Origin of the sequence: Streptomyces sp., assembly GCF_031181705.1 — a bacterium.
Classification (GTDB): domain Bacteria; phylum Actinomycetota; class Actinomycetes; order Streptomycetales; family Streptomycetaceae; genus Streptomyces.
This window is the reverse complement of record NZ_JAPSKN010000003.1, coordinates 1-57,239: the sequence shown is the minus strand read 5'-3', so window position 1 is coordinate 57,239 and position 57,239 is coordinate 1. Positions and strand designations below refer to the sequence as shown.

At 73.2% G+C, this 57,239-nt stretch carries 50 protein-coding genes, 1 pseudogene and 1 riboswitch (1 of these 52 running past the window's edge); of the genes and pseudogenes, 31 read left to right on the top strand and 20 right to left on the bottom strand.

The features are described from left to right. The 3 genes from RIN80_RS01400 to RIN80_RS01390 form a co-directional block, all read right to left on the bottom strand. A protein-coding gene (locus RIN80_RS01400; protein ID WP_309093590.1) for an enoyl-CoA hydratase/isomerase family protein crosses the window boundary here: on the bottom strand, window positions 1-219 show its 5' portion. It extends 585 nt beyond the left edge of the window; only the first 219 of its 804 coding nucleotides appear in the window; its start codon is at window positions 217-219; the stop codon falls past the left edge of the window. A 150-nt stretch (window positions 220-369) separates the two neighbouring features. Next, window positions 370-588 carry a helix-turn-helix domain-containing protein gene (locus RIN80_RS01395; protein ID WP_010037790.1) on the bottom strand — a complete coding sequence of 73 codons (219 nt, stop codon included), beginning with the start codon at window positions 586-588 and terminating at the stop codon, window positions 370-372. Window positions 589-940: 352 nt separating this feature from the next. After that, the gene (locus RIN80_RS01390) at window positions 941-2,539 is read right to left on the bottom strand and encodes an ABC-F family ATP-binding cassette domain-containing protein (RefSeq protein WP_309093589.1); all 1,599 of its coding nucleotides are present in this window, start codon (window positions 2,537-2,539) and stop codon (window positions 941-943) included. 233 nt (window positions 2,540-2,772) lie between these two features. On the opposite strand from RIN80_RS01390, the gene RIN80_RS01385 reads away from it, so the two are divergent. Further along, window positions 2,773-3,186, top strand: coding sequence for a VOC family protein (locus RIN80_RS01385; RefSeq protein WP_309093588.1), 414 nt, complete (start codon window positions 2,773-2,775; stop codon window positions 3,184-3,186). Here RIN80_RS01385 and RIN80_RS01380 read toward each other — a convergent pair. The 3 genes from RIN80_RS01380 to RIN80_RS01370 all read right to left on the bottom strand — a co-directional run bounded on the left by RIN80_RS01380 (window position 3,183) and on the right by RIN80_RS01370 (window position 6,740). Then, window positions 3,183-4,583 (bottom strand): hypothetical protein, encoded by a 1,401-nt coding sequence (locus RIN80_RS01380; RefSeq protein WP_309093587.1) that lies wholly within the window; start codon window positions 4,581-4,583, stop codon window positions 3,183-3,185. The genes RIN80_RS01385 and RIN80_RS01380 overlap by 4 nt on opposite strands. A gap of 232 nt (window positions 4,584-4,815) precedes the next feature. Continuing rightward, window positions 4,816-5,937 carry an alpha/beta fold hydrolase gene (locus RIN80_RS01375; RefSeq protein WP_309093586.1) on the bottom strand — a complete coding sequence of 374 codons (1,122 nt, stop codon included), beginning with the start codon at window positions 5,935-5,937 and terminating at the stop codon, window positions 4,816-4,818. A gap of 71 nt (window positions 5,938-6,008) precedes the next feature. Then, window positions 6,009-6,740, bottom strand: coding sequence for a class II aldolase/adducin family protein (locus RIN80_RS01370; RefSeq protein ID WP_309093585.1), 732 nt, complete (start codon window positions 6,738-6,740; stop codon window positions 6,009-6,011). 232 nt (window positions 6,741-6,972) lie between these two features. On the opposite strand from RIN80_RS01370, the gene RIN80_RS01365 reads away from it, so the two are divergent. From RIN80_RS01365 to cobC, 15 genes are all read left to right on the top strand, one after another. Continuing rightward, the gene (locus tag RIN80_RS01365) at window positions 6,973-8,223 is read left to right on the top strand and encodes an anion permease (protein ID WP_309093584.1); all 1,251 of its coding nucleotides are present in this window, start codon (window positions 6,973-6,975) and stop codon (window positions 8,221-8,223) included. Window positions 8,224-8,255: 32 nt separating this feature from the next. Further along, window positions 8,256-8,477, top strand: a complete 222-nt coding sequence (locus RIN80_RS01360) for a hypothetical protein (protein WP_309093583.1) — start codon at window positions 8,256-8,258, stop codon at window positions 8,475-8,477. Between the two features lie 178 nt (window positions 8,478-8,655). After that, window positions 8,656-8,729: riboswitch (cobalamin riboswitch) on the top strand. A gap of 122 nt (window positions 8,730-8,851) precedes the next feature. Beyond that, the gene (locus RIN80_RS01355; RefSeq protein WP_309093582.1) at window positions 8,852-9,793 is read left to right on the top strand and encodes a cobalamin biosynthesis protein; all 942 of its coding nucleotides are present in this window, start codon (window positions 8,852-8,854) and stop codon (window positions 9,791-9,793) included. Beyond that, window positions 9,790-11,298 carry a cobyric acid synthase gene (locus RIN80_RS01350; RefSeq protein ID WP_309093581.1) on the top strand — a complete coding sequence of 503 codons (1,509 nt, stop codon included), beginning with the start codon at window positions 9,790-9,792 and terminating at the stop codon, window positions 11,296-11,298. Before RIN80_RS01355 ends, RIN80_RS01350 begins: the two co-directional genes overlap by 4 nt. Next, entirely contained in the window at window positions 11,295-14,951 is a 3,657-nt protein-coding gene (gene cobN / locus RIN80_RS01345) for a cobaltochelatase subunit CobN (protein ID WP_309093580.1), read from the top strand. Before RIN80_RS01350 ends, cobN begins: the two co-directional genes overlap by 4 nt. Beyond that, complete coding sequence (locus RIN80_RS01340) at window positions 14,948-16,942, top strand: putative cobaltochelatase (RefSeq protein ID WP_309093579.1); 1,995 nt, start codon at window positions 14,948-14,950, stop codon at window positions 16,940-16,942. Before cobN ends, RIN80_RS01340 begins: the two co-directional genes overlap by 4 nt. Then, a complete protein-coding gene (gene cobO / locus RIN80_RS01335) occupies window positions 16,942-17,541 on the top strand; it encodes a cob(I)yrinic acid a,c-diamide adenosyltransferase (RefSeq protein ID WP_309093578.1) in 600 nt (199 codons plus the stop codon). Before RIN80_RS01340 ends, cobO begins: the two co-directional genes overlap by 1 nt. Then, window positions 17,538-18,920 carry a cobyrinate a,c-diamide synthase gene (locus RIN80_RS01330; RefSeq protein ID WP_309093577.1) on the top strand — a complete coding sequence of 461 codons (1,383 nt, stop codon included), beginning with the start codon at window positions 17,538-17,540 and terminating at the stop codon, window positions 18,918-18,920. The genes cobO and RIN80_RS01330 overlap by 4 nt, the downstream gene beginning before the upstream one ends. After that, complete coding sequence (gene cobI, locus RIN80_RS01325; RefSeq protein ID WP_309093576.1) at window positions 18,917-19,648, top strand: precorrin-2 C(20)-methyltransferase; 732 nt, start codon at window positions 18,917-18,919, stop codon at window positions 19,646-19,648. The genes RIN80_RS01330 and cobI overlap by 4 nt, the downstream gene beginning before the upstream one ends. A gap of 50 nt (window positions 19,649-19,698) precedes the next feature. Continuing rightward, complete coding sequence (gene cobM / locus RIN80_RS01320) at window positions 19,699-20,517, top strand: precorrin-4 C(11)-methyltransferase (protein ID WP_309093575.1); 819 nt, start codon at window positions 19,699-19,701, stop codon at window positions 20,515-20,517. Beyond that, window positions 20,514-21,749, top strand: a complete 1,236-nt coding sequence (gene cbiE / locus RIN80_RS01315; protein WP_309093574.1) for a precorrin-6y C5,15-methyltransferase (decarboxylating) subunit CbiE — start codon at window positions 20,514-20,516, stop codon at window positions 21,747-21,749. Before cobM ends, cbiE begins: the two co-directional genes overlap by 4 nt. After that, complete coding sequence (gene cobJ, locus RIN80_RS01310; protein WP_309093573.1) at window positions 21,746-23,446, top strand: precorrin-3B C(17)-methyltransferase; 1,701 nt, start codon at window positions 21,746-21,748, stop codon at window positions 23,444-23,446. Before cbiE ends, cobJ begins: the two co-directional genes overlap by 4 nt. Further along, window positions 23,443-24,030, top strand: a complete 588-nt coding sequence (locus tag RIN80_RS01305; RefSeq protein ID WP_309093572.1) for a precorrin-8X methylmutase — start codon at window positions 23,443-23,445, stop codon at window positions 24,028-24,030. Before cobJ ends, RIN80_RS01305 begins: the two co-directional genes overlap by 4 nt. Next, window positions 24,027-24,965 carry a sirohydrochlorin chelatase gene (locus RIN80_RS01300; RefSeq protein WP_309093571.1) on the top strand — a complete coding sequence of 313 codons (939 nt, stop codon included), beginning with the start codon at window positions 24,027-24,029 and terminating at the stop codon, window positions 24,963-24,965. Before RIN80_RS01305 ends, RIN80_RS01300 begins: the two co-directional genes overlap by 4 nt. Next, a complete protein-coding gene (cobC, locus tag RIN80_RS01295) occupies window positions 24,955-26,010 on the top strand; it encodes an Rv2231c family pyridoxal phosphate-dependent protein CobC (protein WP_309093570.1) in 1,056 nt (351 codons plus the stop codon). The genes RIN80_RS01300 and cobC overlap by 11 nt, the downstream gene beginning before the upstream one ends. Before the next feature lie 440 nt (window positions 26,011-26,450). Here the strand turns inward: cobC and RIN80_RS01290 are convergent, their stop codons facing one another. Further along, window positions 26,451-27,344, bottom strand: coding sequence for an SCO1860 family LAETG-anchored protein (locus tag RIN80_RS01290; protein ID WP_309093569.1), 894 nt, complete (start codon window positions 27,342-27,344; stop codon window positions 26,451-26,453). A gap of 152 nt (window positions 27,345-27,496) precedes the next feature. After that, the gene (locus tag RIN80_RS01285) at window positions 27,497-28,594 is read right to left on the bottom strand and encodes an amidohydrolase family protein (RefSeq protein WP_309093568.1); all 1,098 of its coding nucleotides are present in this window, start codon (window positions 28,592-28,594) and stop codon (window positions 27,497-27,499) included. A gap of 136 nt (window positions 28,595-28,730) precedes the next feature. Between RIN80_RS01285 and RIN80_RS01280 the strand changes: the two genes are divergently transcribed. The 5 genes from RIN80_RS01280 to thpD all read left to right on the top strand — a co-directional run bounded on the left by RIN80_RS01280 (window position 28,731) and on the right by thpD (window position 33,438). Then, on the top strand, window positions 28,731-29,846 hold the full coding sequence (locus RIN80_RS01280; protein WP_309093567.1) for an aminotransferase class V-fold PLP-dependent enzyme: 1,116 nt from the start codon (window positions 28,731-28,733) through the stop codon (window positions 29,844-29,846). Between the two features lie 350 nt (window positions 29,847-30,196). Beyond that, window positions 30,197-30,703, top strand: a complete 507-nt coding sequence (gene ectA / locus RIN80_RS01275; protein ID WP_309093566.1) for a diaminobutyrate acetyltransferase — start codon at window positions 30,197-30,199, stop codon at window positions 30,701-30,703. A 95-nt stretch (window positions 30,704-30,798) separates the two neighbouring features. After that, window positions 30,799-32,070 carry a diaminobutyrate--2-oxoglutarate transaminase gene (gene ectB, locus RIN80_RS01270; RefSeq protein WP_309093565.1) on the top strand — a complete coding sequence of 424 codons (1,272 nt, stop codon included), beginning with the start codon at window positions 30,799-30,801 and terminating at the stop codon, window positions 32,068-32,070. Window positions 32,071-32,117: 47 nt separating this feature from the next. Then, window positions 32,118-32,516: an ectoine synthase gene (locus RIN80_RS01265; RefSeq protein WP_094056451.1), complete on the top strand. Its 399-nt coding sequence runs from the start codon at window positions 32,118-32,120 to the stop codon at window positions 32,514-32,516. Window positions 32,517-32,523: 7 nt separating this feature from the next. Next, window positions 32,524-33,438: an ectoine hydroxylase gene (thpD, locus tag RIN80_RS01260; RefSeq protein WP_309093564.1), complete on the top strand. Its 915-nt coding sequence runs from the start codon at window positions 32,524-32,526 to the stop codon at window positions 33,436-33,438. Between the two features lie 103 nt (window positions 33,439-33,541). Here the strand turns inward: thpD and RIN80_RS01255 are convergent, their stop codons facing one another. From RIN80_RS01255 to RIN80_RS01235, 5 genes are all read right to left on the bottom strand, one after another. Then, entirely contained in the window at window positions 33,542-34,594 is a 1,053-nt protein-coding gene (locus RIN80_RS01255; protein WP_309093563.1) for an aminotransferase class V-fold PLP-dependent enzyme, read from the bottom strand. Between the two features lie 96 nt (window positions 34,595-34,690). Beyond that, window positions 34,691-35,407: a DsbA family oxidoreductase gene (locus RIN80_RS01250; protein WP_309093562.1), complete on the bottom strand. Its 717-nt coding sequence runs from the start codon at window positions 35,405-35,407 to the stop codon at window positions 34,691-34,693. A 74-nt stretch (window positions 35,408-35,481) separates the two neighbouring features. Beyond that, the gene (locus RIN80_RS01245) at window positions 35,482-35,976 is read right to left on the bottom strand and encodes a GNAT family N-acetyltransferase (RefSeq protein WP_309093561.1); all 495 of its coding nucleotides are present in this window, start codon (window positions 35,974-35,976) and stop codon (window positions 35,482-35,484) included. Window positions 35,977-36,022: 46 nt separating this feature from the next. After that, window positions 36,023-36,631 (bottom strand): DUF1349 domain-containing protein, encoded by a 609-nt coding sequence (locus tag RIN80_RS01240; RefSeq protein ID WP_309093560.1) that lies wholly within the window; start codon window positions 36,629-36,631, stop codon window positions 36,023-36,025. A 100-nt stretch (window positions 36,632-36,731) separates the two neighbouring features. Continuing rightward, the gene (locus RIN80_RS01235) at window positions 36,732-38,261 is read right to left on the bottom strand and encodes an aldehyde dehydrogenase (NADP(+)) (RefSeq protein WP_309093559.1); all 1,530 of its coding nucleotides are present in this window, start codon (window positions 38,259-38,261) and stop codon (window positions 36,732-36,734) included. A gap of 132 nt (window positions 38,262-38,393) precedes the next feature. Here RIN80_RS01235 and RIN80_RS01230 point away from each other — a divergent pair, with 132 nt between their 5' ends. From RIN80_RS01230 to RIN80_RS01205, 6 genes are all read left to right on the top strand, one after another. Continuing rightward, window positions 38,394-39,167 carry an IclR family transcriptional regulator gene (locus RIN80_RS01230; protein WP_010037854.1) on the top strand — a complete coding sequence of 258 codons (774 nt, stop codon included), beginning with the start codon at window positions 38,394-38,396 and terminating at the stop codon, window positions 39,165-39,167. Window positions 39,168-39,170: 3 nt separating this feature from the next. Further along, the gene (locus RIN80_RS01225) at window positions 39,171-39,641 is read left to right on the top strand and encodes a GNAT family N-acetyltransferase (RefSeq protein ID WP_309093558.1); all 471 of its coding nucleotides are present in this window, start codon (window positions 39,171-39,173) and stop codon (window positions 39,639-39,641) included. Between the two features lie 89 nt (window positions 39,642-39,730). Next, a complete protein-coding gene (locus tag RIN80_RS01220) occupies window positions 39,731-40,729 on the top strand; it encodes a hypothetical protein (RefSeq protein ID WP_309093557.1) in 999 nt (332 codons plus the stop codon). Beyond that, window positions 40,726-41,985 (top strand): histidine kinase, encoded by a 1,260-nt coding sequence (locus RIN80_RS01215; protein ID WP_309093556.1) that lies wholly within the window; start codon window positions 40,726-40,728, stop codon window positions 41,983-41,985. The genes RIN80_RS01220 and RIN80_RS01215 overlap by 4 nt, the downstream gene beginning before the upstream one ends. Beyond that, a complete protein-coding gene (locus tag RIN80_RS01210; protein ID WP_309093555.1) occupies window positions 41,982-42,644 on the top strand; it encodes a response regulator transcription factor in 663 nt (220 codons plus the stop codon). Before RIN80_RS01215 ends, RIN80_RS01210 begins: the two co-directional genes overlap by 4 nt. A 75-nt stretch (window positions 42,645-42,719) precedes the next feature. Beyond that, a complete protein-coding gene (locus tag RIN80_RS01205) occupies window positions 42,720-44,177 on the top strand; it encodes a penicillin-binding transpeptidase domain-containing protein (protein WP_309093554.1) in 1,458 nt (485 codons plus the stop codon). 90 nt (window positions 44,178-44,267) lie between these two features. On the opposite strand, the gene RIN80_RS01200 is transcribed toward RIN80_RS01205, so the two are convergent. After that, entirely contained in the window at window positions 44,268-45,725 is a 1,458-nt protein-coding gene (locus RIN80_RS01200) for an NCS2 family permease (RefSeq protein ID WP_309093553.1), read from the bottom strand. 268 nt (window positions 45,726-45,993) lie between these two features. Here RIN80_RS01200 and RIN80_RS01195 point away from each other — a divergent pair, with 268 nt between their 5' ends. The 4 genes from RIN80_RS01195 (at window position 45,994) to RIN80_RS01180 (ending at window position 50,929) form a co-directional block, all read left to right on the top strand. After that, window positions 45,994-46,593 carry a SigE family RNA polymerase sigma factor gene (locus RIN80_RS01195; RefSeq protein WP_309093552.1) on the top strand — a complete coding sequence of 200 codons (600 nt, stop codon included), beginning with the start codon at window positions 45,994-45,996 and terminating at the stop codon, window positions 46,591-46,593. Beyond that, window positions 46,590-47,435, top strand: a complete 846-nt coding sequence (locus RIN80_RS01190; protein ID WP_309093551.1) for a hypothetical protein — start codon at window positions 46,590-46,592, stop codon at window positions 47,433-47,435. The genes RIN80_RS01195 and RIN80_RS01190 overlap by 4 nt, the downstream gene beginning before the upstream one ends. 85 nt (window positions 47,436-47,520) lie before the next feature. After that, window positions 47,521-48,354: a pectate lyase gene (locus RIN80_RS01185; RefSeq protein ID WP_309093550.1), complete on the top strand. Its 834-nt coding sequence runs from the start codon at window positions 47,521-47,523 to the stop codon at window positions 48,352-48,354. A 358-nt stretch (window positions 48,355-48,712) separates the two neighbouring features. Continuing rightward, a complete protein-coding gene (locus tag RIN80_RS01180; RefSeq protein ID WP_309093549.1) occupies window positions 48,713-50,929 on the top strand; it encodes a family 43 glycosylhydrolase in 2,217 nt (738 codons plus the stop codon). Between the two features lie 3 nt (window positions 50,930-50,932). Here RIN80_RS01180 and RIN80_RS01175 read toward each other — a convergent pair whose 3' ends face one another. The 6 genes and pseudogenes from RIN80_RS01175 to RIN80_RS01150 form a co-directional block, all read right to left on the bottom strand. Next, window positions 50,933-52,030: a dienelactone hydrolase family protein gene (locus RIN80_RS01175; protein ID WP_309093548.1), complete on the bottom strand. Its 1,098-nt coding sequence runs from the start codon at window positions 52,028-52,030 to the stop codon at window positions 50,933-50,935. Further along, window positions 52,012-53,139, bottom strand: coding sequence for a pectinesterase family protein (locus RIN80_RS01170; RefSeq protein WP_309093547.1), 1,128 nt, complete (start codon window positions 53,137-53,139; stop codon window positions 52,012-52,014). Before RIN80_RS01170 ends, RIN80_RS01175 begins: the two co-directional genes overlap by 19 nt. Window positions 53,140-53,237: 98 nt before the next feature. After that, window positions 53,238-54,548 (bottom strand): pectate lyase, encoded by a 1,311-nt coding sequence (locus tag RIN80_RS01165; RefSeq protein ID WP_309093546.1) that lies wholly within the window; start codon window positions 54,546-54,548, stop codon window positions 53,238-53,240. Window positions 54,549-54,579: 31 nt separating this feature from the next. Continuing rightward, window positions 54,580-55,374, bottom strand: a complete 795-nt coding sequence (locus tag RIN80_RS01160; RefSeq protein ID WP_309093545.1) for a rhamnogalacturonan acetylesterase — start codon at window positions 55,372-55,374, stop codon at window positions 54,580-54,582. Between the two features lie 121 nt (window positions 55,375-55,495). Then, window positions 55,496-56,842 carry a sugar ABC transporter substrate-binding protein gene (locus tag RIN80_RS01155; RefSeq protein ID WP_309093544.1) on the bottom strand — a complete coding sequence of 449 codons (1,347 nt, stop codon included), beginning with the start codon at window positions 56,840-56,842 and terminating at the stop codon, window positions 55,496-55,498. Between the two features lie 91 nt (window positions 56,843-56,933). Further along, window positions 56,934-57,239: pseudogene (locus RIN80_RS01150) on the bottom strand (hypothetical protein); the annotation flags it as partial.

The following is a 57,239-nucleotide window of genomic DNA, read 5'->3' as shown; positions in this document are numbered from 1 at the left end:
CCCGGCCGAGAAGGACTTGCCCTCGGCCCGCAGGACCACGACGCGGACGGAGCCCGGCAGCAGCCGCCCCGCCTCGGTCAGCGCCCGCCACAGAGCGGGGCTCTGCGCGTTGCGCTTGGCCGGGTTGGTCAGCGTCACCGTGGCGATCACGTCGTCGACGGTGAGCCGTACGCCGTCCTTGTCGAGTACGGGAACGAGGTCCTGGTCGGGCGAAGCCATGGGACGCCTCCGATGTGTGCGGTCGTCATCCGCGCCGTACGCCGGCTGGTGCACCGGGGCACGACACAGCTAAGTGACTGCACAGTAACCACCCGGTCGGTCAGGTGAACGACCGGGTGGCCACCATCGAAGCCGTGGGGCCACCCGGGGTCAGGCCGTGGCCTTCTTGCCCCGGGTCGCCCCGCCACGCCCTCGCAGCGTGACGCCCGACTCACTGAGCATGCGGTGCACAAAGCCATACGAGCGGCCGGTCTCCTCGGCCAACGCCCGGATGCTCGCACCGGCGTCGTACTTCTTCTTCAGGTCTGCCGCGAGCTTGTCGCGCGCGGCGCCGGTCACCCGGCTGCCCTTCTTCAGAGTCTCGGCCACCCGTGCCTCCTCATGGGAAGTGCGCTCTGGTCTCCTCATGATCACCCCTCCGGGCCCTGATGGCCACCCATTCGGCAAGGTCCGTGAGACACGGTGGTGACGACGGGAGCGCATCCCCACATGCGGAATGCGAAATTCCGAAGAGCCTCGTTCCCGAGGCCGAACGCATCGTCCCGGGAAATGCCAGGTCAGAAAGACGTCGCGGCCGAGCCCGGAAGGATCAGGGGCTCGGCCGCGAAATCGATGTAGGACACACCTCGGTACGAGGAGATCTCACACAGATGATGGATCACCGATGGGCCGAATGATCCATACGCCGTTGATCACGCATTCGATCAAGCGGTACTGACGCTCAGGCCAGGGCGACGAGGTCCGCGTAGTCGGCGCCCCACAGGTCCTCGATGCCGTCCGGCAGCAGGATGATGCGCTCCGGCTGGAGCGCCTCGACCGCGCCCTCGTCGTGCGTGACGAGGACGACCGCGCCCTTGTAGGTGCGCAGCGCGCCGAGGATCTCCTCGCGGCTGGCCGGGTCGAGGTTGTTGGTCGGCTCGTCGAGGAGCAGCACGTTCGCCGAGGACACCACGAGGGTGGCGAGGGCGAGGCGGGTCTTCTCGCCGCCGGAGAGGACCCCGGCCGGCTTGTCGACGTCGTCGCCGGAGAACAGGAACGAGCCGAGCACCTTGCGGACCTCGACGAGGTCCATGTCGGGCGCGGCGGAGCGCATGTTCTCCAGGACCGTGCGGTCCGGGTCGAGGGTCTCGTGCTCCTGGGCGTAGTACCCGAGTTTCAGACCGTGGCCGGGGACGACCATGCCGGTGTCGGGCTGCTCGACGCCGCCCAGCAGCCGCAGCAGGGTGGTCTTGCCGGCGCCGTTGAGGCCGAGGATGACGACGCGGCTGCCCTTGTCGATGGCCAGGTCGACGTCGGTGAAGATCTCCAGCGAGCCGTAGGACTTCGACAGGCCCTCGGCCATCAGCGGGGTCTTGCCGCAGGGCGCGGGCTCGGGGAAGCGGAGCTTGGCGACCTTGTCGGACTGGCGGACCGCCTCCAGGCCGGACAGCAGCTTGTCGGCGCGGCGGGCCATGTTCTGCGCGGCGACGGTCTTGGTGGCCTTGGCGCGCATCTTGTCGGCCTGCGAGTGGAGGGCGGCGGCCTTCTTCTCGGCGTTGGCGCGCTCGCGCTTGCGGCGCTTCTCGTCGGCCTCGCGCTGCTGCTGGTAGAGCTTCCAGCCCATGTTGTAGATGTCGATCTGGGCGCGGTTGGCGTCCAGGTAGAACACCTTGTTCACGACCGTCTCGACCAGGTCGACGTCGTGGGAGATCACGATGAAGCCGCCGCGGTAGGTCTTGAGGTAGTCGCGCAGCCAGACGATCGAGTCGGCGTCGAGGTGGTTGGTCGGTTCGTCGAGCAGCAGCGTGTCCGCGTCGGAGAACAGGATCCGGGCCAGCTCGATCCGGCGCCGCTGACCGCCGGAGAGGGTGTGCAGGGGCTGGCCGAGCACGCGGTCGGGCAGGTTGAGCGCGGCGGCGATGGTGGCGGCCTCGGCCTCGGCGGCGTACCCGCCCTTGGTGAGGAACTCCGTCTCCTGGCGCTCGTACTGCTTGAGCGCCTTCTCGCGGGTGGCGCCCTGCCCGTTGGCGATGCGCTGCTCGTTCTCGCGCATCTTGCGGATCAGTACGTCCAGGCCGCGGGCGGAGAGGATGCGGTCGCGCGCGAGGATGTCGAGGTCGCCCGTGCGCGGGTCCTGCGGGAGGTAGCCGACCTCGCCGGAGCGGGTGATGGTGCCGCCGGCGGGCATGCCCTCGCCGGCCAGGCACTTGGTGAGGGTGGTCTTGCCCGCGCCGTTGCGGCCGACCAGGCCGATGCGGTCGCCCTTGGCGACCCGGAAGGAGGCGTTTTCGATGAGGACGCGGGCACCGGCGCGCAGCTCGATACCGGAAGCGGAGATCACGGACAGACTCCAGGGCGGATACGGGGGCGGGAAGGGCGGCTGAGGACGTTCCCGCCGTCTAATGCGCGAGGAGAAAGGCCATGGGGACAGTCTAACGGGGCGGTGCAACCAGTTTTTCTGCGTGCGGACGCGCGGTTCGTCCCGACGGGTCGTCGTCCGGACCCGCTGCCAGACTGGACAACGGGTCCGGACCATCGAGGATCACGGCGACCGAGCACAAGGGAGTGATCGGCATGGCAGGCACCTCCGGCGGGCGCCCGAGCGTCTACCCGACGCTGCTGTACGGGGACGCGAAGGCGGCGATCCGCCAGCTGACGGAGGCCCTCGGCTTCACCGAGCTGTCGGTGTACGAGGGCGAGGACGGCTCGGTGCTGCACGCCGAGCTGGCGCAGGGCAACGGCGCGGTGATGATCGGCACCCGCGGCACCGGCAGCGTCTTCGACAGAGCCATGAAAGGCGCCGGCACCACGGGGGTGTACGTCGTGGTGGACGACGTCGACGCGCACCACCGCCACGCCGTGGAGCACGGCGTGGAGATCCTGATGCCCCCGACGGACCAGGACTACGGCTCCCGGGACTACATGGCCCGGGACGCCGAGGGCAACGTCTGGAGCTTCGGCACCTACGCGCCCGACACGGGCGCCTAGCTGCCGCCCGTGTGCACCTGGAAGGCGGCCCGGCGGACGGCCTTGGCGAGGGCCGGGTCGGGGTGGGCCGCGGCGAGCGCGACCAGGACCTGCACGGTGCGCGGGTGTCCCACGGCGCGGACCTCGTCCAGCAGCATCGGGACCGTCGGCTGCACGGCGGACTCCAGGTGCCGCACGAGCAGCGGGGCCTCCCCGTGGTCGGCGACGGCGGCGGCGGTGTCCACCCACAGCCAGGTCGCCTCCTGCCGGGTGAGGACCTCGTGGGCGTCCTCCGGGTCGGCGCCGTCGTGCTCGGCGAGCCACAGCAGCGCGTACGGCCGCAGCGTGGGCTCGTCCAGCACGGCGCGGACGTCCGGCTCGGCGGGGGCGCCGACGACGCGCAGCGCCTCGAAGGCCAGGCCCCGCAGCAGGGCGTCCTCACCGCGGGCGGCGTCGAGGAGCTCGGTGACGGCGCTGCCGACGGTGCGGGCGGCGAGCCAGGCGCGGTACTCGGCGCGGGCCGCGTTCGGGCGCAGCTGGGCGCAGCCGCGGAGCATGTCCTCGGCGCCCTGCTCGATGTTCCCGGCGGGGCTCTGCGCGGCGACGCAGATCTGCTCCAGCTTGACCCAGACGGCCCAGCTGCCGAGCGGGGTGAGCGTGGCCTGCCCGTCGCCGTAGGTGAGGGCACCGACGGAGGCGAGGGCGCGCAGGGCCCAGTCCAGCAGGGGCGCGAGCGGGGCGTCGGTGGGCTCCGGTTCGGCCGTGGGCTCGGGCTGGGGGCCGTAGGGGATCTCGCAGCGGGCGGTGCGCAGCTCGGTGACGCGCTGCTCCAGGAGGTCGAGGAGCTGCTCGACGGGGACGGGGCCGGCGGACAGCTGGAGGAAGGAGAGCACCTGGGGCATGGCCGAGACGACCTCGGCGACGGCGGCGGGCTCGTGTTCCTCGGGCTCCGGGCAGGCCAGCGACCAGGCGTCGAAGAGGGCGACCCAGCCGCGCAGGACGGCGCTGTCGTCGCGGTTCCAGGCGCGCAGCCGCCAGCCGGGGCGGGCGCTGTCGCCGTGCACCTCGACGAGACCGGCGAGCCGGGCGGTGTCCCAGTCGGCTCTGACCTGAGCGGGGGTCAGGCCGAGGTCGCGGGCGGCCCGTTCGGCGGTCGCCTCGGAGAGGGTGGCCTTGCCGTCGGCGGTGGCGCTGTCCCCGCCGGGGCCGAGCGCGGCGTCGGCCCAGCGGGCGACGCGGGCCGCGCCGGCCAGACCTGAGCGTGCCATTCTGGCCAGTTCCGCCGGTGCCGGGGTGCCCTCCGGGGGGCGCGGGGCGGGTCGGCGCGAGCGCCGCTGGTTCATCGCTGCGGGGGCGGCGGCCAGGGGTCGCGGGCGGACGAGTCGGAGCCTGGAGTCGCGCGGGATACGGGACGTCACGGGGGCAGTCTTCCGGTTGACGGTCCGAAAACCCAAACGGAATGTCACGGCGGGCGACGGGGATGGCCAACGCACCGGCTCGCCGGAGTGGTCCCCGGCCGGGAACAGGCCAGTCGTACGACGCTAAACGGAATCATCACGACCGGTCGGTGGGGGCCGGGCCGGGACGTGGTTGCGAGGGGGCGAAGGGGGCGTGAACGGGGGGTGCGTGCGGCCGGGCGCCGAGGGCGGGTCACATGAGCGGGGTCAAGAAGCGCCGGAGGGCTTCCTCGTAGGCCCGGGGGTCGGCGTTCCACATGGCTCCGTGCGGGGCGTCGCCGACGGTGTGGAGGGAGACCATGTCGGGGCGGGCGTCGGCGAGCCGGCGGGAGAACCGCCAGGGGGCGACCGTGTCGCCGGGGCCGTGGATGACCAGGGCCGGGACGCGGAGGCCGTCGTAGGGGGCGGTGGCGCGGTCGCCGGACAGGCCGGTGCGGCCCCGGGCGGCGCGCACGGCGAGGGGCAGCAGCGCGCCCGGGGTGCGCCGGGCCGCGGCCAGGGCGCGCAGGGTGGTCTCCCAGCTGAGCACCGGCGAGTCCAGGACGAGCCCGGAGACCCGCTCGCGCAGCCCCGAGCGCTCGGCGGCGCGCAGGGCCATGGTGGCGCCGGTGGACCAGCCGTGCAGGACGACCTGGCGGGCGCCGTAGCGCACGGCGTAGCGGATCGCCGCGTCGAGGTCGCGCCACTCGGTCTCGCCGAGGTGGTTCAGGCCGTCGGCGGGGCGGGGTGCGCCGAGGTCGCCGCGGTAGGCGAGGGCGAGCACCGGGAAGCGGCTGCGGTGCAGAAACCCCATGACGTTGAGGGCGAGTTCGCGGGTGGTGCCCAGGCCGTGCACGGCGATCACCCAGGTGTCCCGGGCGCCGGGCACGAACCACGCGGGCAGGGCGCCGAGTTCGCCGGGGACGTCGACGTCGGCGTGTTCGATGCCGAGGGCGGAGCCCGGGTCGCCGACGTGCGCGTTGGGGGTGAGCCAGACCTTGTCACCGGGTTTCAGGGTGCCGTGCGTCACGCTCTCCAGGCGGCGCACGACGGTGTCGGCGGAGGGCGTGGCGCCGGCCAGGACGGGGCCGACGATCGCGTGGGAGCCGTCGCCGGACAGGCCGTAGCGGCCGGGTCGCAGGGCGGCCAGGTCCCGGGTGAGGGTGATCTGCCCGGCGGCGGTGCCGTGCACGGTGAGCCGGGGTTCGGTGGGCAGCGGCCGGCCCGCGGGCGCCTTGAGCGCGGCGTCGCTGGCGAGCCGGCCGGCCGCCACCGCGGCGGCGCCGGCCCCTAGCACGGCGGTGACGGCAGCGGCCGTCGCTCTGACAGTGCGCACGGCTCCAGTGTCCCGGCGGGGCGAGCGGGCGACCAGTGGGAGGCGGCGGCGGGGTGACGTCGCGCGCCGGGTCAGGGCCGCTGGCCGTAACCGCGCAGCCGCTCCCGCACCTCCGCCAGTTGCCGGCCGGACAGCAGGCTCGGCGTGAGGCCCGGCACCGACGTGGCGGTGAGCCACAGGCGGCACATCCACTCCAGCTGGGCCGTGCGGTCGTAGGCCTGGTCGAGGGTGGTGCCGTAGGTGACGGTGCCGTGGTTCTGCAGGAGGCAGCCGGAGCGGCCGGCGAGGGCGCGCAGCATGTGCGCGGCCAGCTCGTCGGTGCCGTACGTGGCGTAGGGGGCGACCCTGACGGGTCCGCCGAGCGCGGCGGCCATGTAGTGGATCAGCGGCAGCTCGGTCACGAGCGTGGACACGGCCGTGGCGTGCACGGCGTGGGTGTGCACGACGGCACGGGCGTCGGTCGTGCGGTGGACGGCCAGGTGCATGGGCAGCTCGCTGGTGGGGACGAGCGTGCCGAGGACCTGCCGGCCGTCGAGGTCGACGCCGGTGACGTCGCCGGGCGTGAGGCGGTCGTAGGGGACGCCGGACGGCGTGACCAGGACGGTGTCCCCGACGCGCACCGAGACATTGCCGGACGTGCCGACGACGAGTCCCTCCGCGACCGTGCGGCGGGCCGTCGCGACGAGGTCCTCCCAGGCGCGGGCCTCCTCGGGGCGCACGCTCCTGCGCCGCGCCTCCCCCACGTCCTCAGTGCCGCCCCGGACGTGCCGCGTGTCCCGCTCGTCGTCTCGCTGCTCAGCCATGCGGCGATCCTGCCAGGCGCAGGCCCTGCGCACGGCGTCCTCGACAGGTCACTCGATCGGCTGAAGAGGTGGGCGCGTCGAGCCTAGGCCGCGGGGGCGTGGGGAGTCTCACAGCACGCCGGAACGTCGAACCCCCGTTGTGGACACCCATGCGCCCCTCCCAGTTCATCTTCCGTTCACTCGGGTTACTTACGTTCGTCCAGCCAATGACCTCGAACGATTGCCTGGGTAAATGGAAAGCTTCTCGCTGATCCTCGCGATTGTGGTGGTAACCGCACTCGCGTTCGATTTCACGAACGGTTTCCACGACACCGCGAACGCGATGGCCACGACCATTTCCACGGGCGCCATGCGACCGAAGGCCGCGGTCGCCATGTCCGCGGTCCTGAACCTGGTCGGCGCCTTCCTGTCCGTCGAAGTCGCCAACACGATCTCCAAGGGCCTCGTCGACGAGGCCGGCATCCGTCCCGAAGTCATCTTCGCCGCCCTGGTCGGCGCGATCCTGTGGAACCTGCTGACGTGGCTGGTCGGCCTGCCGTCCAGTTCCTCGCACGCCCTCATGGGCGGTCTGATCGGCGCCACGATCGCCTCGGCGGGCGTCGGCGCGGTGCACGGCGACGTGCTGGTGACCAAGGTGCTCATCCCGGCGATCGCCGCCCCGCTGGTGGCGGGCATCGCGGCGATGCTGGCCACGCGGCTGACGTACTCGCTGGGCCGCAAGGCCGACGGCAAGGCGTCCGAGAAGGGTTACCGGGCCGGCCAGATCGCCTCGGCGGGCCTGGTCTCCCTGGCGCACGGCACCAACGACGCGCAGAAGACGATGGGTGTCATCACCCTGGCCCTGGTCGCCGGCGGCGCCGTCGCCCCCGACTCCGACCCGCCCATGTGGGTCATCCTCTCCGCGGGCATCGCGATCGCGCTCGGCACCTACCTGGGCGGCTGGCGCATCATCCGGACCATGGGCAAGGGCCTGACCGACCTCCGGCCGCAGCAGGGCTTCGCCGCCCAGACCAGCGCGGCCACGGTCATCCTGGCCTCCTCGCACCTCGGCTTCTCCCTCTCCACCACCCACTCCGTGTCCGGCTCGGTGATGGGCGCGGGCCTCGGCCGCAAGGGCGGTGTCGTCCGCTGGTCGACCGCGACGCGGATGTTCGTCGCCTGGGGCCTGACCCTGCCGGCGGCCGCCCTGGTGGGCGCGCTCGCCGAGTACGTCACCGGCTTCGGGAACTGGGGCACCGCCGTGGTGGCCGTCTTCCTGGTCGCCTCCTCCGCGGCGATCTGGAAGCTCTCCCGGCGCGAGGTCGTCGACCACACCAACGTCAACGACACCGGCGCCGAAGCCGACGAGGAGCCGGCCGGCGTGGTGACCGCGGCGATGGCCGCGGTGACGCCGCCGCCCGCGGGCCCCACGGCCGGCGACGTCCCGACGTTCCCCGCCCAGGCGGCCGCCGAACGGACGCCCACCACGACCACCACGGTCTGACCCCGCCCACCGGTTACAAGGAAGAAGCAGAGATGAAGATCGACTGGGCGGCCCTCGGCTCCGTCTTCGGCGTCAGCCTCGTGGTCACCGTGGCCCTCGTGGGCCTGTTCACCCTCGGCATCACCGGTCTGTCGCGCCGCGAACGGGCGGTGGCGCAGGGCGGGTCCGCGGGCCTGGCGGTGACGGGCGCCTACGCCTGCTTCGCCGCGTGCGCGGCGGCCGTGGCGTACGGCATCTACCTGATCGTGGCCTGACGGCCCGACCGCACATCGTGTCCGCCGGGCGGCACGGGACCTCGGTCCCGTGCCGCCCGGTCGTCGTGTGCGCGAAAGGGACGGTGTGGGGTTCTCCACACTCTCCCCTCGCAGGTCAAGGGCAAGTTGACGGCGGTTCGCGCCCGTGGTGGACTTCCGGGGCCAGTACGGCGGCAGGAGAGGAAGCCGGTGCGAGTCCGGCGCGGTCCCGCCACTGTCACCGGGGTAGCCATCCCCGGGAGCCAGGAACTCTCACCGCCGGTCACGTCGAACCAGGGCGCGGACACCCTGAGTGAGGACACGTATCGCCATGCGCGGCTGCCGACCGAGGTTCAGCACCCCACCCCCGCCTGCCCCGTTGGGCGGCTGACCCCATGGGTGCCGGTCGCGTCTTCGCGTACGGTGCCGCCGCCGGCCTGATCGGTGACCTGCTGCTCGGCGACCCCCGCCGAGGGCATCCGGTCGCCGCGTTCGGGCGGGCCGCGGGTGCCGTGGAACGAGTGGTGTGGCGGAACCACCGCGGGTGGGGCGCGCTGCACGCCGGGGTGTGCGCGTCAGGCGCCGTCGCGCTGGGGGCTGTCGCCCAGCGTGCGGTGCGGTCCTCCGCCGTCGCCTCCGTCGCGCTCACCGGTGCCGCCACCTGGGCCGTCGTCGGGGGGACTTCACTCGCGCGTGAGGCGCGGACCATCGGACGTGCCCTGGAGGCGGGCGACGTCGAGGCGGCCCGGGCGCGGCTGCCGCATCTGTGCGGACGCGACCCGCAGGCCCTGGACGCCGACGGCATCGCCCGGGCCGTGGTCGAGTCCGTCGCCGAGAACACCTCCGACGCGGTGGTGGGGGCGCTGGTGTGGGGGGCCCTGGGCGGGGTGCCGGGGCTGCTCGGGTTCCGGGCCGTCAACACCCTGGACGCCATGGTCGGGCACAAGTCGGCCCGTTACCGCCGCTTCGGGTGGGCCTCCGCGCGGCTGGACGACGTCATGGGGTGGCCGGGGGCTCGGCTGACGGCCGTCCTGGCGACGCTGGCCGGGCCGGATCCGCGCGGCGCCGTGCGCGCCTGGCGGGCGGACGCGGCGCAGCACCCGAGCCCCAACGCCGGTCCCGTGGAGGCCTCGTTCGCCGGGGCGCTCGGCGTGCGGCTGGGCGGGACCCTGTCGTACGGCGGGCGGGTGGAGCACCGGCCCGTGCTCAACGAGGCGGGGCGGGGCGTCGGCGTCCGGGACGTCGAACGGGCCGTGCGGCTGTCCCGCCGCGTCGGCTGGCTCGCGCTCGGCGTCTGTGTCGCCGCGCGCCACATCACGAAGGGGCGTACGTCATGAGCGGTGGGCTTCTCGTCGCCGGGACCACCTCCGACGCGGGCAAGAGCGTCGTGACGGCCGGTATCTGCCGGTGGCTGGTGCGCCAGGGCGTCAAGGTCGCGCCCTTCAAGGCGCAGAACATGTCCCTGAACTCCTTCGTGACGCGGGAGGGCGCCGAGATCGGGCGGGCGCAGGCCATGCAGGCGCAGGCCTGCCGGGTCGAGCCGACCGCGCTGATGAACCCCGTGCTGCTCAAGCCCGGTGGCGAGCAGAGCAGTCAGGTCGTGCTGCTGGGCAAGCCGGTCGGCGAGATGAGCGCGCGCGGCTACCACGGCGGGCGGCAGCGGAAGTTGCTCGGGACGGTGCTGGACTGCCTGGAGCAGTTGCGGGGCACGTATGACGCGGTGATCTGTGAGGGGGCCGGTTCTCCCGCCGAGATCAACCTGCGGCGGACCGACATCGTCAACATGGGCATCGCCCGGAACGCCGGGCTCCCGGTGCTCGTCGTCGGCGACATCGACCGGGGCGGTGTCTTCGCCTCGTTCTTCGGGACGGTGGCGCTGCTGTCCCGCGAGGACCAGGAGTGCGTCGCCGGGTTCCTGGTCAACAAGTTCCGCGGGGACGTCTCCCTGCTGGAGCCCGGGCTGGAGATGCTGCAGGGCCTCACGGGGCGGCGGACGTACGGCGTGCTGCCCTTCCGGCACGGGCTCGGGATCGACGAGGAGGACGGGCTGCGGGTGTCCCTGCGCGGCGCGGTGCGCGAGTCCGTCGTCGCGCCGCCCGTCGGACAGGACGTGCTGCGCGTCGCCGTGTGCGCGGTCCCCCTCATGTCCAACTTCACGGACGTCGACGCGCTGGCCGCCGAACCCGGCGTCGTGGTGCGGTTCGTGGACCGGCCGGAGGAGCTGGCCGACGCCGATCTCGTCATCGTGCCCGGCACCCGCGGCACGGTCCGCGCGCTGGACTGGCTGCGCGAGCGGGGGCTCGCCGACGCCCTGGTGCGCAGGGCCGCCGAGCAGCGGCCCGTGCTCGGCGTCTGCGGCGGCTTCCAGATCCTCGGCGAGCGCATCGAGGACGACGTCGAGAGCCGCCGGGGCCGGGTCGACGGGCTGGGGATCCTGCCCGTGCGGGTGCGGTTCGCCCGCGACAAGACCCTCACAAGGCCGCAGGGCGAGGCCCTCGGCGAGCGGGTCGAGGGCTACGAGATCCACCACGGGGTCGCCGACGTCACCGGTGGCGACCCCTTCCTGGACGGCTGCCGGGTCGGCCAGACCTGGGGCACCCACTGGCACGGCTCGCTGGAGTCGGACGGCTTCCGGCGGGCGTTCCTGCGCGAGGTGGCGGCCGCCGCGGGCCGCCGTTTCGCGCCGGCTCCCGACACCTCGTTCGCCGCGCTGCGCGAGGAGCAGCTCGACCGGCTCGGCGACCTGATCGAACAGCACGCGGACACCGACGCGCTGTGGCGGCTCATCGAGTCCGGCGCGCCGCAAGGACTGCCCTTCATCCCACCGGGAGCACCCGCATGAGCACTGTGTTGTTGTTGTCGACCGCCGACACGGACCTGCTGGCGGCCCGGGCCGCCTCGGGCGCCTCGTACCGGATCGGCAATCCCACCCGCGTGGACGTGCGCGAGGAGCTGCCGGCGCTGCTGCAGGGGGCGGACATCGCCGTGGTGCGGCTGCTCGGCGGCAAGCGGGCCTGGGAGGACGGGCTCGCCGCGCTGAGGGCCTTTGGGATCCCCACCGTGCTGCTGGGCGGCGAGACCGTGCCGGACGCGGAGCTGATGGCCGAGTCGTCCGTGCCCGCCGGGGTCGTCGCGGAGGCGCTGAAGTACCTCGTGGAGGGCGGCCCGGAGAACCTCACCGAACTGGCCCGGTTCCTGTCCGACACCGTGCTGCTCACCGGCGAGGGCTTCGCCGCGCCGCGCGAGATGCCCGAGTACGGCGTGCACGGCGAGCGGGCGCACACCGAGGGACGCCCGACGGTCGGTGTGCTCTTCTACCGGGCCCACGAACTGAGCGGCAACACCGCCTTCGTGGACACGCTGTGCGACGCGATCGAGGCCCACGGCGCCAACGCGCTGCCCGTGTACTGCGGTTCGCTGCGCGGGGCGGACGAGGGGCTGTACGAGATCCTGGGCCGGGCGGACGCCCTGGTCGCCACCGTCCTGGCCGCCGGCGGCACGCACGCCTCGCAGGCCTCGGCCGGCGGGGACGAGGAGGCCTGGGACATCGGCGCCCTGGCCGAGATGAACGTCCCCGTGCTGCAGGGGCTGTGCCTGACGTCCTCCCGGCAGGCCTGGGAGGAGTCGGACGCCGCCCTGTCCCCCATGGACGCCGCGATGCAGGTGGCGATCCCGGAGTTCGACGGGCGGCTGATCACCGTGCCGTTCTCCTTCAAGGAGCAGGGCCCGGACGACGTGCCCGTGTACGTGGCCGACCCGGAGCGGGCCGCGCGGGTCGCCGGCATCGCCGTACGGCACGCCCGGCTGAAGCACAAGGAGAACGGCGAGAAGAAGCTCGCGCTGGTCTTCACCGCGTACCCGACCAAGCACTCGCGGGTCGGCAACGCGGTCGGGCTCGACACCCCGGCGTCGGCGGTGCGGGTGCTGGACGCGCTGCGGGACGCCGGGTACGCCGTAGAGGGGTACCCGGACAACGGGGACGAGCTGATCCACCGGCTGATCGAGGCCGGCGGGCACGACGTGGAGTGGCTGACGGAGGAGCAGCTCGCCTCGGCGCCCGCGCGGGTGCCGCTGGCGGACTACCGGGCCTGGTTCGACAGGCTCGACCCTGAGCTGCGGGACGCCATGACCCAGGCGTGGGGCGAGCCGCCGGGCGGCCTCTACGTCGACGGGGACGACATCGTGCTGGCGTCCCTGCAGTTCGGGAACGTCGTGGTGATGATCCAGCCGCCGCGCGGCTTCGGCGAGAACCCGATCGCGATCTACCACGACCCGGACATGCCGCCCTCGCACCACTACATGGCGGCCTACCGCTGGCTGGAACACAGCTTCGGCGCCGACGCCATCGTGCACATGGGCAAGCACGGCACCATGGAGTGGCTGCCGGGCAAGGGCCTCGGGCTCAGCGGCGGCTGCGCCCCGGACGCGGTCCTCGGCGACCTGCCGCTGGTCTACCCGTTCATCGTCAACGACCCGGGCGAGGGCACCCAGGCCAAGCGCCGCGGGCACGCCACCGTCGTCGACCACCTCGTGCCGCCGATGGCCCGCGCCGACACCTACGGCGACCTGGCCAAGCTGGAGCAGCTCCTGGACGAGTACGCGCTCGTCTCCGACCTGGACCCGGCCAAGGCCCCGGCCGTGCGGGCGCAGATCTGGACGCTGGTGAAGGCGGCCGAACTCCACCACGACCTGCACGTCGACGAGCAGCCGGACGACGAGGCGTTCGACGAGTTCGTCATGCACATCGACGGCTACCTGTGCGAGATCAAGGACGTGCAGATCCGCGACGGCCTGCACGTCCTGGGCGGCGGTCCGGTCGGCGAACCGCGCGTCAACCTGGTGCTGGCCGTGCTGCGCGCCTCGCAGGTGTGGGGCGGGCGGGCCGGGGCGCTGCCCGGGCTCCGGGCGGCGCTGGCGGAGCACTTCGGGCTGGTGGAGAAGGAGCTGCTGGCCGAGCCGGGCGCCCCGGTGAAGGTGCCGGCCGAGCTGACGGACCTGGTGGACGGCCCCGCCCGCAGCGCCGCCGACGCGATCGACCTGCTGGAGCAGTTGTGCCGGCGGTTCGCCGAGGGCCTGGAGGAGCGCGGCTGGGCGGTCGCCGAGAGCGCGCCGCTGGTACGGGAGGTCCTCGGCGCCGACCTGCCCGAGGCGGTGGCCGTGCTGGAGTTCGCCTGCGCCGAGGTCGTGCCGCGGCTGGCGCGCACCACCGACGAGATCGGGCACATCCTGCGCGCCCTGGACGGCGGTTACGTCCCGGCCGGTCCCTCCGGCTCGCCCACCCGCGGTCTGGTCAACGTCCTGCCGACGGGCCGCAACTTCTACTCCGTCGACCCCAAGGCCATCCCGTCCCGGCTCAGCTGGGAGGTCGGGCAGTCGCTCGCGGACTCGCTGGTGCAGCGCTACCTCCAGGACACCGGGGAGTACCCGAAGTCCGTCGGCCTGACGGTGTGGGGCACCTCCGCCATGCGCACCCAGGGCGACGACATCGCCGAGATCCTGGCGCTGCTGGGCTGCCGGCCGGTGTGGGACGACGCCTCGCGCCGGGTGACCGGGTTCGAGGTGATCCCCCTGGCGGAACTCGGCCGGCCGCGCATCGACGTCACGGTCCGCATCTCCGGGTTCTTCCGGGACGCGTTCCCGCACGTGGTGGGCCTGATCGACGACGCCGTGCGCACGGTGGCCGAACTGGACGAGCCCGCCGACGCCAACTACGTACGGGCGCACGCCGACGAGGACACCGCCGAGCACGGCGACCGGCGCCGCGCCACCGCCCGGATCTTCGGCTCCAAGCCGGGCGCCTACGGGGCCGGTCTGCTGCCGCTGATCGACGCCCGCAACTGGCGCTCGGACGCGGACCTCGCCGAGGTGTACGCGGTGTGGGGCGGCTACGCCTACGGTCGGGGGCTCGACGGACGGGCCGCGCGCGGGGACATGGAGACGGCGTTCAGGCGGATCGCGGTCGCCGCGAAGAACGTCGACACCCGCGAGCACGACCTGGTCGACGCCGACGACTACTTCCAGTACCACGGCGGCATGGTCGCCATGGTCCGCCACCTCACCGGCACGAGCCCCGAGGCGTACGTCGGCGACTCGGCCACCCCGGACCAGGTGAAGACCCGCACGCTCGGCGAGGAGACGCACCGCGTGTTCCGGGCCCGGGTGGTCAACCCGCGCTGGATGGCGGCCATGCGGCGGCACGGCTACAAGGGCGCCTTCGAGATGGCGGCGACCGTCGACTACCTGTTCGGGTACGACGCCACGGCCGGGGTCGTGGACGACTGGATGTACGAGAAGCTCAGCGCCGAGTACGTCTTCGACCCGGAGAACCGGGACTTCATGAAGAAGTCCAACCCGTGGGCGCTGCGCGGGATCACCGAGCGGCTGCTGGAGGCCGCCGAGCGCGGGCTGTGGGCCGAGCCGGACGCCGAGACGCTGGAGCGGCTGCGCGCCACCTACCTGGAACTCGAAGGCGACCTGGAGGGCGACGACAAGTGACCACCCCCTTTCCGTTCACGGCCGTCGTCGGCCAGGACGATCTGCGGCTCGCGCTGCTGCTGAACGCCGTGTCGCCGGCGGTCGGCGGTGTGCTGGTGCGCGGCGAGAAGGGCACCGCCAAGTCGACTGCGGTGCGGGCCCTGTCGGCGCTGCTGCCGGCGGTCCCGGTCGTCCCCGGCTGCCGTTTCTCCTGCGACCCCGCCTCCCCCGACCCGGGGTGCCCGGACGGGCCCCACGAGGCCGGCGGCGGTGTCGAACGGCCCGCCCGCATGGTGGAGCTGCCCGTCGGCGCCTCCGAGGACCGGCTCGTCGGCGCGCTGGACATCGAGCGGGCGCTGTCGGAGGGCGTGAAGGCCTTCGAGCCCGGCCTGCTCGCCGACGCGCACCGCGGGATCCTCTACGTCGACGAGGTCAACCTCCTCCACGACCACCTGGTCGACCTGCTGCTGGACGCCGCCGCGATGGGCGCCTCGTACGTCGAGCGCGAGGGCGTCTCCGTGCGGCACGCCGCGCGGTTCCTGCTCGTCGGCACCATGAACCCCGAAGAGGGCGAGCTGCGGCCGCAGTTGCTCGACCGGTTCGGGCTGACCGTCGAGGTCGCGGCCTCCCGGGAGCCGGACCAGCGGGTCGAGGTCGTGCGCCGGCGACTGGCCTACGACGACGACCCGGCCGCCTTCGCGGCCCGCTGGGCCGAGGAGGAGGCCGCCGTCCGGGCGCGGATCGTGGCGGCGCGGGAGCTGCTGCCGTCGGTGCGGCTGGGTGACGGGGCGCTGCGGCAGATCGCCGCGACCTGCGCGGCCTTCGAGGTGGACGGCATGCGCGCCGACATCGTGATGGCCCGGACCGCGACCGCGCTGGCGGCCTGGGCCGGGCGGACGGACGTGCTCGCGGAGGACGTCCGGCAGGCGGCGCTGCTGGCGCTGCCGCACCGGCGGCGGCGCAACCCGTTCGACGCGCCCGGGCTGGACGAGGACAAGCTGGACGAGACGCTGGAGGAGTTCGGCGGCTCGCAGGACGACGACCCGGATCCGGACCCTGGGCCGGACGGGCCCGGCGGGGGCGGCGGACAGCCGGACCCCGGCGAGGGTCCCGAGGGCGGTGACACCGGTGCCCGGCCCGAGGCCGGGGAGGGCGGGCGGCCGCAGCCGTCCGGCGGCGGCGAGCAGCCGGCCGCACGGCCCGCCGAGCCGTTCCGCACGAAGGTGCTGAGCGTGCCCGGGATCGGCGAGGGCGCGGCCGGGCGGCGCTCGCGGGCGCGGACCGAGCACGGGCGCACCACCGGGGCCAGGCGGCCCCGGGGCGCGCTCACCAAGCTGCACCTGGCCGCGACCGTGCAGGCCGCGGCGCCCCACCAGCGGGCACGTGGACGGTCCGGGCCGGGTCTGGTGGTGCGCCGGGACGATCTGCGGCAGGCCACCCGCGAGGGGCGCGAGGGCAATCTCGTGCTGTTCGTGGTGGACGCCTCCGGGTCGATGGCGGCGCGGCAGCGGATGAGCGCCGTGAAGGGCGCCGTGCTGTCGCTGCTGCTGGACGCCTACCAGCGGCGGGACAAGGTGGGTCTGGTGACCTTCCGGGGCACCGGCGCGGACGTCGCGCTGCCGCCGACCTCGTCGGTGGACGCGGCGGCGGCCCGGCTGGAGTCGCTGCCGACCGGTGGGCGGACACCGCTCGCCGCGGGGCTGCTGCGGGCGCACGACGTGCTGCGCGTGGAGCGGCTGCGGGATCCGGCGCGGCGGCCGCTGGTCGTGGTGGTGACGGACGGGCGGGCGACGGGCGGGCCGGAGCCTGTCGCGCTGGCCTCGCGCGCGGCTCGGCTGTTCGCGGCCGAAGGGGTCGCCTGTGTGGTCGTGGACTGCGAGTCGGGGCCCGTCAGGCTGGGGCTCGCCGGGCAGCTCGCGGGTGAGCTGGGCGGCACGGCCGTGACCCTGGAGGAGCTGCGGGCGGACAGCATCGCCGGGCTGGTGAAGGACGTGCAGAGGAGGGCCGCGTAATGCCGCAGGGACAGCCGAGTGTGGTGCCCGACGACGGACTGACGACCCGGCAGCGGCGCAACCGGCCGCTGGTCGTGGTGCACACGGGCGTCGGCAAGGGCAAGTCCACCGCCGCGTTCGGGCTCGCGCTGCGGGCCTGGAACCAGGGGTGGCCGATCGGGGTGTTCCAGTTCGTCAAGTCGGCGAAGTGGAAGGTCGGCGAGGAGCGGGCGCTGCGCGTGCTCGGCGACTCCGGCGAGGGCGGCACCGTGGCCTGGCACAAGATGGGCGAGGGCTGGTCCTGGGTGCAGCGCGACGCGCAGATGGACAACGAGGAGAAGGCCCGGGAGGGCTGGGAGCAGGTCAAGCGGGACCTGGCGAACGAGACGTATCAGCTGTACGTGCTCGACGAGTTCGCGTACCCGATGCACTGGGGGTGGGTCGACACCGACGAGGTCGTCGACGTCCTGCGCAACCGGCCCGGGACGCAGCATGTGGTGATCACCGGGCGCAACGCCCCGGAGAGGCTCGTGGACTTCGCCGACCTCGTGACCGACATGTCCAAGGTCAAGCACCCCATGGACGTCGGGCAGAAGGGGCAGAGGGGCATCGAGTGGTGAGTCCTTCCGTCCCCCGGCTGGTCGTCGCCGCGCCGTCGTCCGGCAGCGGCAAGACCACCGTCGCCACGGGGCTGATGGCCGCGTTCGCCGCGCGGGGGCTCGCCGTGTCCGCGCACAAGGTCGGGCCGGACTACATCGACCCCGGGTACCACGCGCTCGCGACCGGGCGGGTGGGGCGGAACCTGGACGCCTACCTGTGCGGGCCCGAGATGGTCGGGCCGTTGTTCCTGCACGGGGCGCGGGGGTGTGACGTCGCCGTCGTCGAGGGCGTGATGGGGCTGTACGACGGGGCGGCCGGGGAAGGGGAGCTGGCCTCCACCGCTCATGTCGCGAAGCTGCTGCGGGCACCGGTGGTGCTGGTCGTCGACGCGTCGTCGCAGTCGCGGTCGGTGGCGGCGCTGGTGCACGGGTTCGCGTCCTGGGACCCGGAGGTGCGGGTCGGGGGCGTGATCCTGAACAAGGTCGGGTCCGACCGGCACGAGGAGCTGCTGCGGGAGGCGCTGGATTCGGCCGGGGTGCCTGTGCTGGGGGTGTTGCGGCGGGCGGGGCAGGTGGAGACGCCGTCGCGGCATCTGGGGCTGGTGCCGGTCGCCGAGCGGCAGGCGGCGGCGGTGGAGGCCGTGGCGGCGATGGGGGCGCAGGTCGCCGCCGGGTGCGATCTGGAGGCGTTGGCCGCGCTGGCGCGAAGTGCGGGCGCGTTGCCGTGTGCGGCGTGGGACGCGGCTGAGGCGGTCGCTCCGCCCACCCGGCACCCGACACGGCCGGATGACCGCTTCCCACCGAGGATCGCCGTGGCCGGCGGGCCCGCCTTCACCTTCTCCTATGCCGAGCACGCCGAGTTGCTTCGGGCCGCCGGGGCCGACGTCGTGACCTTCGATCCTCTCCGGGACGAGGAACTGCCCGAAGAGACCCGCGGGTTGGTGATCGGGGGCGGGTTCCCCGAGGTGTACGCCGCCGAGCTGTCCGCCAACGAGCCGTTGCGCAAGGCCGTCGCCGAGCTGGCGCTGAGCGGCGCTCCCGTGGCCGCCGAGTGCGCCGGGCTGCTGTATCTGTGCCGGGAGCTGGACGGGCTGCCGATGTGCGGGGTGCTGGACGCCGGGGCGCGGATGAGCGAGCGGCTCACGCTGGGCTACCGGGACGCCGTGGCCGTCGGTGACAGCGTGCTCGCGGCGGCCGGGACGCGGATGCGCGCGCACGAGTTCCACCGGACCGTCGTGGAGCCCGGGTCTGGGGCGGAGCCCGCCTGGGGCGTCCGCACACCCCGGCCGCGGGTCGAAGGTTTCGTACAGCGCGGTGTGCACGCGAGTTATCTGCACACGCACTGGGCGTCCCAGCCCGGTGTCGCCCGTCGGTTCGTGGAGAGGTGCCGCACGTCATGAGCAGCAGGCTGGTGGGGGTCGGGGTCGGCCCCGGGGATCCGGAGCTGGTGACCGTCAAGGGCGTCAACGCCCTGCGCGCGGCGGACGTGGTCGTCGTGCCCGTGATGGACACGGGCGAGCGCGGGCGGGCCGAGGCGACCGTGGTGCACTACGTGCCCGAGGAGAAGGTCGTCCGGGTCGTGTTCGCGCTGAACGAGCGGAGCGACCGGGCCCGGCGCGAGGCCGCCTGGGACGCGGCGGGCGAACGGGTCGCCGAGCTGCTGCGTGCCCACGCCACGGTGGCGTTCGCGACCATCGGCGACCCCAACGTCTACTCGACCTTCACCTATCTCGCCCAGACCGTCGCCGGACTGGTGCCGGGGACCGTCGTCGAGACCGTGCCCGGGATCACCGCCATGCAGGACCTCGCCGCCCGGTCGGGTGCCGTGCTGACCGAGGGGACCGAGCCGCTCACGCTGGTGCCCGTCACCGCGGGGGCGACCGTGCTCAAGGAGGCCCTCGCCGGGCCCGGGACCGTCGTCGCGTACAAGTTCGGCCGGCAGGCGCACGAGGTCGCCGAGGCGCTGCGCGAGACCGGGCGGATCGAGGACGCGGTGTGGGGGTCGGCGCTGGGGCTGGCGGAGGAGTCGATCCGACCGGCCGCCGACCTCGACGGCGCTCCCCTGCCCTACCTGTCGACGCTCATCGCGCCCGCCCGGCGCGAGGGCGGCCGGGGCGGAAAGCTCTGACCCGGCCGCCCGTTCATCACCGTCAAACCCCTGTACGAGAGGACCCACCCATGGCCGACGCCCCCGCCGGCAAAGTGACCTTCGTCGGTGCCGGCCCCGGCGCCGCCGACCTGCTGACGTTCCGCGCCGCGCGCGCCATCGCCGAGGCCGACGTCGTGATCTGGGCGGCCAGCCTGGTCCAGGCCGAGGTCCTCGACCACGCGCGCGAGGACGCGGAGGTCCTCGACTCGGCGACCATGTCCCTGGAGGACGTCGTCGCCGTGTACGAACGGGCCCGCCGCGACGGCCTGAAGGTGGCCCGTATCCACTCCGGCGACCCCGCCCTGTGGGGCGGCACGCAGGAGCAGCTCGACCGGTGCGCCGAGCTCGGCATCGCCACCGAGATCGTGCCCGGTGTCTCCTCCTTCTCGGCCGTGGCGGCGCTGGCGCAGCGCGAGCTGACCATCCCGGAGGTCGCGCAGTCCGTGGTGCTGACCCGGCTCGGCGGCGGCAAGACGCCCATGCCGCCCGGCGAGGAGGTCCGCGAGTTCGCCAAGCACGGCACGACCATGGCCGTGTTCCTGTCCGCCGCCCGCAGCGGGCAGCTGGTGCGGGAGCTGCTGGAGGGCGGGTATCCGACGACGACCCCGGTCGTGGTGGCCTACCAGGCGACCTGGCCGGAGGAACTGGTCGTGAAGTGCACGATCGGCACGCTGGAGGAGACGGTCAAGGAGCACAAGCTCTGGAAGCACACGCTGTTCCTGGTCGGCCCGGCCCTCGACGCGCACGGCACGCGCTCGCACCTGTACCACCCGGGGCACTTCCACGGCTACCGCAAGGCCGACCCTCAGGCCCGCCGGGCGCTGCGCGAGCGGGGGGCGAGTACGTGATCACGGTGATCGGTACGGGGACGGGGGCGGTGCCTTCCGGTGACGTCCTCGCCGGTGCCGGACTGGTCGTGGGCGGGCGGCGGCACCTGGACGCCGCCCGGCTGCCGGACGGCGCCGAGCGGGTCGTGCTCGGACCGCTCGCACCTGCCCTCGACACCATCGGGGAGTACCTCGCGAAGGACCGGCCGGTGGTGGTGCTGGCCTCCGGGGACCCCGGGTTCTTCGGGATCGTCCGGGTGCTGGCCGAGCGGTTCGGGCCGGAGCGGCTGGACGTGCGGCCCGGGGTGTCGTCGGTCGCCGCCGCGTTCGCGCGGACCGGGCTGCCGTGGGACGACGCCGTGGTGGTGAGCGCCCACGGGCGTGGGCTGCGCACGGCCGTCAACGTGTGCCGGGCGCGGGCCAAGACGGCCGTGCTGACCGGGCCGGGTGCCGGTCCGGCCGAGCTGGGTGCGGCCCTGGCGGGCTGGAACCGGGTGCTGGTCGTCGCCTGCGGGCTCGGCTCGGCGGACGAACGCGTGGAGCGGGTGACGCCCGCCGAGGCCGCCGTCCGGGACTGGGGCACGGCGGTGAACGTGGTGCTGTGCCTGGAGGAGACGCGGGCGCTCGGGCCCGTGCGCACGGTCGCGGGACCCGGGGAGCAGCCGGCCGGCTGGGCCCTGGATGAGGCGGAGTTCGCCCACCGCGACTCGATGATCACCAAGTTCGAGGTGCGGGCGCTGGCCCTGGCCCGGCTGGGTCCCCGGCTGGGCGACCTGGTGTGGGACGTGGGCGCGGGCTCCGGCTCGGTGGCCGTGGAGTGCGCCCGGCTCGGGGCGGCGGCCGTCGCCGTGGAGAAGACGCCCGACGGGGTCGAGCGCGTCCGCGCCAACGCCGCCGCGCACGGGGTGGACGTGCGCGTGGTGCACGGCACGGCGCCGGCCGCGCTGGACGGGCTCGCCGACGACCCGGACGCCGTGTTCGTCGGGGGCGGCGGGCGGGAACTGCCCGCGATCGTCGCCGCGTGCGCCCGGCGGGCCCGGCGCGCGGTGGTCGTCGCGATGGCCGCGCTCGACCGGGTGCCGGCCGTCCGCGGGGCCCTGACGAGCGCCGGGTTCTCCTGCGACGGGGTGCTGTCGCAGTCGTCCCGGCTCGCGCCGCTGCCGGGCGATGTGACCCGGCTGGCGGCGACCAATCCGGTTTTCCTGTTGTGGGGTGTCCGTGAGCCCCTGGATCGTGAGGGAGTTGCCCAGTGATCGGCCTCATTTCCGCCACCGCGGCGGGGGCGGCGGCACGCGACCGGCTGGCCGCGGCGTGGCCGGACCGCACCCGCGTGTACGAAGGGCCCGTGGGGGACGCCGTCCGGCGGGCGTTCGCGGAGTGCGAGCAACTCGTGTGCTTCCTGGCGGCCGGGGCGGTCGTCCGGATCGTCGGCCCGCTGCTGGCCGACAAGGCGAGCGACCCGGGCGTGGTCTGCGTGGACGAGGCCGGGCGGTTCGCCGTGCCGCTGGCCGGCGGGCACGGCGGCGGCGCGAACGAACTGGCCCGCGCGGTCGGTGAGGTGCTGGGCGCGGAGCCCGTGGTGACCACGGCGACGGACGCCGCCGACCTGCCCGGCCTCGACACGCTCGGACTGCCCGTGGAGGGCGATGTCGCCGGGGTCTCGCGGGCCCTGCTCGACGGTGAGCCGGTGGCGCTGCGGGCCGAGGTGCCCTGGCCGCTGCCGCCGCTCCCGGTCGGGGCCGAGGGGGCGTACACGATCCGGCTGACCGACCGGCTCGTCGGGGCGGCGCCGGGTGAAGTGGTGCTGCGGCCCCCGTCCCTCGTCGTCGGCGTGGGCGCCTCCTCGGGCGTGCCGGCCGAGGAGGTGCTGGGGCTGGTCGAGACGGCGTTGCGGGAGGCGGGGCTGTCCGCCCGCAGCCTCGCCGAGGTCGCCACCGTCGACGCCAAGGCCGAGGAGCCCGGGATCGTCGAGGCCGCGCGGCGCCTCGGGGTGCCGCTGGTGACGTACCCGGCCGGGGAGCTGGCCGGGATCGAGGTGCCCAATCCGTCCGACGCGCCCCTCGCCGCCGTCGGCACGCCCTCCGTCGCGGAGGCCGCGGCCCTCCTGCGCGGCGGCGAACTCCTCGTGCCGAAGCGGAAGTCGGAGCGCGTCGACGGCACCCCGGCGATGGCGACCTGTGCCGTCGTACGGCGGCCCGGGCGCGGGCGGCTGGCGGTGGTCGGGCTCGGGCCGGGCGCCCGGGACCTGCTGACGCCGCGTGCGAAGGCCGAACTGCGGCGCGCCGCCGTGCTCGTCGGGCTCGACCAGTACGTCGACCAGATCCGGGACCTGCTGCGGCCCGGCACGCGGGTGCTGGAGTCGGGGCTCGGGGCCGAGGAGGAGCGGGCCCGCACCGCCGTCGAGGAGGCCCGCAAGGGGCAGGCCGTCGCGCTGATCGGCAGCGGCGACGCGGGCGTGTACGCCATGGCCTCGCCCGCGCTCGCCGAGGCGTCCGACGACATCGACGTGGTCGGTGTGCCCGGGGTGACGGCGGCCCTCGCGGCGGCCGCGATCCTCGGTGCGCCGCTCGGCCACGACCACGTGTCGATCAGCCTGTCCGACCTGCACACGCCGTGGGAGGTCATCGAGCGCCGGGTGCGGGCGGCGGCCGAGGCGGACATCGTCGTCACCTTCTACAACCCCCGTTCACGCGGCCGGGACTGGCAGTTGCCGAAGGCCCTGGCGATCCTCGCCGAGCACCGGGCGCCGGCCACGCCGGTCGGTGTGGTCCGCAACGCCTCCCGGCCGGACGAGTCCAGCCGGCTCACCACGCTGGGCGCTCTCGACCCGGCGACGGTCGACATGATGACGGTCGTGACCGTGGGCAACACGGCGACCCGGGAGATCGCGGGGCGCATGGTGACGCCGCGCGGCTACCGGTGGCAGAGCGGGCGGGAGGGCGCCGCGTGAACCGCGTCGTGCACCCCATCGAGGTGGAGTCCTACCGTCGGCTGCGCGCCCGGCTGGACACCTCGCACCTCCCGCCGCTGACCCGGGCGGTCGTGGAGCGGGTCATCCACTCCGCCGCCGACCTCGACTACGCCACCGACCTGGTGATGGCCGAGGCCGACCTGGAGAAGGCGCACGCCGCGCTGCACGCCGGGGCGCCCGTCGTCGTGGACGTGGAGATGGTCGGGGCCGGCATCACCCGCCGCGAGACCGTCTGCCGGCTGAGGGACGCCGAGTCCGGGCCCGGGCTGACCCGGTCCGCGCACGCGATCCGGCTCGCCTACGAGCAGGTCGGGCCGGGCGCCCTGTGGGTGATCGGCAACGCCCCGACCGCGCTGGAGGAACTGCTGACCCTGGACGCCGAACCGGCGCTCGTCATCGGCCTGCCCGTCGGGTTCGTCGGCGCCGTCGAATCGAAGGCCGCGCTGCGCGAGAGCGGGCTGCCCGCCGTGAGCAACGTGTCCGAGAAGGGCGGCTCGGCGGTCGCCGCCGCCGCGCTCAACGCCCTGCTGTACCACCCCGCTTCCGCCGAGGAGAAACTGTGACCACCCCGCCCGCCCTGCTCATCGCCGGCCACGGCACCCGGGACGACGCCGGAGCCGAGGCGTTCCGCGACTTCGTACGGGAGCTGGGGGCCCGCCACCCCGAACTGCCCGTCGCGGGCGGCTTCATCGAACTGTCCCCGCCGCCGCTGGGCGAGGCCGTGACCGAACTCGTGGAGCGGGGCGTGCGGCGCTTCGCCGCCGTGCCGCTGATGCTGGTGTCGGCCGGGCACGCCAAGGGCGACATCCCGGCCGCGCTGGCCCGCGAGAAGGAGCGCCACCCCGGCATCTCGTACACCTACGGGCGTCCCCTCGGCCCGCACCCGGCGCTGCTGAGCGTGCTGGAGCGGCGGCTGGACGAGGCGCTGGGCGCCGGCCCCGGGCGCACGCCCGGGGACCGGTCCGAGGTGACGGTGCTGCTGGTGGGGCGCGGGTCGACGGACCCGGACGCCAACGCCGAGGTGCACAAGGCGGCGCGGCTGCTGTGGGAGGGGCGCGGCTACGCGGGCGTGGAGACGGCGTTCGTGTCGCTGGCGGCGCCGGACGTGCCGAGCGGGCTCGACCGGTGCGTGCGGCTGGGCGCCCGCCGGATCGTGGTACTGCCCTACTTCCTGTTCACGGGCATCCTGCCGGACCGGGTGCGGCAGCAGACGGAGGGCTGGGCGGCCGCGCACCCGGAGGTCGAGGTGCGCTCGGCCGACGTCATCGGTCCCGAGCCGGAGCTGCTGGACCTGGTGTGGGAGCGGTACGAGGAGGCCGTCAAGGGCGACCTGCGGATGAACTGCGACTCGTGCGTGTACCGCATCGCGCTGCCTGGCTTCGAGGACAAGGTGGGGATGCCGCAGCAGCCGCACTTCCACCCGGACGACGACGACCACCACCACGGTCATGGCCACGGGCACGGTCATCACCACGGCGCGCACTCGCATGCGCGCTGACAGCGGGCACGACCTGCGCCACCACGGGGACGCGGAGGTCCGGGACCACGGCGGCTCGCTGGTCGACCTGGCCGTGAACGTCCGCGCGGACACGCCGCCGGTGTGGCTGCGGGAGCACATCGCGGCGTCGCTCACCGGACTGGCCGCCTACCCGGACGGGCGGGCGGCGCGCGCGGCGGTGGCGGCGCGGCACGGTGTGCCGGTGGAGCGGGTGCTGCTGACGGCGGGCGCCGCGGAGGCGTTCGTGCTGCTGGCCCGGGCGCTGAAGGTACGGCGGCCGGTCGTGGTGCATCCGCAGTTCACGGAGCCGGAGGCGGCGCTGCGGGACGCGGGGCACACGGTCGGGCGGGTGCTGCTGCGGGAGGAGGACGGCTTCCGGCTCGACCCGGCGGCCGTCCCCGAGGACGCGGACCTCGTGGTGATCGGCAACCCCACGAACCCGACGTCGGTGCTGCACGCGGCGGACGCCGTGGCCTCCCTCGCGCGGCCCGGGCGGGTGCTCGTGGTGGACGAGGCGTTCATGGACGCCGTGCCCGGTGAACGGGAGTCCCTGGCCGGGCGGGTCGACGTGCCCGGTCTCGTGGTGCTGCGCAGCCTGACCAAGACCTGGGGGCTGGCCGGGCTGCGCATCGGGTACGTGCTGGCGGCGCCCGAGACCGTGGCGGACCTGGAGCGGGCCCAGCCGCTGTGGCCGGTGTCGACACCGGCGCTGGCGGCGGCCGAGGCGTGCGTGGCGCCCCGGGCGGTGACCGAGGCCGCGCACGCGGCCCACCGCGTCGCGGCGGACCGCGCGTACCTGCTGGCCGGCCTGGCCCGCTTCACCCCGGCCGGGCTGCGGGTGGTCGAACCCGCGCAGGGCCCGTTCCTGCTGATCCGCCTGCCGCGGGCGGGGGCCGTGCGCCGCCGCCTGCGCGACCTCGGCTACGCCGTGCGCCGCGGGGACACGTTCCCGGGCCTGGACGAGGAGTGGCTGCGCCTGGCGGTCCGGGACCGCACGACCGTCGACGGCTTCCTGACGGCGCTGGAGCGGGCCCTGAGGAGCTGACCGGGCGCTGTGGCGTGAGCCCCCGAGCACGCGAGGTTCCGCACGACCGCGGAGGGCACGCGCCGCGGTCTCCCTCCCCCGGGGCACGGGATGCCCGTGCGGCCCGCCCCTTCGGCCGGGGTCGATCGGGTCCCCGTGCCGTCGCCGTCACGGCCGGATCGATCGGGTCCCCGTGCGGCCGCCGCCCCGGCCAGGACGATGGGCCCCCTCGAGGTCCGCCCCCTCGGCCCGGTCGATCGGGTCCCCGTGCGGCCGCCGCCCCGGCCAGGACGACACGGGGCCCACTGCGGCGACCCCCGCGACGCCGGGCCGCGGCGCCGGCCACGCCGCCAGCTTGCGGCGACACCCGCGAAGCCGGCCGCGAAGCAGCCGCGGCGCCGGGCTGCAGCGTCACCCGCGCCGCCAGCCTGCGACGACACCGGCGACGCCCGGCTACGGCGTCACCCGCGCCGCCGGGCCAGGAGCACCGCTCCCCCGCCCCCGGCCAGCAAGACCACCGCGCCGCCCACGAGGTAGGGCGTCGACGAACCGCCGCCCGTCTCGGCCAGGTCGGCCTCTGCGGGGGCGCCCTGGGGCTCGATGCCGGCGGGTGGGGCGGAGGGGGTCGTCGCGGGGCTGGGAGTCTTGCAGGTCGCCTCGGCCAGGGTGAGCGTGCCGTCGACCTCGGCGACGTTCAGCTTCAGCGGGTTGACGGAGACCTTGAGTTCGAGGGCGGTGGCGGCGGCCGAGCGGGCCGTCGTCCGGGTGTTCGACAGGTCCAGGCGCACCTCGCCGACGCCCGGCACCGTGACGTCGGTCGGGCCGCCGGCGGTCAGGTTCACGCGCTTGCCCAGCACGGTGACCGAGCCGGGCAGGTCGGTCGTGGCGACCGGCTTCCTCCCCACCTCGCACGTGGCCGTGGAGGTGACCTGCTCGATCTCGATCAGCGACAGCAGCGGCAGGCCCGGGACGTGCAGGCGGGCGTGGGCCAGGGTGGTCTTCCCCTCGGCCTTCGCGGCGGTCGTGGTGGCCGTCGCCCGGGCCACCTCCGCGCGCAGCACGCTGAACGGCCGGCCGCCGTCCACCGCGTCCAGACGGGCCGTCAGCGTGGTCTTCTCGGCGCTGCCCGGGGCCTCGACCTCGTTGAGGGAGACGGCCAGCGGGGCGTTGACCGACTTGTTCAGCAGCGAGACGTCGAGGCCGGTGCGCAGGACGGCGGCGCTCGCGCGCCCGTGGTCGCCGGTGGCGTGCGCCGGGCTCGCGCCGGCCAGGACCGCGGGTCCGGCGGCGAGGGCCGTCGCCGTGGCGAGGACCGCCAGACGGTGTGCGGGCATGCGGAAGGAAGTGCTGTTCACGGCGGGGACTCCCAGAAGAGACAGGCTCGGGACCCGGACAGAATCACCCCGCCGCGCGCCCCCCGTCAGCGATCCGACAGCGCTTCACCCCAACGGGGCGATATCGCCAATGGATGCGAATCTCGCGGCACAGGCGTTCCCCGGCGTGGCCCTCACGCCCCGCCCACCACACGCCCGTTGAGCACCACCCGACGCGGGGCCGCCAGCACGCGCACGTCCGCGCGCGGGTCCTCGTCGTAGACGACGAGGTCGGCCGGGGCGCCCTCGTCCAGGCCGGGCCGGCCGAGCCAGGCGCGCGCCTTCCAGGTGCCGGCCGCCAGGGCCTCGACGGGCGGGATGCCCGCGGTGACCAGTTCGGCGACCTCGGCCGCCGCCAGGCCGTGGGCGAGTCCGCCGCCGGCGTCGGTGCCGACGAAGACGGGGATCCCGGCGTCGTAGGCGCCCCGGACCGTGTCGTAGCGGCGGGCGTGGAGCCGGCGCATATGAGCCGACCAGCGCGGGAACTTGGCCTCGCCGCCGTCGGCGAGCCGCGGGAAGGTGGCGATGTTGACGAGGGTCGGCACGATGGCGACGCCCCGCTCGGCGAACAGCGGGACGAGGTCCTCGGTCAGGCCCGTCGCGTGCTCGATGCAGTCGATGCCCGCCTCGACGAGGTCGCGCAGGGAGCTCTCGGCGAAGCAGTGCGCGGTGACGCGGGCGCCGAGCCGGTGCGCCTCGGCGATCGCCGCCTCCACCGCGCCGCGGGGCCAGCAGGCCGACAGATCGCCGAGGTCGCGGTCGATCCAGTCGCCGACCAGCTTGACCCAGCCGTCGCCGCGCCGGGCCTCCTGGGCGACGTAGGCGACCAGGTCGTCCGGTTCGATCTCCCAGGCGTAGTTGCGGATGTAGCGCCGGGTGCGGGCGATGTGCCGCCCCGCACGGATGATCTTCGGCAGGTCCTCGCGGTCGTCGACCCAGCGGGTGTCGGAGGGCGAGCCCGCGTCGCGGATCAGCAGGGTGCCCGCGTCCCGGTCGGTCAGCGCCTGCTGCTCGGCGACGTCCCGCGGGACCGCGCCGTGCCGGTCGAGCCCGACGTGGCAGTGCGCGTCGACGAGGCCGGGCAGCGCCCAGCCCTCGACCGTGCGGACGTCGCGGGCACCGGCCGGCCGGTCGTAGGAGATACGGCCGTCGACGACCCACAGTTCGTCCCGGACGTCCTCGGGCCCGACGAGCACCCGTCCCTTCACGTGCAGCACCGCGTGATCGCTCATGCACGGCACCTTAGTGAGCCGCGGGCGGCACCTCGCAGGGGGGCGGGCGGTCCCCCCTGGGCCTCGCGTACGGGGGGCGCGGTACCCGCCGGTTACCCTCGTTGCCGTCGAACCTGTGAGTGAAGAGAGCATTGCTGTGACGCATCCGTTTCTGGACCTGGCCCCGCTCGGCGCGGACCGTTTCGCCGCGATCGAGGACCGTGTGGCGCGGCTGCTGAGCACCGAGCAGGACGTCGTGATCATGCAGGGCGAGGCGCTGCTGCCGTTGGAGGGCGCGATCCGCGCCACGGCCGGTCCGGGAACGACGGCGCTGAACGTCATCACGGGCCCCTACGGGCAGACCTTCGGCGACTGGCTGCGGGACTGCGGCGCGACGGTGATCGACCTGGCGGTGCCCTTCCACACGGCGGTGACCGCCGAGCAGATCCGGGAGTCCTTCGCCGCGCACCCGGAGATCGACTTCGTGTCCCTGGTGCACGCGGAGGCGGCCACCGGCAACACCAACCCGGTCGCGGAGATCGGCGAGGTGGTGCGGGCGCACGGGGCGCTGTTCTACCTGGACGCGGTGGCGTCGATCGGGGCCGAGCCGGTGCTGCCGGACGCGTGGGGCGTCGACCTGTGCGTCATCGGCGCGCAGAAGGCGATGGGCGGCCCGGCCGGGGTGTCGGCGGTGTCGGTGAGCGAGCGGGCCTGGGCCCGGATGGCGGGGAACCCGCGGGCGCCGCGGCGGTCGTACCTGTCGCTGCTGGACTGGAAGGAGCGGTGGATCGACGGCGGCCGCAAGGCGCTGCTGCACGCTCCGGCGCAGTTGGAGATGCTCGCGCTGGAGGCGTGCGTGGAGCGGATCGAGGCGGTGGGCCTGGACGTGGTGATGGCGCGGCACGCGTCGGCCGCTGCGGCCACCCGCGCCGGGGCGGTCGCGCTCGGCGGCGGGCTGGAGCCGTACGTGCGCGAGGCCCGGGACGCGGCTCCGGTCGCCACGACCCTGCGCGTCCCGGCCGGGGTGGTCGCCTCGGAGCTGGTGGGGCGGGCGCTGGCGGCGGACCCGGCGCTGCCGATCGCCGCCGGCGGGGGTGCGCTGGCCAAGGAGATGATCCGGGTCAACCACTACGGCGCCGACGCGACGCCCGGGGCCGTCCGGGCCGGCCTGACGGCGCTCGGGGCGGCGCTGGCCGAGCAGGGCGTGACGGTGGACGTGCAGGGGGCGCTGCGGGCTGTCGAGGACGCGTGGCGGTCCCCGGCCCGCCGGTGACCGGCCGGTGAATTCCAGGTGTTTTCCGAGTTTGCCCGCATGTAAGCTGGAACACAATGAAGAATTCTTCCAAGAATAGCTTCCCGTACTCTTCTGCCCGCTTTTGCAGGTCCTAAACGCGCAGATTTCGAGGACCTTTCGCGAGGTAATTCCGGCAGATCCCGTGGGGGCTACATGGCTGTGACGCGTTACACACAGCGCCCCTTTTGCCCGGTATTACCCGGACATTCTCGGGCATCCCGCCGCACCTCCCGCCCCAGCCTCGCGTTCGCGCGATAACACAGAGCGGGGTCATCCGTAACCCCGATCGGCGATGCATTTTTGAATATCGCTGGGTAAGTTCGATTTGCATGACCGCCGTTCAAGCTGATGTGCAAATCGACCGACCCACAGTGGCCGACGGGGCCGCACTGTGGCGGATGGCCAAGGACTCGAAGGTTCTCGACCTGAACTCGTCCTACAGCTATCTGCTGTGGTGCCGCGACTTCGCCGCCACGTCGGCCGTCGCGCGTGACGAGCGCGGCGAGCCGATGGGCTTCCTCACCGGGTACGTGCGACCGGACAGCCCGCACACCCTGCTGGTGTGGCAGGTGGCCGTGGACGAGGCGCACCGCGGGCGCGGTCTGGCCGCGGCGCTGCTCGACGGTCTGGTCGCGCGGACCGTCGCCGAGCGCGCGGTGACGACGGTGGAGACGACCATCACTCCGGGCAACGCCGCCTCGGAGCGCCTGTTCACGTCCTTCGCCGAGCGGCACGGCGCGCCGCTGGAGCGCGAGGTGCTGTTCGACACGGGCCTGTTCCCCGACGGGCCGCACGACCCGGAGGTCCTGTACCGCATCGGACCGCTGCCCCGCTGAGACGTCCCGCCCGCCCCCCGCAGACTTCACAGACTTCGCAGTTCGCACACTTCGCAGTTCGCACACTTCCCCCACGCACCGAGGAGCGATTCGTCGTGACCATCACCCAGCCCGACCTGAGCGTCTTCGAGACCCTGGAGTCCGAGGTGCGCAGCTACTGCCGCGGCTGGCCGACCGTCTTCGACCGTGCGGTGGGCAGCCGCATGTACGACGAGGACGGCCACGAGTACCTCGACTTCTTCGCCGGAGCGGGGTCACTGAACTACGGGCACAACAACCCCGTCCTGAAACGCGCGCTGATCGACTACCTGGAGCGGGACGGCGTCACGCACGGGCTCGACATGTCGACCACGGCCAAGCGCCGCTTCCTCGAGACCTTCCAGAACCTGCTGCTGCGCCCGCGCGACCTGCCGTACAAGGTCATGTTCCCGGGCCCGACCGGCACCAACGCCGTGGAGTCCGCGCTGAAGCTGGCGCGGAAGGTGAAGGGGCGCGAGGCGATCGTGTCGTTCACCAACGCCTTCCACGGCATGTCGCTGGGCTCGCTGGCCGTCACCGGCAACGCCTTCAAGCGGGCCGGCGCGGGCATCCCGCTGGTGCACGGCACACCGATGCCGTTCGACAACTACTTCGACGGCCAGGTCCCGGACTTCCTGTGGTTCGAGCGGCTCCTGGAGGACCAGGGCTCAGGCCTGAACAAGCCGGCCGCGGTGATCGTGGAGACCGTGCAGGGCGAGGGCGGCATCAACGTGGCCCGGCCCGAGTGGCTGCGCGCGCTGGCCGACCTGTGCGAGCGGCAGGACATGCTGCTGATCGTCGACGACATCCAGATGGGCTGCGGCCGCACCGGCGCGTTCTTCTCCTTCGAGGAGGCGGGCATCACCCCGGACATCGTCACCGTCTCCAAGTCCATCAGCGGCTACGGCCTGCCCATGTCGCTGTGCCTGTTCAAGCCCGAGCTCGACATCTGGGAGCCCGGCGAGCACAACGGCACCTTCCGCGGCAACAACCCCGCGTTCGTCACGGCGACCGCGGCCCTGGAGACGTACTGGGCCGACGGCTCCGCGATGGAGAAGCAGACCCGCACGCGGGGCGAGCAGGTCGAGCAGGCGCTGATCTCCATCACCGAGGAGAACCTGGCCGACGTGAAGGAGTACCGGGGCCGCGGCCTGGTGTGGGGCATGGAGTTCCACGACAAGGCCCGCGCCGGCAAGGTCGCCAAGCGCGCCTTCGAACTCGGGTTGCTCATCGAGACGTCCGGCCCGGAGAGCGAGGTCGTGAAACTGCTTCCCGCGCTCACCATCACGCCCGAGGAACTGGACGAGGGCCTCAGCACGCTGGCCCGCGCCGTCCGCGAGACCGCCTGACCTCACCGGCACCACAGCACCACCCACCTAGGAGGCATCGCAGCACCGTGATTGTCCGTTCGTTCAAGGAGATCGAGGGTACCGACCGGCACGTGAAGGCGGCGTCCGGTACGTGGGAGAGCAAACGCATCGTCCTCGCCAAGGAGAAGGTCGGCTTCTCCCTGCACGAGACGATCCTGTACGCGGGTACGGAGACGTCGATGTGGTACGCGAACCACATCGAGGCCGTGGTCTGCGTCGAGGGCGAGGCCGAGCTGACCGACCACGAGACCGGGCGGAAACACACCATCACGCCCGGCACCATGTACCTCCTGGACGGGCACGAGAGGCACACGCTGCGGGTCAAGGAGGACTTCCGCTGCCTCTGCGTGTTCAACCCGCCCGTGACCGGACGGGAGGACCACGACGAGAACGGCGTCTACCCGCTGCTCACCGAGGAGGTGTGACGTTTCCATGACCGCCACGACCGACACGACCACCACCACCGGTATGCCCGACCTCTACCCCACGCGCGGTACCGCCGAGGTGCTCACCCCGCGGCAGGACCCGGTCGTCTGGGGCGCGCCCGACGCGCCCGGGCCGATCGTGCCGGCCGACCTGCTGTCCTTTGAGCGCGACGGCTTCCTCGCCATCGACCAGCTCATCACGGACGACGAGGTCACCGTCTACCGCGACGAGCTGAACCGGCTGGTGAACGACCCGGACATCCGTGCCGACGAGCGGTCGATCGTCGAGCCGAAGTCCAAGGAGATCCGCTCGGTCTTCGAGGTGCACAAGATCAGCGAGGTCTTCGCCAAGCTGGTCCGTGACGAGCGGGTCGTGGGCCGGGCGCGGCAGATCCTCGGCTCGGACGTCTACGTCCACCAGTCGCGGATCAACGTCAAGCCGGGGTTCGGCGCCAGTGGCTTCTACTGGCACTCGGACTTCGAGACGTGGCACGCCGAGGACGGTCTGCCGCGGATGCGCACGGTGTCGGTCTCGATCGCGCTGACCGAGAACCACGACACCAACGGCGGGCTCATGATCATGCCGGGGTCGCACAAGACGTTCCTCGGGTGCGCGGGGGCCACGCCGAAGGACAACTACAAGAAGTCGCTGCAGATGCAGGACGCGGGCACGCCCTCGGACGAGGCGCTGACCCGGTTCGCCACCGAGCACGGCATCAAGTTGTTCACGGGCAGGGCCGGTTCGGCGACGTGGTTCGACTGCAACTGCATGCACGGCTCCGGCGACAACATCACGCCGTTCCCGCGCAGCAACGTGTTCATCGTGTTCAACAGCGTGGAGAACACGGCGGTGGAACCGTTCGCGGCACCGGTGCGGCGGCCGGAGTTCATCGGGGCGCGGGACTTCACGCCGGTGAAGTGAGCGCGTGAACAAGCTGCCGGGTGGGGCCTCCTCGTGTGGGACGGGAGACCCCACCCGGTTTTTTCACGCCCTCATGCCGTCACGCCCTCATGCCGTCACGCCCTCATGCCTTGAGGGCGTCCAGCAGCCGGTCGACGTCCGCCGCCGTGTTGTAGAGGTGGAACGCGGCCCGCAGGTTCCCCGCCCGGTCGGACACCTGGATGCCCGCCTCGCTCAGCTCCCGCTGCCGGTGGCCGAGCCCGGGCACGGACACGATCGCCGAGCCCGGCGCGGGCACCGGCTCGTGTCCCAGCTCGGCGAGCCCGGTCCGGAAGCGGTCCGCCAGCGCGACGTCGTGGGCGTGCACCGCGTCGACGCCGATCTCCTCGAGGAGTTCCAGGGAGGCCCGCAGCCCGGCGTGGCTGAACAGGGACGGACTGATGTCGAACCGCCGCGCGGAGTGGGCGTGTTCCTGCACCGGGCCGTAGCAGCTGTCCCAGGGCAGCTCGCCGGCGACCCAGCCGGCGAGCAGCGGCGTGAGCCCGCCGAAGTCCCGGGGGGCGACGAAGAACGCGGCGCCGTGCGGCCCGAGGAGCCATTTGAAGCCGACGGAGGCGAGGAAGTCGTCGGCGTCTCCGTCCATCGGCAGCCAGCCGGCGGACTGGGAGACGTCGACGTACGTGCGCGCCCCGTGCGTCCGGGCCGCGTCGCGCACCGCGGGCAGGTCCGCGAGCCGGCCGTCGGCGGACTGGGCGCTGCTGACCGCGACCAGCGCGGTGCCGGGCCGGACGGACTCGGCGAGCCGTTCCAGGGGCACGGCCCGCACCTTGAGGTCGCCGCGCTCGTGGAACGGGTTGACCAGGGAGGCGAAGTCGCCCTCGGCGGTGAGGACTTCGGCCCCGGCGGGCAGGGAGGCGGCGATCAGGGCGCCGTACTCGGCGACCGAGGCCCCGGTCGCGACCCGCTCGGCGGGCACACCGGCGAGCCGGGCGAAGGAGGCGCGGGCCGCCTCCACGTCCTCGTGCAGGGGACCCAGGGGCGTGCCGTCGGCCCGCATCCGCACCGCCTGCTGCACGGCGGTGACGGTACGGGCGGGCAGGAGCCCGTTGCTCGCGGTGTTGAGGTAGGTGTGCTTCGGGGCGAACTCGGCACGGACGAGGTTGTCGAAGGTCTCCATGGGACCACTCTGCGTCCCCTCGATGTCCCCGTCCATTGCCGATTTCTGCGTGATGTCGCCAAGAATCGCTTATGGATGCGCCCTGAGCTGGGTGTTTCAGCGCTGGGGCACCGCACAGCCGTCCGGGCCGCAGGCGCCGTCGGTGTCCGCGCCGTCGACGGTCTCCAGGGGCGCGCGGTCGCCGTAGGCCTGGGCGAGGGCCCGGGTGAAGACCTCCGCGGGCTGGGCGCCGGAGACGCCGTACTTGCGGTCGAGGACGAAGAACGGCACCCCGCCGGCGCCGAGCTGCGCGGCCTCCCGCTCGTCGGCGCGGACGTCGTCGGCGTACGCGCGGGGGTCGGCGAGCACCGCCCGTGCGGCCTGCTCCTCCAGGCCGGCGGCGACGGCGAGTTCCACCAGACGCTCGTCGTCGTTGAAGACGGAGCGCTCGTCGGCGAAGTTGGCCCGGTACAGCAGGTCGAGCAGCCGCTCCTGGCGGCCCTGTTCCTTGGCGAAGTGGAGCAGGCGGTGCATGTCGAAGGTGCTGCCGTGGTCGCGGCCGCGGGTGCGGTAGTCGAGCCCCTCGGCGGCGGCCTGGGCGCCCAGGTTGTCCTCACCGGCCTCGGCCTGCGCGGGGCTCATCCCGTACTTCCTGGTGAGCATGTCGATCACGGGCTGGACGTCGTCCTTGGCGCGCCCCGGGTCCAGCTCGAAGGAGCGGTGCACCACCTCGACCTCGTCGCCGTGCGGGAACTCCCGCAGCGCCTTGTCGAAGCGGGCCTTGCCCACGTAGCACCAGGGGCAGGCGATGTCGCTCCAGATCTCGACGCGCATGACTTCGGCTCTCTCCAGCTCTCGGGGTACGGAGGCTCCCTCCGCCGGGTATGTGAACGTTCAAGCAGGGCGTTTCATTCCCGGGGCAGGGCGAACCGCATCCGCAGGTGGTGGTCCCCCGGCTCCGCCGGTTCGGGCACCCAGCCGTGCCGCCGGTAGAAGTCCTGCGCCCGCCGGTTGTCCACGTGCACGTCGAGCACGGCGGTGCGCCTGCGGTCGGCCTGCCACTCCTCGACGCAGGCGGCGTGCAGGGCGCTGCCGACGCCCCGGCGCCAGTGGTCCGGGTCGACGTGGAACTGGAAGAGCTTCACCGCGTCCGACGGGGCGCCCTCGGGGGTGCGGAAGGACGCCAGGCCCGCGATGCGCCCCTCCTCCACGACGCACAGCACCCGCCCGTCCGGCCGGGTGAGGGCGCTGCGCCAGGCGGCGTGCCAGTCGGTGCCGTCCTGCGGCACCCCGCCGGGGTAGTACGTCGCCCGGGCCCGGGCGTGCAGCGCGACGACGTGCTCCACCTCGGCGGGCAGCACCGTACGGATCACGCGGCCGGAGGTCACTCTGTCCCTGATCATGGAACGGAGGACGATATCCGGCCGGGAGGCGGTTCCGCGCCCGGGTTCAGCTGCCGTCCCGCAGGTCGGCCGGCCAGTGCGGCCTGAACTCGATGTGGTCGTAGGTCACCACGCAGCCCTCCCCCATCGGCGACTGCGTCATGAACCCGACCAGGGCCGCGCCCGTCTCCTTCTCGTCGCCCAGGGTGAACAGGCGGACGAAGGTCCAGCGCTCCCCGTCGCGTGAGGCGTGGAAGGCGAACGCCCGGCCGGTGCGGCTCACCCGGAGCCAGACGGAACTGCCGTCCACCGTGAAGGAGTTGGCGTCGTCCGAGTGGCCGCGGGTGACGACCGTGCAGACGGTGGGGACGTCCGGGGAGTACTCCAGGCAGAGCTTGGCCCAGGCCCGCTCGCCCACGTGGACGTAGAGCACCCCCGCGTCGAAGGCCGCCGCGAACCCGACCGTGACCCTGGCGATCAGCTGGAAGTCCCCTTCGGGCGCCCCCAGCAGCCGCGGCGCGTCGGAGGCCGGGTCCAGCCCCTCCCCGGTGGGCGGCACGAACCGGTCCTGCCGCGCCCCGGCCCAGCCGGTGAGCACGCCGTCCTCGTAGGACCAGTGCGCCTCGGGCCCGTAGGAGCGCAGCGGGAACGGCAGTTCGGGAAGTTCGAGATCCATTCGGCCCACTCTTCCAGACGCGCCCTTCAGGGGCGCGGGGAACCGCGCGGACGGCCACGACGTACCGGCAGCCCGCGATCCACCCGCGCCCCCGCGGCGCTCAGCGCTCGAGCCGCCCGTTGAACCGCCGCGGCAGCCCCAGCGGGTTCTCGTCCCGCAGCTCCGCCGGGAGCAACGCCTCCGGGGCGTTCTGATACACCACCGGCCGCAGCCACCGCTCGATCGCCGTGCCGCCCACCGACGTGGATGTCGACGTCGTCGCCGGGTACGGCCCACCGTGGTGCTGCGCGGGCGCGACCGCGACCCCCGTCGGCCAGCCGTTGACGAGCACCCGCCCGGCCAGCGGCGTCAGTTCCCGCAGCAGCTCGGCGCCACGGCCCTGGCCCGCGGCCTCCTCCTCGGACAGCTGCACCGTCGCGGTCAGGTTGCCCGGCAGCCGCGACAGCACGGCCTTGACCTCGGCCTCGTCCTCGTAGCGGGCCACCACGGTGACCGGCCCGAAGCACTCCTCCAGGAGCAGGTCGTGCTCGCCCTCCTGGGCCAGCCTGCTCGCGGGGACCGTGAGGAAGCCCGCGCTGACGGTGTGCTCGCCGCCCGCGCCGGGCGTGACCGGCGACTCGACGTCGGGCAGTTCGGCCCGCTCGGCGACACCGGCGACGAAGTTGTCGCGCATGCGGTGGTCGAGCAGGACCCCGGCCTCGGTGTCGCTGACGGCGTCGGTCAGCGACTTGAGCAGGGCGTCGCCGGCGGCGCCGGAGGGCGCGAGGACGAGGCCCGGCTTCACACAGAACTGGCCGACGCCCAGCGTCATCGAGCCGGCGAGGCCCGAGCCGATGGCCTCGGCGCGCTCGGCGGCCGCGGCCTCGGTGACGACGACCGGGTTCAGCGAGCCCAGCTCACCGTGGAACGGGATCGGCACGGGGCGGGCGGCCGCCGCGTCGAACAGGGCCCGGCCGCCGCGCACGGACCCGGTGAAGCCGGCCGCCGCGACCAGCGGGTGCTTGATCAGCTCGACGCCGGCCTCGAAGCCGTGGACCAGGCCCACGACGCCCTCGGGGATGTCGTGCCGGGCGGCGGCGCGGCGCAGCACCTTGGCGACGTACTCGGACAGGGCCGGGTGGTCCGGGTGGGCCTTGACCACCACGGGGCAGCCGGCCGCGAGGGCGCTCGCGGTGTCGCCGCCGGCGACGGAGAAGGCGAAGGGGAAGTTCGAGGCCGAGTAGACGGCGACGACGCCGAGGGGGACCTTGTAGCGGCGCAGGTCCGGGATCGGCGGGGTGGCGGTGTCGTCGGGGTGGTTGATGACGACGTCGAGGAAGGCGCCCTCGTCGACGATGTCGGCGAAGGCCCGCAGCTGGTAGCAGGTGCGGGCGAGTTCGCCGGTCAGCCGGACCGGGCCGAGCGCGGTCTCCGCGTCGGCGGTCTCGACGAGTCCGTCCTTGGCCGCCTGCAGCTCCTCGGCGGCGCTGCGCAGGAAGGCCGCGCGGACGGTACGGTCCGCGAGCGAGCCGCGCGCCTCGTGCGCGGCACGGACGGCGGCGTCCACCTCCTGGGCTGTGGCCTCCACCGCAACCTGCTCGCGCTGCTTCCCGGTTCGGGGATCGACACTCCAGACTGGTGCTGCTGCCACCGCGGGTCCCTCCACACATGTAATGCCGCAGTACTGGGTCATCCACCAGGGGCGTTCGATATACTGAACGCTGTCTCCGATGATGAATATGCTTCGGAGACTATTTCCCGTCGAACGAAGGGGTCAAGGGCGATGTCGGCTGGCGAGACGGGCGGCGGGGCGCAGGTCAAGTCCGCGGTACGCACGGTTGAACTGCTCGAATACTTCGCCGGGCGTCCCGGTATGCACTCGCTCGCGGCGGTCCAGGAGGCCGTCGGCTACCCCAAGTCCAGCCTCTACATGCTGCTGCGCACGCTCGTCGAGCTGGGCTGGGTGGAGACGGACGCCACGGGCACCCGCTACGGCATCGGGGTGCGGGCCCTGCTGGTGGGCACGTCGTACATCGACGGTGACGAGGTCGTCGCCGCGGCCCGCCCGACCCTGGACCGGCTCTCGGACGACACCACGGAGACCATCCACCTCGCCCGCCTCGACGGCACCAACGTCGTCTACCTCGCCACCCGCCAGTCGCAGCACTACCTGCGCCCCTTCACCCGGGTCGGCCGCCGGCTGCCCGCGCACTCCACGTCCCTCGGCAAGGCGCTGCTGAGCACGTACTCCGACGAGCAGGTCCGCAAGATGCTCCCGGAGACGCTGCCCGCGCTGACCGAGAACACGATCACCGACCGGGAGAAGCTCATCGAGGAGCTGCACCAGGTGCGCGAGCAGGGCTTCGCCGTGGACCGCGAGGAGAACACGCTGGGGCTGCGCTGCTTCGGCGTGGCGATCCCCTACCGGACCCCGGCGCGGGACGCGATCAGCTGCTCGGTGCCCGTGGCCCGGCTGACGCCGGCGCACGAGCAGCTGGTGAAGGACGCGCTGTTCGACGCCCGGGACCGGCTGACCCTGGCCACCCGTAGGCTCTGAGGCATGAACGTCGAGCTGCGCGCGGTCCACGACAGCGACCTGCCGGTCTTCTTCCGGCAGCTGAACGACCCCGAGTCGCTCCACATGGCGGCCTTCACCCCGGCGGATCCGTCGGACCGGGACGCCTTCGACGCCCACTGGGCCCGGATCCGTTCCTCCTCGGACGTGGTGCGCACGGTGCTGGCCGACGGTGACGTGGTGGGCAGCGCGGCGGTGTACGGGGTGCCGGGCGAGCGCGAGGTGACGTACTGGATCGACCGCGCGTACTGGGGCAAGGGCCTGGCGACGGCCGCCCTGCGGGCGCTGCTGACGGAGGTGCCCGAGCGTCCGCTGTACGCCCGGGCGGCCGCGGACAACGCGGGATCGCTGCGGGTGCTGGAGAAGTGCGGGTTCCGCGCGGTGGCCTCGGTCAGCGGCTACGCGCAGGCGCGGGGCGCCGAGACCGACGAGACGGTGCTGGTCCTGGAGGGCTGAGCCGGGCGGGAGGGTCTCCCCCGTGCGGCGGAGACGGATCGTCGGCGCGCAGGAGGTGGCCGCGGGCTTCGCCACGGCAGCCTGGGCGCATGACGCAGTCGCTCCCTCCCCGCACCACTGCCGGTCCCGGTCGCACCCGGCGGATCCTCCGTGCCGTCGCCGTCGTCTCCTGCCTGCCCTACCTCGGGCTCAAGGCCGCCTGGATCGCCGGGAGTCACCTCGGGATCCCCGCGGGCAGCGCGCTGCTGGACGACCGCCTCACCATGGCTGTGATCAACACCCTCTCCGTGCTGCTGGACAGCGCGGTGATCGTGCTGGCGCTGGTGCTGACCCGGCCGTGGGGGCTCAGGGTGCCCGCGTGGCTGCTCGCGTTCCCGGTCTGGGTCGCCACCGGGCTGCTCGCGCCGATCATGGCGGGCTTCCCGGCACAGCTGGCCGTGCGGGCGTTCGGCGGCGGCGGCGGTGCGCGGCCGGCGGGGCGGGAGCCCTTCCTGGCGGAGTGGGTGTTCGCCGTCGTGTACGCGGGGTTCCTCCTCCAGGGCCTCGCCCTGGGCGGGCTGTTCGCGCTCCACGCACGGGACCGCTGGGGGCGGCTGTGGCGCGGGCGGGTGTGGGAGCTGCCCGTCGGCGACCTCAAACCGGCCCATCGCGCCCTCGCCGTCGCCGCCACCGTCGCCGCCCTGCCGCCGCTCACCCTGCACCTGCTGTGGGCCTGCGGCGGCACCGCCGGGCTCGGCGCCGGGCGGGCCGCCGGCCGCACCGGTGACTTCCACGTCCTGGAGGCCGTCTTCGCGTGCTTCCTGCTGGCGGCCGTCGCCGGAGCGCTGTCGCTGGCCTTCCGGCGCGGCCGGGCCCTGCCCGTGGCCGTGCCGCTGGGCCTCGCCTGGGTCGGTTCCGGGGCCGTGGCCTGTTGGGGCGGCTGGCTCTCGCTCGCCTCCCTCGGAGGTGTCAAGGACGTCGCGGACCGGCCGACGCCGCTGATGAGCCTCGCCTACGCTGGGCAGATGCTCTCCGGCTTCCTCGTCGCGGCCCTCGGCGCCTACTTCTTCGCGGAGCGTGCGGCCGGGTCCGCGCGGCGGACGGCGTGAAGGGTGCCGCCCGGTTCCTGTTCGGCCGGCGGGCGCGGCTGCGCTGGGTGCATCTGATCCTCGGCGGCGCGCTCGCCATGCCCTACGTCCTGGTCGGGGAGGCGGTCATCGGCCCGGTCACCGGATCGCGGAACGTCTTCGGGTCCTTCCCGCTCCAGCTCGCCTCGTTCGGTGTGGGACTGCCGATCGCCGCCGTCACGTCCCTGTTCCCGCTGACCCGGCCGCTGGAGGCCGCCGCCGTGCGCTGGCTGTGCGGGGTCGACGCGGAGCGGCTCGCCCTCGAACCGGCCCGCACGCGCGGTGAGAAGGGGCGCACGGCGGCCTGGTTCACGCTGCACCTAGGCGTCGGCGGGATCATCGCGGGGATGTCGCTGGCCCTGCCGCCGTTCGCCGCCGTGCTGATCGCGCTGCCGGTCTTCGCGGGACTGCGCGGTACCCGGCTCGGGCTGCCCCAGGTCCTCGACCACACCTGGGCGCTGGCCCTCGCTCCGGTCGTGGGCCTGGTCTCGCTCGCGGCTCTGGCGGGCTGCGCGGCCGGCTGCGGCGCCCTGCTGGCCCACTGGGCGCCGAGGCTGCTGGGGCCCACGCCGCAGGACCGGCTGGCCGCCGCCGAGGCACGCGCCGCCGACCTCGCCGTGCGCAACCGGCTGGCGCGGGAGCTGCACGACTCCGTCGGGCACGCGCTGAGCGCGGTCACCCTGCAGGCGGGCGCGGCCCGCCGGGTCCTGGACTCCGACCCGGAGTTCGTGCGCGAGGCCCTCGCCGCGATCGAGGACACGACCCGGCGCACGGTGGGCGAACTCGACGCCGTGCTGGGCGTGTTGCGCGAGGGCGACGGTCCGGGCACAGCCCTGGCGCCCACCCTCGCCGCCGACCTGGACGGCCTGCTGGCCCGGACCCGGGCGGGCGGGCAGCGCGTGTCCGCCACGGTCGCCGCCGACGTCGGGGCGCTGCCCCCGCTCGTGTCCCGCGAGGCCTACCGCATCGTGCAGGAGGGGCTGAGCAACGCCCTCAGGCACGCCGGTGAGGGGGTCGCCGTGGACGTGCGGATCGGGGTGGCGGACGGGGAACTGACGATCACCGTGGAGAACCCGGTGACCGGGCCGGTGTCCTCCCGGCCCGGCGGCGGCCACGGCCTGCGGGGCATCGCGGACCGGGTCAGGCTGCTGGGCGGCACGATGACGGCGGGAACCACCGGACCGGCCCGGGAGGTCTTCCGTCTGCACGTACGCCTGCCGCTGAAGGGACCCGCATGAGCCGCCCGAGCCCGATCCGCGTCGTCCTGGCCGACGATGAGCGCATGGTCCGCACCGCGCTGCGCGCCATCCTCTCGGCCGAGCCCGACCTGGAGGTGGCGGGCGAGGCGGCCACCGGCGCGGAGGCCGTCTCCCTCGTGCGGGACCTGCGTCCGGACGTCGTCCTCATGGACGTCCGGATGCCGGGCATCGACGGCATCCGCGCCACCGAGCAGATCCTGGCCACCCTGGCCGAGCCGCCCCGGATCGTCGTCGTGACGACGTTCGAGAACGACTCCTACGTGTACGACGCGCTGCGCGCCGGGGCCGCCGGGTTCCTGCTGAAGCGGGCCGACGCCGACGCGCTCGTGCAGGCGGTCCGGCTGGTGGCGCGCAGCGACAGCCTGCTCTTCCCGGCGGCCGTGCGCACCCTGGCCACCGAGCACGCCCGCGCGCACCCGGCCCCGCCCACGTGGGTGGCGAAGCTCACGGCGCGCGAGGGGGAGGTGCTGCGGCACCTGGCGCGGGGCCTGACCAACGCGGAGATCGCGCGCCGGCTTCGGGTCGGCCCGGCCACGGTGAAGTCGCACGTCGCGGCGGTCCTGGCCAAGACGGGCACCCGGGACCGGACGCAGGCGGTGATCGCGGCGTACGAGGCGGGCTTCCTGAACGGCGGATGAGAAAAGGGGGCGGGCGGAGGTGAACCCGGACGGACGGGAACGATCCGCCCCGCGCGACTCGTCTTCCAGTTCGGTATGAACAAGACGATCAGGCGCGCATCGGTCTTCACACTGCTGCTGGTGTTGGCCCTGCTGGTCAGGGCGACCTGGGTGCAGTTCTACGAGGGCCGGGCGCTGGCAGACGACAAGGACAACCGGCGGAACGCGATTCTGACGTACTCGGCGCCGCTCGGGAACATCATCGTGGGCGGCCGGTCGGTCACCGGCTCGGCCCCGACGAAGACGGGCGACCTCAGGTACAAACGCACGTACACGGACGGCCCGCTGTACGCGGCGGTGACGGGATACGCGTCGCAGGCCTACGCGCCGACCCAGCTGGAGGGCATCTACACCGACCTGCTCAACGGCACGGACAGCCGTCTGAAGTCGGTGCTGGACACGCTCACCAACCAGCGGGCCGACCCGGGCAACGTGGTGACGACGATCGACCCGGACGTGCAGAAGGCGGCGTACGACGCGCTCGGCGACAAGAAGGGCGGGGCCGTCGCCCTCGACCCGCGGACCGGGAGGATCCTGGCGGTCGTGTCGACGCCGTCCTACGATCCCTCGTCGCTGACCGACGCCAACACGGCGGGGGCGGCCTGGAAGAAGCTCACCGGGGATCCGGACAAGCCGCTGACCAACCGCGCGCTGCGGCAGCCACTGCCGCCCGGTTCGACGTTCAAGCTGGTCGTGGCCGCTGCGGCGCTGGAGGACGGGCTGTACTCGTCGGTCGACGAGCGCACCGACAGCCCGGACCCGTACACCCTGCCGGGCACCACCCGGCAGCTGACCAACGAGAACCCGAACGCGCCCTGCACCAACGCCACGATCCGCACGGCGCTGGAGTACTCGTGCAACAACGTCTTCGCGAAGATGGCCGTGAAGCTCGGCGAGGACAAGGTCAGGGCGATGGCCGAGAGGTTCGGCTTCAACGACGACGAGCAGGACGTGCCGGTCCGGGCCTACACGAGCGTGTACCCCTCCGACATGTACCCGTCGGAGACGGCCCTGACGGGCATCGGCCAGTTCGACGTCACCGCCACGCCCCTGCAGATGGCCATGGTGTCGGCGGCCATCGCCAACGGCGGCAAGCTGGTCGCGCCGCACCTGGTTTCGCAGATCACCGGCAGCGGCGGTGACGTGCTGCAGGACTACGACGACCAGGCGGGTGCAAAGGAGATCGTCTCCGCCTCGACCGCCGAGCAGCTGCAGTCGGCGATGCGGACGGTCGTGGAGACGGGCACGGGCACGAACGCGCGGGTCCCGGGCGCGACGGTGGGCGGCAAGACGGGCACGGCGCAGCACGGCGAGAACAACAGCCAGGTGCCGTACGCCTGGTTCACCTCGTACGGGAAGTCCGACGCGTCGGGCAAGGAGGTCGCCGTGGCGGTGGTCGTGGAGCAGTCGGACGCGGCCCGCTCGGAGGTCAGCGGCAACGGGCTCGCGGCGCCGGTCGCGAAGGCGATGATGGAAGCGGCGCTGAAGGACTGAACCCCGGCCGGGCGAAAGGCGTCTGTACGAGCGAAGGGCCGCCCCCTTCCCCCCGGGGGCGGCCCTTCGCCGTTGCTTCGCCTGCTTCGCCTACTTCGCTCCCAGAAGCTGCTCGATCGGATCGATCGCGAAGTACACGAGGAACAGCGCCGAGGTCGCCCACAGCAGCCAGTGCACCTCCCTGGCCTTGCCGAGGACGGTCTTGATGACGACGTAGGCGAGGAAGCCGGCGCCGATGCCGTTGGTGATGGAGTAGGTGAACGGCATCACGGCGATGGTGAGGAACGCGGGGACCGCGATGTCGTAGCGGTCCCAGTCGATGTGCTTGACCTGGGTCATCATCAGGAAGCCGACCGCGACCAGGGCGGGGGCGGCCGCCTGCAGCGGGACGATGGTCAGCAGCGGCGTCAGGAACAGGGCGAGGGCGAACAGGCCGCCGGTGACCAGGTTGGAGAAGCCGGTGCGCGCGCCCTCGCCGACACCGGCAGCGGACTCGATGTAGGAGGTCGCGGAGGAGGCGGAGGCGGCTCCGCCCGCGACGGCCGCGGCGCCGTCGATCAGCAGCACCCGGCCGAGGTTCGGGACCTTGCCCTCCTCGTCGAGCAGGCCCGCCTCGGCGCTGATGCCGACGACCGTGCCCATGGTGTCGAAGAAGTCGGACAGGATCAGCGTGAAGACCAGCAGGACGACGGTGACGACGCCGACGCCGGGAGCGCTGAAGGCGCCGAACAGGTCGAAGTCGCCGAGGAGTCCGAAGTCGGGCGCGTCGACGATCCGGTCGGGCCAGGACGGTGTGGTCAGGCCCCAGGACTTGATGTCGGCCGTGGCGTTGATCACTATGGCCACGGCCGTCATGGTGACGATGCTGATCAGGATGGCGCCCTTGACCTTGCGGGCGAGCAGGGCGACCGTCAGCAGCACGCCGAGGCAGAAGACGAGGATCGGCCAGCCGGTGAGGGTGCCGGTGCCGCCCAGCTGCACGGGCACGGTGGTGTTGGCGGCGTCCGGGATGCGGCTGACGAACCCGGCGTCGACGAAGCCGATGAAGGCGATGAACAGGCCGATGCCGACGCTGATCGCCTGCTTCAGCGGCTGGGGGATGGCGTGCATGACGGCCTCGCGCAACCCGGTCACCACCAGCAGGCAGATCAGCAGGCCTTCGAGGACGATCAGGCCCATCGCGTCGTCCCAGCTCATCAGCGGGGCGATCTGGAAGGCGAGCACGGCGTTCAGGCCGAGTCCGGCGGCCAGCGCGAGGGGGAGGTTGCCGGCGACGCCCATGATGATCGTCATGACGGCGGCCACCAGGGCGGTGGCGGTGGTGAGTTGGACGGCGTCCAGCTGGTGCCCGGATATGTCCTTCGCGCTGCCCAGGATGATGGGATTCAGGACGAGGATGTAGGCCATCGTGAAGAAGGTGGCGAAGCCGCCGCGTATCTCCCGGCCGAGGGTGGAGCCCCGCTCGGAGATCCGGAAGAACCGGTCGACGCTGTGGGCCGGGGGCGGGCCGGCGGCCGGCCGGTCGGTGACCTGCTGCGGTTCGGACATCGTGCGTGCTCCTCGGTGCCGGGTGATCTGTGTGCGGATGCTGGCCGGATTGTGCCCGTGCTGAACCCGGTTCGGGTTTTCTCCGTGTTACGGAATCAGAGTTCGGCCCGCCACACGCCGTTCGAAGCTCCGTACGAACCATCCCGGGATCGCTGCTACGCTTCCGGATCTCGTCCGGTCCCCTCCGGATGACCACATGTCATCTACATGACACTCACAGGGCGCCCCCGTCCGGGAGTGCCCGCGCCGCTGCGAGGAGAGGTCGCCCGTGGGCACAGTCGTCGACGACGCCGCCTCCGTGGAGTTCCACGCCTTCTTCGAGCGCCACTACGCCGAACTGTCCCGGCTGGCCTTCCTGCTGACGGGCGAACCGGACACCGCCGACGACCTGGCGGCGGACGCGTTGCTGGCGCTGTGGCACCGCTGGGACCGGGTGCGCGCGGCCGACCATCCGGCGGCGTACGCGCGCGGGGTGGTGGCCAACCTGGCCCGTACCCGCATCCGCAGCGCGGTGCGCGAACGGCGGCGCGTCGCGCTGTTCTGGTCGCAGCGCGAGGAGCGGACCGAGAACCCCGACGTCGCGGGCGTCGTCGACGTCCGGGAGGCCCTGCGCAGGCTGCCGTTCCGCAAACGGGCCTGTGTGGTGCTGCGGCACGCCTTCGACCTCTCGGAGAAGGACACCGCGCTCGCCCTCGGCGTCTCGGTGGGTACGGTGAAGAGCCAGACCTCGAAGGGGATGGCCGAACTCCAGCGGCTGCTGGGTACGCAGGGGGTGCCGCAGCGGATGCACGCGGCGCTGGGCGCTCCCCGCTGCTCACCCGCCGTGGAAGGCTTGCGCACCGGTGAGGGCGGAGGAAGGGACCGATGACGATGCGGCGGGACGTGCACGAGGAGCTGCGCGCCCGGCTGCACGAGGCGGCCGGGAGCCACGAGCCGGACCGGGAGCGGATCCTGGCCCGGATCGAGCGCGGGATGACCGGTCCGGCCGCTTCCGGCCATCGGGCGACGCGTCCGCCGGTGGTCGGCTGGCTGCGGGTGGCGGGCGCGACGGCCGCGGTGGCGGGGGTGCTGGCGGTGGGCGGGTACGCGGTCGCGTCCGCGGTGAAGGAGGAGGCCGCCCCAGAGCAGCGGGAGGTGGCGACGTCACCGACGCCCACCCCGTCGCCGCGGGCGACGAGCCGGGCGCCCGCACCGCCGGTGGACCCCGCGCCGAGCAGCTCGCCCGAGGAGCGGCGGCCGAGCCCGCCGCCCTCGCGCCCGCCGAGCCCTTCCGCCCCGCAGCGGACGCCGGCCGCGACCGAGGACGGGCCGGTGTGGTCGGACGGCTCGGTCGACCCGCACAGCAACGACTTCTGGGCGCAGAGCAATGTCACCCTCAAGAACCGCGAGCAACTGACCGCGCTGACCGTGCGGTTGCGGATCGCGCAGACCGGCGGTGTCTCCGAGACGGGCGCCTGGCGCACCCTGCCCGAGGGCGACTTCACGCTCACGGTCGCCGAGGAGGACGGCTTCCTCGTCTACACCTGGACGCTCAGGGAGGGCCGTACGGTCCCGGCGGGCGAGTGGGTGTTCGCCGGGCAGTACGACCACGACCGCGGGGGCCGGGACGCGGGCGCGGACCGCTACTCGGTGACGGCTGCGACCGGTTCCCGGCAGCTGTCGGTCGGCGGTGGTTTCGCCGCCGTGGGCGGCGGCGAGGGCGACTCGTGAAAAAAACCGGAAGACGCGGCAACCCTTTCCTCACCGGTGGCGACCACTTCGCGCAAGAGTCACCACCCATCTGAGGAATCGGTACATGACTGCACCAGCAGAACAGCGCGTCCGCCACCGCCGCCGGGTCACCAAGCGGCGGGCGGTGATCGCCGGGGTGTCGGCGTTGGGCATCACCGGAGCGGCGGTCATCACGACGTCGATGCTGTCGACGGCGGGCGCCGCGTCCTCCTGGCCCACGGACAAGGGCAAGACGCCCGTGTCGAAGACCATCGCGGTCTCCGGTGTCCGCGACGGCGGGATGAAGATGTTCTACGGCACCGGCGCGCTCGGCGGCGACAGCCAGGACGAGGGCCAGGACCCCCTCTTCGAGCTCGCCGACGGCGCGGTGCTGAAGAACGTCATCATCGGCACCCCGGCCGCCGACGGCGTGCACTGCAAGGGCAGTTGCACGCTGCAGAACGTGTGGTGGACGGACGTCGGCGAGGACGCGGCCAGCTTCAAGGGCAAGTCCTCCTCGGCGGTGTACAAGGTGATCGGCGGCGGTGCGAGGAACGCCGACGACAAGGTGCTGCAGTTCAACGGCGCCGGCACGCTGAGCGTCTCGGGCTTCCAGGTGCAGGACGCCGGCAAGCTGGTCCGCTCCTGCGGCAACTGCAAGACGCAGTACAAGCGCACGATCGTGCTGGACGACATCGACGTGACGGCGCCGATGAACTCGATCGTCGGGGTGAACGCCAACTACGGTGACACGGCCACGCTGTCGCGGATCCGCATCCACGGCGACAGCAAGAAGAAGATCAAGACCTGTGTGCGCTTCGAGGGCAACAACACGGGCAAGGAGCCCACGGAGCTGAAGCCGGCCGGCCCGGACGGCAAGACCTGCAAGTTCAAGGCCTCGGACATCAGTTACCAGTAGGGCCTGCCCCCGCCCTGTGACTCCGGCCGGCCCCGGTCCCCCCTTGGGCCCGGCCGGACGCCGGGTGCCCGGCCCCCCAGCCGGACCACCGGCACCACGACCCTCCGGAGCCCCCCTCCGGACGGTCGGACGGCACCGGCCGAGCCCCCCTCGGCCGGTTCGCGGGACGCCCCCGCCGGTTCGCACCCGGCGGGGGCGTCGTCGTGTGCGCGTGCGCGGCGCCCGGACGGCGCCCGGCACGTTTCGAAAGTTTCCGGACCACCGGCCTCCCGCACACCCGTTGACGCACCGCTCCCGTCCGGTGACACTCCGAGGGCCGCCATCCAACAGAATCCCCCAGACTCCGACAGGAAGTGTCATGCGCCCCCGCATCGCCCGCACGCTCCTGCTTCCGTTCCTCGCCCTGGCCGGCCTCCTGCTGACCCTTCTGACAGCCCCGCACAGCACCGCGGACCCCGGAGCCCCACCCGTGAAGCAGCCCGAGTACGCCGGCTACCTCTTCGCCTACTTCACGGGCGAGGGCACCGCCGACGGCGAGCAGATCCGCTACGCCCTCAGCCGGGGCAACGATCCGCTGCACTGGCGCGAACTGAACGCCGGCAAGCCGGTCCTGACCTCCACGACCGGCGAGAAGGGCCTGCGCGACCCGTTCGTCATCCGCTCCCCGGAGGGCGACAAGTTCTACCTGATCGCCACCGACCTGCGGATGTACCGCAACTCCAGCGGCAGCTGGGACCAGGTGCAGCGGCACGGCAGCAAGTCGATCATGGTGTGGGAGTCCACCGACCTGGTCCACTGGACCGACCAGCGCCTGGTGCGGGTCTCCCCGGACAACGCGGGCAACACCTGGGCACCGGAGGCCTACTGGGACGACGAGCTCGGCTCCTACGTCGTCTTCTGGGCGTCGAAGCTGTACGCCGACGACGACCCGGAGCACAGGGGCGACACGTACAACAAGATGCTGTACGCGACGACGAAGGACTTCCGCACCTTCAGCGAGCCGGAGATCTGGAACGACCCGGGTTACTCGGTGATCGACTCCACGGTCGTGAAGTACGGGGACGAGTACTACCGCTACACCAAGGACGAGCGGGACCCCGGCTCCGCCGGTCCCTGCTCGAAGTTCATCACCGGCGAGAAGTCGGCCTCGCTGACGTCGACGAGGTACGACTTCGTGGCGGACTGCATCGGCAAGGGCGCGATGGACCGCGGTGAGGGGCCGACGGTGTTCAAGTCGAACACCGAGAAGAAGTGGTACCTGTTCATCGACGAGTACGGCGGCCGCGGCTACCTCCCCTTCGAGACCACCGACCTCGCCTCCGGCCGGTGGACCCCGTCGACGGACTACCAGCTCCCGGCGAGCCCCCGGCACGGCACGGTCCTGCCGGTCACGCAGGAGGAGTACGACCGTCTGCTGGCCGCGTACCCGGCCACGCCCACCTCGGTGGTGGACGCGACGGCCGGGCACCAGAAGGGGTACGCGATCGTCACGGACAGCGCCTCCAAGGTGGTGCTGCCGATGGAGCCGGGCGCCGACCTGCGGCGTCTCGCCCCCAAGCTGTGGGTCGGCGAGGGCGCCACGCTGAGCCCGGAGCCGGGCACCCGCCGCGACTTCCGCAGGCCGCGGACGTACACGGTCACGGCCGCCGACGGCACCAAACGGACCTGGACGGTCGAGGCGGTCCGCACCCGCAGCCCGCTGCTGCCCGGCCTGAACGCCGACCCCGACGTGCACCACCTGAACGGCCGCTACTGGATCTACCCCACGACCGACGGCTTCCAGGGCTGGAGCGGCACGAAGTTCAAGGCGTACTCGTCGAAGGACCTGGTCCACTGGAAGGACCACGGTGTCATCCTCGACCTCGGGCCGGACGTGAGCTGGGCCGACAAGTACGCCTGGGCGCCCGCGATCGCCGAGCGGAACGGCACGTACTACTTCTACTTCTGCGCCGAGCAGCAGATCGGCGTGGCGGTGGCCGACTCCCCCGCCGGCCCCTTCAAGGACGCGCTCGGCGAGCCGCTGGTCGCCAAGGGCGGGTCCCTGCAGGGCCAGATGATCGATCCGGCGGTCTTCACCGACGACGACGGCCAGGCCTACCTGTACTGGGGCAACGGCCGCGGGTACGTGGTGCCGCTCGCCGACGACATGGTGTCGTTCGACGCGTCGAAGGTGCGGGACATCACCCCGGCGAACTTCCGCGAGGGCTCCTTCGTGATCAAGCGGAAGGGCACGTACTACCTCATGTGGTCGGAGGACGACACCCGCAGCGAGAACTACCACGTGGCGTACGCGACCGGGCCGTCCCCGCTCGGCCCGTGGACCAAGCGCGGAACGATCCTCCAGAAGCGGCCCGAGTACGGCATCCTCGGCACCGGTCACCACTCGGTGGTGAACACCCCCGGCACCGACGACTGGTACGTCGTCTACCACCGCTTCGCCCTCGACGGCCCCGGCAGGCCGGGCGGCGACGGCATGCACCGCGAGACGACCGTCGACCGCATGGAGTTCACGGCCGACGGCGCCATCGAGCCGGTGACACCGACGCTCGGGGGGATCGAGCCGGTACGGCGGTGAGCCTCACAGGACGTCGTCGAGCCAGCTGAAGACCTCGTCCTGCAGCGGGGCGGTGAAGACGTGGCCCAGCTCCGGCCACGTCTTCACCCGTATCCGGTCCTCGGCGTTCCGCGCACGCCACACGGCACGCAGCTTGTCGTACGCGACCCGCACGCCCTCGGCCGGGAACAGCGGGTCCAGGCCGCCGTGGAAGAACAGCGCCGGCTTGGGCGCGGCGATGCTCGCCACGTCCGGCAGGTCGAGGTGCCGGGCGAGCCCGGGGTGGAGCATGCAGTACGCGGACTGCCCGCGCAGGGTGTTGTTGCCGGGCACCATCATCTCCTTGAGCCCGGTCATCCAGCAGACGCTCGCGGCGGCCGCCACGTGGTCGCTGAGGGCGGCGGCCTGCCAGGCCCGGTAGGCGCCCATGGAGAAGCCGACGGCCGCGACCCGCCGGGCGTCGACCCGGTCGAGTCCCGCCAGGAAGGCGGCGGCCCGTTCGTCCTCCCGGGCCATGAGACCGGCGAGCGAGGAGCCGAGGTGGAAGAAGCCGGCCGCCAGCGCCTGCTGCTGCTCGTAGGCGAGGGGCCCGCGGTCGCCCCAGCCGAGCGCGTCCAGGCACAGCACCACATGCCCCCGCCGGGCCAGTTCGTCGCCGACGAACCGCCCCCCGTAGCAGCGGTCCGCCCAGGCGGTGGCGGAGGCGAGGCGGGTGTCGTCGTACCAGGGGCGGACGAGCTTCTCCTTGCCGATGTCGAAGCGGGAGCCGTGGTCGTGCAGGAGCAGCACGGCCGGGAAGGGGCCGCGGCCGTGCGGGGTGAGCAGGGCGCCGCGCACCGGTGCGTAGCGGGTGAGGGAGACGGTCACCAGTTCCCGGTCGTACCCCCCGCCCGGGACGCGGCCGGTGAACTCCGGCGCGAACGGCACCCCGTCCTGCCGCTCGACGAGCAGGTGCCGCTCGACGGCCGCCCGGGCGGTCTTCCGCCAGGCCGGGGCGTCGCGGACCGGGGACCGGCCCCAGGCGAGCGGGAAGGTCAGGGCGTCCTTCAGCGCCGGGTGGAAGCCGGGCAGCGGACCGTCCACGACCCCCGCCTCCGCCCCGCTCAGCAGTTCTCCTTCCACGGCTCCCAGTCGCCGAGGTGGGCGGCGCGGGTCGCGGACCGGGCCTGTTCGTCCGTGAGTTGGGGCCGGTTCTCGGGGACGGTCACCTTCGCGCCCGGGCCGGTGTTGCGGTACTCGGCGAACCGCATGCTCTGCCAGGGGTGGGCCGCGCGCATGTCGGCGTACGGGGCGACCGCGTCGATGCCCGGGCCGAGCCAGGTGTCCCGGACGGTGAGCATGGGCCGGGCGGTGAGGTCGGAGCTGGGCACCCAGGGCCGGGCCAGCTTGTAGAAGCCGTCCGGTGCCTCGCTGCTGACGCGGCTGCGGGTGACGAGGTAGCCGAGCGGGTTGGCCCCGGCGGTCGACGGCGCGAACACGAACCCGTACGGGGCGCCGGACAGGTCGGTCCGCGACAGCGTCCGGAAGTGGCACCGCTCGAACACGGCCGTCGCCCGCCCGAAGACGAAGTCGACGTCCCCCTCGGCGTAGCAGTGGGCGAAGTACTGGCGGGCGAAGGCGCCGAGGGCCGTGGAGTCGGCGTACAGGGTGTCCTGGTGCCCGAGGAACCGGCAGTGGTGGAAGGCCGACCGGTCGCCCTGGACCTTGAGGGCGACGGCCTGCGTGCCGGTGACGCCGGGGTGGCCGGCGCGCAGCCAGTCGTTGGCGAAGGTGATCCAGCGGGCGGTGAACCCGTCGGCCTGGACGGTGGCGGTGGCGGAACCGCTGGTGCCGTAGGTGCCGCCGCCCGGCTTGGGCGTCCCCGCCGCGTTGTCGTACACGATCACCACGTCCCGCGGGTCCTCGCTCGCGCCGATCCAGGTCATGCCGGTGCGGGCCGGGTCGACGGAGACCGTCTGCCGGTAGACGCCCGGGGCGATGACCAGGGTGTACCCGGGGCCGTTCGCGGCGGTCACGGCGTCCCGGACGGTGGTGACGTCACCGGCGCCGCCGGGGTGGACGTACAGGGTCCGGGGGTCCCGGCGGGCGGCCGGTGAGCCGTACCGGCCGAACGGGCGCGGACGCGCGGCGGCCCGCGCGGGCCCGGGCGCGAGGCCGAGGGCGGCGCCTGCCGCGGCGCCCGCGGCGAGGAACCCCCGGCGGGAGACGGAACGGTGGGGCTGCGCGGGCATGCGGCTGCTCCTTGGCGTGCGGCGGATGTGCGGGGAGGGGGAAGGGGCCGGGGCGGGACGCGGCGCGGACCCGCCCCGGCCGGTGCGTCGGAATCGGATCAGCACACGCGTCCGGCGCCCGCCCGGGCGTCGACGATGCCGGGCACGGCCTTCGCGGGGTCGATCCGGGTCCGCAGCGTCGGCGTCCAGCCGGCGCCCGACTGGAGCGTCTCGCCGGGGATCTCCGCGTTGTGCACGGCGATCAGGTCGACGGGCCTGCCGTTGACGACGTTGGCGTTCGCGGTGACCGGCGCCTCGCTCCACTTCTTGAGGATCTTCGCCGGGCTGAGGCCCTTCGCCAGCGTGAAGGCGTTGTGCTCGGCGACGAGCCGGGACTCCTTGCCGACGCCGTAGACGTAACCCCACTTCTGATTCTTGGTGACCACGAAGTGGTTGTTGTACGAGTCGACCTGCCCGAAGCGCACCCGGGGCGCCCGCTCGACGATGCCCTCGAAGCGGTTGTGGTGCAGGGTGACCTTCAGCTTGCCCGTGTCGTCGGCGGTGGCGCTGTCGCTGTTGCCGATCAGCATGGTCTTGTCGTGGTCCCGGAACGAGTTCCAGGACACCGTCACGTGGTTGGAGCCCCGCACGACGTCGAGCAGCCCGTCGTGCTGCTGGTAGGTCTTGCCGAAGTACGTCGGCAGCGAACTGTCCGGGTGGCGGCCGTCGGTGAGCGTGTTGTGGTCGATCCACACATGGGTCGACCCGTGGACGACCACGCCGTCGTACTCGGAGTTCCAGGCGCCGGTCCTGTTGTCGTCGGTCGGGTCCCACTGCGGGAAGCAGTCGACCGGCGCCTCGAAGGTCAGGTTGCGGACGATGACGTTGTCGACGCCCTTGATCTGCAGGCTGCCGCCGAGGATGCCCGCGCCCCTGCCGACGCCGATGATCGTGGTGTCGGCGGGCACGTTCGCCTTGATGGCCTTGTCCTGGTTGGCCGCGGACGCGGCCCGCAGCTCCTCCTGCTCACCGCTGACCGGCCGGTCGTGGCCCCAGACGGCGGGGTCGTAGGCGGCGAGGTACTTCTGCAGGTCGTACCCCTCGGCCGCGAACGCGTCGCAGCCCTCGGAGACGGCGTCGATCATCCCCTTCACCTTGATGATCCGGGGCGCCGTCCCGCCGTCCTCCAGGGCGGCCCGGAACTGTTCCCAGGTGGTGACGGTGTAGACGTGCGCGGCGTCGGCGGCGGCCCCGCCCGTGGTGCCCGTGCCGTACGAGCCCCAGCCGTCTCCGGCGGCCAGGGTCTGGCGGGTCGCGTCCCGGGGCCCGGCCTGGGCACCGGTGCCGGTGAGGGCGAGGACGAGCGCGGTGCAGCCGGCCAGCACCACCGCTCTCCCAATGGCATGATCATGACACTTGCGAACGTTCATGGTGCGGCTCTCTTCCTGCGTCGTCGGGGTGTTACGAGGTGGCCTGCGGCCAGCCGATCCAGGACTCGGGGACCGGCTCGTCCAGCCGCCGCACGTCCCGCGGGCCGAGCACCCGGCGCTGCAGCGACTCCCGTGCCACGAGCCGGGCCACGGCGATGGCACCCGGCGGGTTGAAGTGCGTGTTGTCCTGCTCGGTGGCGGTCCAGTTGAAGTACTTCTTCGTCTCCTCGGGCCCCAGCTCCTGCCAGAGGGCGAGCGAGAGCGCCTGGAGGTCGAGCAGCGCGACTCCCTCCTCGGCGGCGAGCGCCCGCATGGCCGCCGGGTACTCCCCGTGCGTCGGCAGGGCCTTGCCGCTCGCGTCGAACCGGCGCCGCTCCACGGACGTGGCGAGCACCGGCCGCGCCCCACGGGCCCGGGCCCCGTCGACGTACCGCCGCAGATAGTCCTGATACGTCGACCAGGGCTCGGTATGACGGGCGGGATCCTCCGCCTTCGCGTCGTTGTGCCCGAACTGGACGAGGAGGACGTCCCCGGGCCGTATCACGGACAGGACGGCATCGAGCCGCCCCTCGTCGACGAAGGACTTCGAACTCCGGCCGTTGACCGCGTGATTGGCGACGGCCAGGTCCTTGCGGAGGAAGAACGGCAGCGCCATCGCCCACCCGGTCTCGGGCGCGGCGTCGGCGTACTTCTGGGCGGCGGTGGAATCACCGGCGATGTGGAGAGTGCGGCGACGGTCACCGGCGTGCGCGGTCCCGCCGAGGGACAGCGCGAGAGGGACAGCGGCCATTCCCACGGCAGCCACTTGTCTACGGCTCAGAGACACGCGGAGTTCCTTCCGGACAGCGGATGGTGTGTTCCCCGGGGGCGCGGGGAACTGCGCGACAAGCCAGGGGCGGCCCGCACCTGCACACGCACAGGCCGTCCCACGGCGAAACCCGGGCACCTCACCCGTTCTGCTGGTTCCACTCCTCTCGCGCGGTGTTCAGCTGCTCCGCCATCGTGTCCAGGAAGTCCTTCGCGCTCATCTTCCCGAGCAGCACCTTCTGGAAGTTCGGCTCGTTGTCGGCCTTGGAGATCGTGTTCCAGTCCGGCAGGTAGTACGGCAGCTGCACGATCGTCGTGGAACCGTCCGACAACGCGCCCGCGGCCAGCTTCGTCGGCTCCGCCTTCGAGATCCACTCGTCCTGCGCCGCGTCGGTGTTCGAGGGCACCTGCCCCGCCGCCTCGTTGAACTTCGAGTTCTCCGCCTCGGAGGTGGCGAACTCGATGAACTTCCAGGCGGCTTCCTTGTTCTTGCCGCTCTTGAACAGCCCCAGCCCGTCCACCGGGTTGGACACCTGCACCCGCTTGCCACCGGGCCCGGTCGGCTGCGGGATGCCGCGGAACTTGTCGACCCCGAGCGCCTTCACGTGGTCCTGGTACGACCCGAGGTTGTGGTTCAGCATCCCGATGGTGCCGGAGTCCCACTGGGCGACCATCTTCGTGAAGTCGTTGTTGAGGTCGGCGGCCGGCGTGACCTTCTTGTACAGCGCCGCGTACTTCTCCAGCGCCTCGACGTTCTTCGGGTCGTTGAGCGTGGTCTTCTCACCGCTGGAGTCCCAGAACGACGTGATCCCGGACTGCCCGTACATCGCGTCCAGTGCCTGGGCGATGGAGCCGGCGCCCCCGCGGATGGTGTAGCCGAACTCGTTCCTGCCCTTGTTCGTCAGCTTTTCCGCGGCCTCGTAGAACCGGTCCCAGGTCGTGGGCTCCTGCAGCCCGGCCTTCTTGAACAGGTCGGTGCGGTAGTACAGCACACCGTTGTTCGCGGAGGTCGGGATCGAGTACAGCTTGTCGTCGCCGCCGGCCGCCTTCAGCGACTCGACCATGTCCTTGTTGAGCTTGCCCTCCAGGGACGACTCGGCCAGCCGCTCGTCGAGCGGCTCCAGCGCGCCCTGCGCGGCGAACCCGGCGATCATCGCCGATCCCACGCCGCCGACGTCCGGCAGGCCGCCGCCCTGGAGGGCGGTGTCGACCTTCGACTGGTACTCGGTCGAGGCGATCCCGACGTACTCGACGTCGATGTCCGGGTTGGCCTTCTCGAAGTCGGCGATGATCTCCTTCCAGATCTCGGTGCGGACACCGCCGTTGTTGTCCCAGAAGACGATCTTGCCCTTGCCGCTTCCCTCGGCGCCCTTGTCGCCGCCCGCCCCGCTGCCGTCGTCGCCGCAGGCGGTCGCGGTCAGCGCGAGTACGGCCCCCAGGGCGACGGCCGTGGCGGCGCGCCTGCTTCTGCGATTGCTGATCTTCATTGGTCGGCTCTCTTCTTCTTCTGGATCCAGCGGAACTCGGAAGGTGTGGGGGGTCAGTGGTGGGCGTGGGGTGCCCAGTCGTCCGTGCCCTTCAGACAGGCCACCGCGAGGCCCTGATCGCGGCCGGCGGTTCGGTGTCGCGGGTCAGCACCTGGCCGATCGCGTCGGGTTCGCCGGTCGTCTTCACCGCCGGGGCCTGCTCGCCCCTCAGCTCGTGCGCGGCCTCGTCGAAGTCGTTGCCGAAGGTGAGGTGGCGTCCGGTGCCGCGCAGCTCGATGTGCGGCTTGCCCGCCGGGATCACCACCTTCTCGCGGTAGGTGCCCGGCGCGATGCCGATCCGTACCGGCAGGTCGTCGCCGTCGGGCACGGCGTCCTCGGCGGCCTGCACGGTCGGGTG

Coding starts and splice junctions, on each gene's coding strand:
- RIN80_RS01255 (WP_309093563.1), bottom strand. CDS start 34,594: ATGGAGACCTTCGACAACCTCGTCCGTGCCGAGTTCGCCCCGAAGCAC.
- RIN80_RS01180 (WP_309093549.1), top strand. CDS start 48,713: ATGCGCCCCCGCATCGCCCGCACGCTCCTGCTTCCGTTCCTCGCCCTG.
- cobC (WP_309093570.1), top strand. CDS start 24,955: ATGCGCGCTGACAGCGGGCACGACCTGCGCCACCACGGGGACGCGGAG.
- RIN80_RS01220 (WP_309093557.1), top strand. CDS start 39,731: ATGACGCAGTCGCTCCCTCCCCGCACCACTGCCGGTCCCGGTCGCACC.
- RIN80_RS01205 (WP_309093554.1), top strand. CDS start 42,720: ATGAACAAGACGATCAGGCGCGCATCGGTCTTCACACTGCTGCTGGTG.
- RIN80_RS01365 (WP_309093584.1), top strand. CDS start 6,973: ATGGAAAGCTTCTCGCTGATCCTCGCGATTGTGGTGGTAACCGCACTC.
- RIN80_RS01370 (WP_309093585.1), bottom strand. CDS start 6,740: ATGGCTGAGCAGCGAGACGACGAGCGGGACACGCGGCACGTCCGGGGC.
- RIN80_RS01185 (WP_309093550.1), top strand. CDS start 47,521: ATGACTGCACCAGCAGAACAGCGCGTCCGCCACCGCCGCCGGGTCACC.
- RIN80_RS01170 (WP_309093547.1), bottom strand. CDS start 53,139: ATGCCCGCGCAGCCCCACCGTTCCGTCTCCCGCCGGGGGTTCCTCGCC.
- ectA (WP_309093566.1), top strand. CDS start 30,197: ATGACCGCCGTTCAAGCTGATGTGCAAATCGACCGACCCACAGTGGCC.
- cobO (WP_309093578.1), top strand. CDS start 16,942: ATGCCGCAGGGACAGCCGAGTGTGGTGCCCGACGACGGACTGACGACC.
- RIN80_RS01355 (WP_309093582.1), top strand. CDS start 8,852: ATGGGTGCCGGTCGCGTCTTCGCGTACGGTGCCGCCGCCGGCCTGATC.
- RIN80_RS01360 (WP_309093583.1), top strand. CDS start 8,256: ATGAAGATCGACTGGGCGGCCCTCGGCTCCGTCTTCGGCGTCAGCCTC.
- RIN80_RS01225 (WP_309093558.1), top strand. CDS start 39,171: ATGAACGTCGAGCTGCGCGCGGTCCACGACAGCGACCTGCCGGTCTTC.
- RIN80_RS01230 (WP_010037854.1), top strand. CDS start 38,394: ATGTCGGCTGGCGAGACGGGCGGCGGGGCGCAGGTCAAGTCCGCGGTA.
- RIN80_RS01210 (WP_309093555.1), top strand. CDS start 41,982: ATGAGCCGCCCGAGCCCGATCCGCGTCGTCCTGGCCGACGATGAGCGC.
- RIN80_RS01200 (WP_309093553.1), bottom strand. CDS start 45,725: ATGTCCGAACCGCAGCAGGTCACCGACCGGCCGGCCGCCGGCCCGCCC.
- cobM (WP_309093575.1), top strand. CDS start 19,699: ATGGCCGACGCCCCCGCCGGCAAAGTGACCTTCGTCGGTGCCGGCCCC.
- cobN (WP_309093580.1), top strand. CDS start 11,295: ATGAGCACTGTGTTGTTGTTGTCGACCGCCGACACGGACCTGCTGGCG.
- RIN80_RS01250 (WP_309093562.1), bottom strand. CDS start 35,407: ATGCGCGTCGAGATCTGGAGCGACATCGCCTGCCCCTGGTGCTACGTG.
- RIN80_RS01245 (WP_309093561.1), bottom strand. CDS start 35,976: ATGATCAGGGACAGAGTGACCTCCGGCCGCGTGATCCGTACGGTGCTG.
- RIN80_RS01165 (WP_309093546.1), bottom strand. CDS start 54,548: ATGAACGTTCGCAAGTGTCATGATCATGCCATTGGGAGAGCGGTGGTG.
- cobI (WP_309093576.1), top strand. CDS start 18,917: ATGAGCAGCAGGCTGGTGGGGGTCGGGGTCGGCCCCGGGGATCCGGAG.
- RIN80_RS01385 (WP_309093588.1), top strand. CDS start 2,773: ATGGCAGGCACCTCCGGCGGGCGCCCGAGCGTCTACCCGACGCTGCTG.
- RIN80_RS01240 (WP_309093560.1), bottom strand. CDS start 36,631: ATGGATCTCGAACTTCCCGAACTGCCGTTCCCGCTGCGCTCCTACGGG.
- RIN80_RS01190 (WP_309093551.1), top strand. CDS start 46,590: ATGACGATGCGGCGGGACGTGCACGAGGAGCTGCGCGCCCGGCTGCAC.
- RIN80_RS01350 (WP_309093581.1), top strand. CDS start 9,790: ATGAGCGGTGGGCTTCTCGTCGCCGGGACCACCTCCGACGCGGGCAAG.
- RIN80_RS01285 (WP_309093568.1), bottom strand. CDS start 28,594: ATGAGCGATCACGCGGTGCTGCACGTGAAGGGACGGGTGCTCGTCGGG.
- RIN80_RS01155 (WP_309093544.1), bottom strand. CDS start 56,842: ATGAAGATCAGCAATCGCAGAAGCAGGCGCGCCGCCACGGCCGTCGCC.
- thpD (WP_309093564.1), top strand. CDS start 32,524: ATGACCGCCACGACCGACACGACCACCACCACCGGTATGCCCGACCTC.